This is a genomic window from Limosilactobacillus avistercoris, from assembly GCF_014836425.1.
GTDB lineage: Bacteria > Bacillota > Bacilli > Lactobacillales > Lactobacillaceae > Limosilactobacillus > Limosilactobacillus agrestimuris.
In genome coordinates, this window is the sequence record NZ_JACSQW010000006.1 from 1 (window position 1) to 57,671 (window position 57,671).

General features: G+C 41.7%; 47 protein-coding genes and 1 other annotated feature. Of the genes, 20 read left to right on the forward strand and 27 right to left on the reverse strand.

Translation table 11 applies throughout. The annotated features are described in order from the left end of the window. Nucleotides 1-250: 250 nt before the first annotated feature. Nucleotides 251-3,616, reverse strand: a complete 3,366-nt coding sequence (locus H9564_RS03245; protein WP_191684106.1) for an SEC10/PgrA surface exclusion domain-containing protein — start codon at nucleotides 3,614-3,616, stop codon at nucleotides 251-253. A 312-nt stretch (nucleotides 3,617-3,928) separates the two neighbouring features. Here H9564_RS03245 and H9564_RS03250 point away from each other — a divergent pair, with 312 nt between their 5' ends. Then, complete coding sequence (locus tag H9564_RS03250; RefSeq protein ID WP_191684107.1) at nucleotides 3,929-4,261, forward strand: helix-turn-helix domain-containing protein; 333 nt, start codon at nucleotides 3,929-3,931, stop codon at nucleotides 4,259-4,261. A gap of 45 nt (nucleotides 4,262-4,306) precedes the next feature. Here H9564_RS03250 and H9564_RS03255 read toward each other — a convergent pair whose 3' ends face one another. From H9564_RS03255 to H9564_RS03280, 6 genes are all read right to left on the reverse strand, one after another. Beyond that, nucleotides 4,307-5,563 carry a hypothetical protein gene (locus H9564_RS03255; protein ID WP_191684108.1) on the reverse strand — a complete coding sequence of 419 codons (1,257 nt, stop codon included), beginning with the start codon at nucleotides 5,561-5,563 and terminating at the stop codon, nucleotides 4,307-4,309. Next, the gene (locus tag H9564_RS03260; RefSeq protein ID WP_191684109.1) at nucleotides 5,545-5,898 is read right to left on the reverse strand and encodes a hypothetical protein; all 354 of its coding nucleotides are present in this window, start codon (nucleotides 5,896-5,898) and stop codon (nucleotides 5,545-5,547) included. The genes H9564_RS03255 and H9564_RS03260 overlap by 19 nt, the downstream gene beginning before the upstream one ends. 102 nt (nucleotides 5,899-6,000) lie before the next feature. After that, the gene (locus tag H9564_RS03265; RefSeq protein ID WP_191684110.1) at nucleotides 6,001-6,648 is read right to left on the reverse strand and encodes a helix-turn-helix domain-containing protein; all 648 of its coding nucleotides are present in this window, start codon (nucleotides 6,646-6,648) and stop codon (nucleotides 6,001-6,003) included. Between the two features lie 747 nt (nucleotides 6,649-7,395). Continuing rightward, nucleotides 7,396-8,949 (reverse strand): glutamine-hydrolyzing GMP synthase, encoded by a 1,554-nt coding sequence (guaA, locus tag H9564_RS03270; RefSeq protein ID WP_191684111.1) that lies wholly within the window; start codon nucleotides 8,947-8,949, stop codon nucleotides 7,396-7,398. 151 nt (nucleotides 8,950-9,100) lie between these two features. Beyond that, nucleotides 9,101-10,024 (reverse strand): type I pantothenate kinase, encoded by a 924-nt coding sequence (gene coaA / locus H9564_RS03275; protein WP_191684112.1) that lies wholly within the window; start codon nucleotides 10,022-10,024, stop codon nucleotides 9,101-9,103. Nucleotides 10,025-10,202: 178 nt separating this feature from the next. After that, a complete protein-coding gene (locus H9564_RS03280; protein WP_191684113.1) occupies nucleotides 10,203-12,296 on the reverse strand; it encodes an LTA synthase family protein in 2,094 nt (697 codons plus the stop codon). A 493-nt stretch (nucleotides 12,297-12,789) separates the two neighbouring features. Between H9564_RS03280 and H9564_RS03285 the strand changes: the two genes are divergently transcribed. Both H9564_RS03285 and H9564_RS03290 read left to right on the forward strand, forming a co-directional pair. Continuing rightward, nucleotides 12,790-13,683: a DMT family transporter gene (locus tag H9564_RS03285; RefSeq protein WP_191684114.1), complete on the forward strand. Its 894-nt coding sequence runs from the start codon at nucleotides 12,790-12,792 to the stop codon at nucleotides 13,681-13,683. Between the two features lie 80 nt (nucleotides 13,684-13,763). Continuing rightward, nucleotides 13,764-14,660, forward strand: a complete 897-nt coding sequence (locus tag H9564_RS03290) for a DMT family transporter (protein ID WP_191684115.1) — start codon at nucleotides 13,764-13,766, stop codon at nucleotides 14,658-14,660. 230 nt (nucleotides 14,661-14,890) lie between these two features. On the opposite strand, the gene helD is transcribed toward H9564_RS03290, so the two are convergent. After that, nucleotides 14,891-17,206, reverse strand: coding sequence for an RNA polymerase recycling motor HelD (gene helD, locus H9564_RS03295; RefSeq protein WP_191684116.1), 2,316 nt, complete (start codon nucleotides 17,204-17,206; stop codon nucleotides 14,891-14,893). Nucleotides 17,207-17,377: 171 nt separating this feature from the next. Here helD and H9564_RS03300 point away from each other — a divergent pair, with 171 nt between their 5' ends. The 3 genes from H9564_RS03300 to hflX all read left to right on the forward strand — a co-directional run bounded on the left by H9564_RS03300 (nucleotide 17,378) and on the right by hflX (nucleotide 20,081). Beyond that, complete coding sequence (locus H9564_RS03300) at nucleotides 17,378-18,028, forward strand: DedA family protein (RefSeq protein WP_191684117.1); 651 nt, start codon at nucleotides 17,378-17,380, stop codon at nucleotides 18,026-18,028. An 83-nt stretch (nucleotides 18,029-18,111) separates the two neighbouring features. After that, a complete protein-coding gene (locus tag H9564_RS03305) occupies nucleotides 18,112-18,771 on the forward strand; it encodes a histidine phosphatase family protein (protein ID WP_191684118.1) in 660 nt (219 codons plus the stop codon). 35 nt (nucleotides 18,772-18,806) lie between these two features. Continuing rightward, complete coding sequence (hflX, locus tag H9564_RS03310) at nucleotides 18,807-20,081, forward strand: GTPase HflX (RefSeq protein WP_191684119.1); 1,275 nt, start codon at nucleotides 18,807-18,809, stop codon at nucleotides 20,079-20,081. Nucleotides 20,082-20,185: 104 nt separating this feature from the next. On the opposite strand, the gene H9564_RS03315 is transcribed toward hflX, so the two are convergent. From H9564_RS03315 to H9564_RS03365, 11 genes are all read right to left on the reverse strand, one after another. Beyond that, nucleotides 20,186-20,446, reverse strand: a complete 261-nt coding sequence (locus tag H9564_RS03315; RefSeq protein ID WP_191684120.1) for a GlsB/YeaQ/YmgE family stress response membrane protein — start codon at nucleotides 20,444-20,446, stop codon at nucleotides 20,186-20,188. Nucleotides 20,447-20,462: 16 nt separating this feature from the next. Beyond that, nucleotides 20,463-20,648 (reverse strand): CsbD family protein, encoded by a 186-nt coding sequence (locus H9564_RS03320; RefSeq protein WP_191684121.1) that lies wholly within the window; start codon nucleotides 20,646-20,648, stop codon nucleotides 20,463-20,465. Between the two features lie 220 nt (nucleotides 20,649-20,868). Beyond that, entirely contained in the window at nucleotides 20,869-21,867 is a 999-nt protein-coding gene (locus H9564_RS03325) for a D-2-hydroxyacid dehydrogenase (protein WP_191684122.1), read from the reverse strand. Nucleotides 21,868-22,013: 146 nt separating this feature from the next. Further along, a complete protein-coding gene (locus H9564_RS03330) occupies nucleotides 22,014-23,246 on the reverse strand; it encodes an L-lactate MFS transporter (protein WP_191684123.1) in 1,233 nt (410 codons plus the stop codon). Between the two features lie 222 nt (nucleotides 23,247-23,468). Beyond that, nucleotides 23,469-26,096, reverse strand: coding sequence for a YhgE/Pip domain-containing protein (locus H9564_RS03335; protein ID WP_191684124.1), 2,628 nt, complete (start codon nucleotides 26,094-26,096; stop codon nucleotides 23,469-23,471). 48 nt (nucleotides 26,097-26,144) lie between these two features. Then, nucleotides 26,145-26,684, reverse strand: coding sequence for a TetR/AcrR family transcriptional regulator (locus H9564_RS03340; protein WP_191684125.1), 540 nt, complete (start codon nucleotides 26,682-26,684; stop codon nucleotides 26,145-26,147). 157 nt (nucleotides 26,685-26,841) lie between these two features. Further along, nucleotides 26,842-27,687, reverse strand: coding sequence for a DUF6681 family protein (locus tag H9564_RS03345; RefSeq protein ID WP_191684126.1), 846 nt, complete (start codon nucleotides 27,685-27,687; stop codon nucleotides 26,842-26,844). 18 nt (nucleotides 27,688-27,705) lie between these two features. Then, nucleotides 27,706-28,134: a hypothetical protein gene (locus tag H9564_RS03350; protein WP_191684127.1), complete on the reverse strand. Its 429-nt coding sequence runs from the start codon at nucleotides 28,132-28,134 to the stop codon at nucleotides 27,706-27,708. A gap of 71 nt (nucleotides 28,135-28,205) precedes the next feature. After that, entirely contained in the window at nucleotides 28,206-28,646 is a 441-nt protein-coding gene (locus tag H9564_RS03355) for a Fur family transcriptional regulator (protein WP_404804674.1), read from the reverse strand. 43 nt (nucleotides 28,647-28,689) lie between these two features. Then, nucleotides 28,690-29,259: a guanylate kinase gene (locus tag H9564_RS03360; RefSeq protein ID WP_191684129.1), complete on the reverse strand. Its 570-nt coding sequence runs from the start codon at nucleotides 29,257-29,259 to the stop codon at nucleotides 28,690-28,692. 1 nt (nucleotide 29,260) lies between these two features. After that, nucleotides 29,261-29,674 carry a bis(5'-nucleosyl)-tetraphosphatase gene (locus H9564_RS03365; RefSeq protein WP_003716537.1) on the reverse strand — a complete coding sequence of 138 codons (414 nt, stop codon included), beginning with the start codon at nucleotides 29,672-29,674 and terminating at the stop codon, nucleotides 29,261-29,263. A gap of 134 nt (nucleotides 29,675-29,808) precedes the next feature. Here H9564_RS03365 and H9564_RS03370 point away from each other — a divergent pair, with 134 nt between their 5' ends. The 4 genes from H9564_RS03370 to H9564_RS03385 all read left to right on the forward strand — a co-directional run bounded on the left by H9564_RS03370 (nucleotide 29,809) and on the right by H9564_RS03385 (nucleotide 37,332). Beyond that, nucleotides 29,809-31,200, forward strand: a complete 1,392-nt coding sequence (locus H9564_RS03370) for an APC family permease (protein ID WP_191684130.1) — start codon at nucleotides 29,809-29,811, stop codon at nucleotides 31,198-31,200. Between the two features lie 165 nt (nucleotides 31,201-31,365). Beyond that, nucleotides 31,366-32,667, forward strand: a complete 1,302-nt coding sequence (locus tag H9564_RS03375) for an MFS transporter (RefSeq protein ID WP_191684131.1) — start codon at nucleotides 31,366-31,368, stop codon at nucleotides 32,665-32,667. A 334-nt stretch (nucleotides 32,668-33,001) separates the two neighbouring features. Next, nucleotides 33,002-35,668, forward strand: coding sequence for an HAD-IC family P-type ATPase (locus H9564_RS03380; RefSeq protein WP_191684132.1), 2,667 nt, complete (start codon nucleotides 33,002-33,004; stop codon nucleotides 35,666-35,668). Nucleotides 35,669-36,000: 332 nt separating this feature from the next. Beyond that, nucleotides 36,001-37,332, forward strand: a complete 1,332-nt coding sequence (locus H9564_RS03385; protein ID WP_191684133.1) for an APC family permease — start codon at nucleotides 36,001-36,003, stop codon at nucleotides 37,330-37,332. A gap of 63 nt (nucleotides 37,333-37,395) precedes the next feature. On the opposite strand, the gene H9564_RS03390 is transcribed toward H9564_RS03385, so the two are convergent. From H9564_RS03390 to H9564_RS03405, 4 genes are read right to left on the reverse strand one after another with little or no spacing between them, the layout of a single operon-like run. Next, the gene (locus H9564_RS03390) at nucleotides 37,396-38,469 is read right to left on the reverse strand and encodes an ABC transporter substrate-binding protein (RefSeq protein WP_191684134.1); all 1,074 of its coding nucleotides are present in this window, start codon (nucleotides 38,467-38,469) and stop codon (nucleotides 37,396-37,398) included. Next, entirely contained in the window at nucleotides 38,466-39,281 is an 816-nt protein-coding gene (locus H9564_RS03395) for an ABC transporter permease (RefSeq protein WP_191684135.1), read from the reverse strand. Before H9564_RS03395 ends, H9564_RS03390 begins: the two co-directional genes overlap by 4 nt. After that, a complete protein-coding gene (locus H9564_RS03400; protein ID WP_191684136.1) occupies nucleotides 39,281-40,087 on the reverse strand; it encodes an ABC transporter permease in 807 nt (268 codons plus the stop codon). Before H9564_RS03400 ends, H9564_RS03395 begins: the two co-directional genes overlap by 1 nt. Further along, on the reverse strand, nucleotides 40,087-41,181 hold the full coding sequence (locus tag H9564_RS03405; RefSeq protein WP_191684137.1) for an ABC transporter ATP-binding protein: 1,095 nt from the start codon (nucleotides 41,179-41,181) through the stop codon (nucleotides 40,087-40,089). Before H9564_RS03405 ends, H9564_RS03400 begins: the two co-directional genes overlap by 1 nt. A gap of 446 nt (nucleotides 41,182-41,627) precedes the next feature. Between H9564_RS03405 and H9564_RS03410 the strand changes: the two genes are divergently transcribed. The 3 genes from H9564_RS03410 (at nucleotide 41,628) to H9564_RS03420 (ending at nucleotide 45,815) form a co-directional block, all read left to right on the forward strand. Beyond that, nucleotides 41,628-44,033, forward strand: coding sequence for a Xaa-Pro dipeptidyl-peptidase (locus tag H9564_RS03410; protein WP_191684138.1), 2,406 nt, complete (start codon nucleotides 41,628-41,630; stop codon nucleotides 44,031-44,033). A 99-nt stretch (nucleotides 44,034-44,132) separates the two neighbouring features. Beyond that, nucleotides 44,133-45,032 carry a proline-specific peptidase family protein gene (locus tag H9564_RS03415; protein ID WP_191684139.1) on the forward strand — a complete coding sequence of 300 codons (900 nt, stop codon included), beginning with the start codon at nucleotides 44,133-44,135 and terminating at the stop codon, nucleotides 45,030-45,032. 132 nt (nucleotides 45,033-45,164) lie between these two features. After that, nucleotides 45,165-45,815 (forward strand): HAD family hydrolase, encoded by a 651-nt coding sequence (locus H9564_RS03420; RefSeq protein WP_191684140.1) that lies wholly within the window; start codon nucleotides 45,165-45,167, stop codon nucleotides 45,813-45,815. Nucleotides 45,816-46,048: 233 nt separating this feature from the next. Here H9564_RS03420 and H9564_RS03425 read toward each other — a convergent pair whose 3' ends face one another. Then, nucleotides 46,049-47,128, reverse strand: a complete 1,080-nt coding sequence (locus H9564_RS03425; RefSeq protein ID WP_191684141.1) for a DHHA1 domain-containing protein — start codon at nucleotides 47,126-47,128, stop codon at nucleotides 46,049-46,051. A gap of 125 nt (nucleotides 47,129-47,253) precedes the next feature. On the opposite strand from H9564_RS03425, the gene H9564_RS03430 reads away from it, so the two are divergent. Both H9564_RS03430 and brnQ read left to right on the forward strand, forming a co-directional pair. Further along, the gene (locus tag H9564_RS03430) at nucleotides 47,254-48,495 is read left to right on the forward strand and encodes a DUF2325 domain-containing protein (RefSeq protein WP_191684142.1); all 1,242 of its coding nucleotides are present in this window, start codon (nucleotides 47,254-47,256) and stop codon (nucleotides 48,493-48,495) included. A 67-nt stretch (nucleotides 48,496-48,562) separates the two neighbouring features. Beyond that, nucleotides 48,563-48,806: a binding site (T-box leader), on the forward strand. 85 nt (nucleotides 48,807-48,891) lie between these two features. Then, nucleotides 48,892-50,271 (forward strand): branched-chain amino acid transport system II carrier protein, encoded by a 1,380-nt coding sequence (brnQ, locus tag H9564_RS03435; protein ID WP_191684143.1) that lies wholly within the window; start codon nucleotides 48,892-48,894, stop codon nucleotides 50,269-50,271. 227 nt (nucleotides 50,272-50,498) lie between these two features. Here the strand turns inward: brnQ and H9564_RS03440 are convergent, their stop codons facing one another. The 3 genes from H9564_RS03440 to H9564_RS03450 all read right to left on the reverse strand — a co-directional run bounded on the left by H9564_RS03440 (nucleotide 50,499) and on the right by H9564_RS03450 (nucleotide 53,526). Continuing rightward, on the reverse strand, nucleotides 50,499-51,092 hold the full coding sequence (locus tag H9564_RS03440) for a glycoside hydrolase family 73 protein (protein WP_003716521.1): 594 nt from the start codon (nucleotides 51,090-51,092) through the stop codon (nucleotides 50,499-50,501). Between the two features lie 68 nt (nucleotides 51,093-51,160). Beyond that, nucleotides 51,161-51,943 carry a putative ABC transporter permease gene (locus H9564_RS03445; protein WP_040530705.1) on the reverse strand — a complete coding sequence of 261 codons (783 nt, stop codon included), beginning with the start codon at nucleotides 51,941-51,943 and terminating at the stop codon, nucleotides 51,161-51,163. Between the two features lie 41 nt (nucleotides 51,944-51,984). Further along, nucleotides 51,985-53,526: an ABC-F family ATP-binding cassette domain-containing protein gene (locus H9564_RS03450; RefSeq protein ID WP_040530702.1), complete on the reverse strand. Its 1,542-nt coding sequence runs from the start codon at nucleotides 53,524-53,526 to the stop codon at nucleotides 51,985-51,987. 383 nt (nucleotides 53,527-53,909) lie between these two features. Between H9564_RS03450 and trpX the strand changes: the two genes are divergently transcribed. From trpX to H9564_RS03475, 5 genes are all read left to right on the forward strand, one after another. After that, nucleotides 53,910-54,899 carry a tryptophan ABC transporter substrate-binding protein gene (gene trpX / locus H9564_RS03455; protein ID WP_191336861.1) on the forward strand — a complete coding sequence of 330 codons (990 nt, stop codon included), beginning with the start codon at nucleotides 53,910-53,912 and terminating at the stop codon, nucleotides 54,897-54,899. Further along, nucleotides 54,896-55,795 (forward strand): ABC transporter permease, encoded by a 900-nt coding sequence (locus H9564_RS03460; protein ID WP_003716517.1) that lies wholly within the window; start codon nucleotides 54,896-54,898, stop codon nucleotides 55,793-55,795. The genes trpX and H9564_RS03460 overlap by 4 nt, the downstream gene beginning before the upstream one ends. Beyond that, nucleotides 55,788-56,552: an ABC transporter ATP-binding protein gene (locus H9564_RS03465; RefSeq protein ID WP_003716516.1), complete on the forward strand. Its 765-nt coding sequence runs from the start codon at nucleotides 55,788-55,790 to the stop codon at nucleotides 56,550-56,552. The genes H9564_RS03460 and H9564_RS03465 overlap by 8 nt, the downstream gene beginning before the upstream one ends. A gap of 75 nt (nucleotides 56,553-56,627) precedes the next feature. Further along, the gene (locus H9564_RS03470) at nucleotides 56,628-57,203 is read left to right on the forward strand and encodes a cadmium resistance transporter (protein ID WP_003716515.1); all 576 of its coding nucleotides are present in this window, start codon (nucleotides 56,628-56,630) and stop codon (nucleotides 57,201-57,203) included. A gap of 32 nt (nucleotides 57,204-57,235) precedes the next feature. Continuing rightward, a complete protein-coding gene (locus H9564_RS03475) occupies nucleotides 57,236-57,565 on the forward strand; it encodes an ArsR/SmtB family transcription factor (RefSeq protein WP_003716514.1) in 330 nt (109 codons plus the stop codon). Nucleotides 57,566-57,671: the final 106 nt, after the last annotated feature.

A 57,671-nucleotide genomic window follows, 5' to 3' on the forward strand; every position in this document is an offset into this window, starting at 1 on the left:
TAACTGGCGCACACCAATCGAGATCTTCCTGCTTAATTTACGTCATTAAATTCGTTCAAGTTATTTCTTGCAATCTGTCATTTTGTTTATCAGTACTTCTTGACGAAGAACCTTTCGTTTAGTGATGAAAAGTGTTGATATATCCTAAAAAATAAGACTAGCCTGCTGGCTAGTCTTATTGATATTGTTGCTGGATTTGCTTTTTGGCTTTTCTTTTTCGACGGTAAGGCCGTTGAAGTAGGAAAAATCCTTAATTGCGTTCTCGGCGCTTAGCAGCTAAACCGAAACCAAAAAGTCCAGTAATTGCACCTAATACAGCAACTGCTACATTATTGTGGTTACCAGTTTGTGGCAATTGTTGAGCAGTTTGGCGAACTTGTTCACGGGTGGTAAACGTTGGTGTTGCCGTAGTTGCTACTGGAGAAGTAGTAGTAACATTAGCTGAAGCGCTATTGTTGGCTGTTACTGATGTAGCAGGGGTAACGTTGTCGTTATCACGGTTGTCTACCTGGTGGTCATTCTTGTTTGCTGAAGTTTGATCAGCGGACTTGTCATTAGAATTGCTTACTGGAGTGTCACCCTTGTCGGTCTTGCCTTGATCGGACTTACTATCTTCAGGCTTGCTTACTTGAGTGTCACCCTTGTCAGTCTTGCCTTGATCAGACTTACTATCTTCAGGCTTGCTTTCTGGAGTGTCACCCTTGTCAGTCTTGCCTTGATCAGACTTGCTGTCTTCTGGCTTGCTTGCTGGAGTGTCGCCCTTGTCAGTCTTGCTTTGATCAGACTTGCTGTCTTCTGGCTTGCTTACTGGAGTGTCACCCTTGTCAGTCTTGCCTTGATCGGCCTTGCTGTCTTCTGGCTTGCTTACTGGAGTGTTACCCTTGTCAGTCTCGCCTTGATTAGCCTTGCTGTCTTCTGGCTTGCTTGCTGGTGTGTTGCCTTCATCAGTCTTTCCAGCTGGCTTTTGACCTGGCTTGACAGCAGCTAAGACAGATAATTCAGCACTTAACTTGGTAGTTGAGCCATCAGGGAAGGTAACCGTAATGTCTTCAGTGTAGTTACCGACGTTCTTGATGTCGTTAGCAACCTTCTTAGCATCTGCCCAGTCAGCCTTGGTTCCTTCTGGAATGGTGTCAAGCTTGGATGAAGCCATCTTTAAGAAGGCTGAAGCGATGAGGCTTTGAGTTGGATCCTTAGCCATTGGGTTAGCAATTTCAACGACTGGTGCGGGATCACCAACATGGATGGTAACAATTGGCTTGAGGGATACGGACTCACCGTAAACCTTGGCGTCTGTGATCAAGGCATCCTTAGCCTTTTGTAAAGCAGCCTTGGTTTCCATTGCCTTAGTTTGCGCCGCCTTAAGATCCTTAGCGGTTTGTTCAGCCTTGGCCTTGGCATTCTTTAGGTCAGTGTTAGCTTGACTAAGCTTTGCTTGAGCGTCTTTGAGGGCTTTATTCGCAGCTTGAAGCTTGCTATCAGCATCCTTAACGGCCTTGTTTTGATCAACTAAAACAGTTGATTGGTGTTGAACCTTGCTTTGAGCATCTTGAAGGCTCTTGAGCTTGTTTTGAGCAATTTCAAGAGCGGTCTTGGCATTCTTTTGGGCGTCAGTAGCTTGCTTGAGAGCGGTTTGATCACTAGCTTGTTGCTTGGTTAAGTTAGTAACACGATCTCGATTCTTGTTTAATTGAGCTTGGAATTCTTCAATGTCATGTTGCAATTGAACTGGATTTCCAGCTTTTTGTTGTTCTTCGGCTAACTTGTTTTGCGCACTCTTTAGATTATCTTGTAAGTCAGCTTGCTTGCTCTTAGCTTGTTCAAGGACGTTGTTAGCTGCCTTCAAAGCATCGTTTGCTTGATCAGCCTTTGTTTGGGCAGTATTAAGGGCGGTCTTGGCATCATTGATTAACTTAGTGTGATCATTAGTTGGAATAGCAATTTCAACCCGGTTAGCTGGTTGGTTAATCAGTGTTGACGGGTCATCAAGACTAATAATGAAGTGGTGGGCTTTCATGTACTTCAGGTAAGCGGAGTTTGGATCCCCTTCAGAATCAAAGTGGAAACCACCTTCGTGCAAGTTCTTTTGGCCTGCCCAGTTGCTTACGTGATTTGTCGTGTCGTAGGTGTAAGAAACACCAAGGAAGATTCCACCGTTGTTAGGAGAAAAGTCAGACTCTGTCTTTGGATCAGCATAGTCAGCTGGGTAACGGATGCCTAAGATATCAGTGGTGTGACCAAATCCTTGATCGGCGTCATTAAAGAGTAAGCCCTTCAAAGCGTCGTAGATTCCATGTTGTAAGTCATCACGATTTAAGCCGTCATATGATGATACCCAAACACCGTCATCATTAAAGTTGACCTTGGCCATGGACATATCACCGGCCCATGATTCAAGGACGTTAGCACCCCACTTTTGACCAACCTTTTTAAGGCCATTGAAGTCGTGAGATGATTCCCATGGGTTCCACTTGTCAGTCCGATATTGGTTAACGACGTCTTGAGCAATGTCAACAGAAGCTTTGTTAATTTGATATAGTGGTGTTCCAAGTTGTTGACGAAGTGGGTTTACTAATTGAGCAGCGTATTGGCTAGCGTAAACCACATCATCATGAGAAAGGGTACCGTTGCTGTTAAAGTGAATAGCAACTTGCTTAGCTGCCGGATCAGACTGATATTGGTTGAGCTGCATGCTATCTTTAGATGCCTTAGCTAAGCCGTTGAAGTCAACGCCTTCGGTCTGGTCCGTGATGAAGGAATTGCCCTTGGCATCTTTCATCTTGTTGATGTAATCGGAGGTTGCTTTAAGGGTATTAACAGCGCCTTGCTTGTTTTCAATTTGCTTTAAATTGTTCTTAGCATTCTTTAAATCAGCGTTAGCTTGTTGAGCGTTTGCACTGGCAGTATCTACCTTGCCTTGAGCGATGGTAACTGCGTTGTTGGCTTCCTTCAAGTTTGCTTGATCTTGGTCAATTGTCTTTTGGATACTTTCAATAGTGTTTTGATGCTCTTTAACATCATTAAGATCTTTCTTTGCTTGATCCAGCTTATCAGTATCCTGTTCAACGGCCGTGTTGGCATTATCTAGATCAGTATTAGTTTGATTAAGGGCCTCTTGGGCTTTAGTAACATCATTAGTGGCCGTGTCAACCTTAGCTTGGGCATCGGAAACGGCTTGTTCAGCTTGGGCTTGAAGCTGGTTGATAGAATCAGTGTCGGCGTTATTCTTCTTAGCATCTTTAACAGCGGTATCGTAAGCGGATTGCGCTTGCTTTTGGTTAGCATTAGCCTTGTTAACAGCGTCCTGGGCCAGAGATTGTGCTTTAGTAGCTGAAGCAAGGTTGCTTTGTGCTGCTTGATCCGCACTTTGGGCCTTATTCAATTCAGCTTGAGCGCTCGTGTTAGCTTGATCGGCATTTGCATAAGCTTGCCGACTTTGGTCTTGTGCTTGCTTTAGGGTGCTAGCAGCTGGGCTAGGTTGTTGACTATTGTCACTGGTATTGTTAACAGTATCAGCATGAGCCGTGGTATTAGCAACAGCTCCAGCGGTAACTGCCATGGCAGCAACTGCGGTGGTGGTTAATGTTGACTTAATAAGTTTCTTTTTTGAAGACATAAAAAGAATTCTCCCCTTCTGTAATGGATGCCAGATCCACAAAATACGCCATTATTGTAGCATAAAGTTTGTTAATCAACTAGGAAAATTGTGGATTAATCCTAGTCTAATAGGATTAAAGGAAAAGTAGTGGGTAATTGAACTGTTACTTGTAGAAAAAAATCAACGTTTTTAATATTACCACTATAATCATCTAAGAATAATCATTATTCATATATTACCATAGTAATTAATAACTATATTTAATGCACATATGAACTTCTATCGTGTAAAAATCTTTCTTATTCTTAAGTAAGAACGGAGGACGCACGAATGAAGTCACTTCTAGGTAGCAATATACAAAAGCGGAGAAAGGCTGTTGGTATCTCTCAAGCTGAACTAGCCGAGAAGGCCGACATCTCAATCAACTTTCTTAGTAAACTAGAACGCAATAAATCAACTAGGGTTAGTAGTGATACCCTATACCTGATTGCTAAGGCACTGAACACTAGTATGGAATCATTAGTCGATAACATGCCCGCTCCCGAGAAGCAGGCAACTGGCCCTAAACAATCAGAATTAAACGCGCTATTAAATACTTATCCATTAAACGAAAGAGAAATGCTAAGTAGTTACATTATTGGTATATTAGAGAAGCGTCATTAATGACATAAATAAAGGATCCTGACTAACAGGATCCTTTTCTTTTTATCAACTTTCTGGAGCAGATTCCTTTTCCAGTTCCATTTCCTTTTTCTTGCGACGCCAGACCTCTTTCTTGGTTTCCCCGACAAAGAATGCTGACTCCAGCTCACTAACCGCTTGTACCACGCCGGGCTTAATCTTTTCAAGGTACTCACGCTTTGATTTTGGTAGTTTGGGATCAGACAATTGCTCATTAATCTTAATCAGTTCACGATACTTTTCATTTAAAAGTTCTTGTAGGTTAAGATGCGGTTTTGGCAGTACCGTCTTAGTAACTGTCTTAGCTTTAGGCTTAACAAGTTTAAGACTATGAAACTTAACCTTTGGTTGTTTGTGTTGATGAGTATGTTGAATTGGTACTGATAACTGTTTCTGGTTTTGATTTTGCTTTAGCTTAGCATTCCATTTAAGCCGCTGGTCAATCTGCTCCAGGCTTAATCCAAGTAACGTTGCTGTACGACCTGGCGTACCTCGGTACTCAAATGATAATGACTTGCGGAAGCCACCATCATGCCGTATCCATAAGTCATCACTGGACTTATTGGCATCACGATTGAGATAAATATTTTGCTGTAGGATTAGCTGTAGGAATTCCTGACGAGAAGTAGCTTGTTTTAAAGCAGACATCATTGTTTTCTTCATGTACTCCTTATTATCCACCGTTTTAGCATTTGCCTTAGATTTACCATAATGCTGCTTACCAACAGATGCTCCCATTGAATTGTGATCATGTTGCTTCTTGTTTGCCATTAATCGATCTTGAATAGCGGTACTACGATCATGTTTCAACATGAATTTCCTAGTCACCCTGTCATTTAAGTCTTGCATCTTCAGAGCGGATACACCTTTAGGAATACCTTTTCCATTAGCTCCTGGATTGCAGATATAAATGTGAGTATGAAGTAATCCAGACTTGCCATCAGCTTGTAACGCGATCACATACGGACGGTTAATCTTCTTTTCTTTTAACCAGGATTCAACAAATTCTTTACTAAGGTCAAAGGCTAAATCTTGGTCAGCTGCTTGTGTTGGATCAAATTCATCACGACTAAAACTAAGCCGAACTGAGTACAAGTGGTTCCGCAAACGATTAGCCTTGGCAATACGGCGCTCAGTTTCGGCGAAAAAGCTGCTTATATCAGGATAATTTGAGTCCACCATCAAATTTCGATCAGGACACTGGTCAGGGTTATGGCTTTGCTCACCAAGATACCCCATTGCTTGAATCAATGAGGTAGATGGTTCTACAAAGAGTACCGACATAGCTGCTCAACTCCTTCCTTTACTTGCTTCATGTCATGTTGAACATCCAGTAAGATTGATCGATCTTCATCAGTAAATTGACCAGTTGCTTGGACATTCTTCAGTAAGGCAAAAATAGCTTGGTCAATACGAGTTAAAGTCAGGATGTCCACTCGCTTGGTAAATTCCTTTAATAACTGCTCCAACTGTTCATTGGACATCTTGTACTTCGGTTCCAATAGTTTTTTCTTTAAATAGGTAGAAAGACTTTCACCGTTTGCTTTAGCAATTGCTGAAGTGTACAGGAAGTCTTGATTGGACAACCGGGTTGATACCCGTCTCTTTTCATCTTTCATTGGTCATATCTCCTTAAATTCTTGACTACTATGTTCTAGCAAGCAGGGCTAACTTGGAGCCACCTTTCAGTGGACATCCAGTAGCCATAATGTACAAAGGGCTTACGCCCCTTGACCCTTATCTTGACCACTTCCTTTTTTCTTATTCTTAGTTTGCTTACTAGCTTGTCCATTACCTTTGTCTTGTTGCTTACTGGTCATCTTCATAAACTCTTCAGCGTTAATCTTGGCCATCTTCCGATAGTTAAAATTACGCATGTTATGAAGTAGTCGGTCGTAAAGGCTATCTACTTTATCGTCCAACCGATGAATCTCAGCCACTAGTTCATCATGTTGTTGATCAATGATTCGTCCACGATTGACTGCTACCGTGAGTAAACTGATTGCCTTATTCACACTAGTGTCTGATTTCAACATCTCAGTAACCTGATTAGCAATTGCTTTAGCATACTCGTCTCCAGCTAAAGTATGAGTAGACTTGTCCAATTGCTCTAATCCTTCTTGGACTTGGACTGATTCTGCTGGAGTATTGGTAGACTTCTTGATATTAGCAACCCCAGCATTTACCACTGCTTCATGCTTACTTTGCTTTGTATTAATTGAATCCTGCAAAATTGCCAAAACATGATCATCATAAAGTGACGTTTTGCCATCCTTATCGACTGGCTGGATACCGTTATTCTTCAAATGACGCCGAATTGTCTTCACTGAGACCTTTAACTTCTTGGATAAATCTGTAACTGTATACATAAAACCGCTTCCTTCGTTTTTGATTATCTCTAGTTTAGTTGAATCGGAATCTTAAATGAGAAGCCAACTACTTGGTATCATTTTTGTGCAAGACAGATTGGCACACTTTTTGATATTTAAAACAGAAAAATAGCAGCTGACTCGTTGGCCAGCTACTAATACCATAAAAAGCAATTTTTTATGAAATGCACATAAAAAAATAGGCGTAAAGCCCATCAAATCAGTAGAAACAACCTTTTCCCGATGCAAGCTCATGCACACGCTTTTTCTATGTGCATAGCCGTGTGCATTATATTCCTAAATAAACAAAAATAATCCTTGATATACCTTCGTAAATCGTTGATATATCAAGGATTAATAAACTTTGTAAGTTTTAATTATGCTGACTAAAAGGCTCAAATCTACGACCTCATCCTTACACCACTGTAAGGGGTTATTCAAATTAATTATAAATTTAATGCGTTAGTTCTTGTATTGTGCATTTAAATACCTTATGTCATTATTCTTTTTCAAGATTAATATGTACCAGTGCATAGTTCCCCTCGCATTGTTATTGACAAATGTCGAGGTTACACAAATCTAATTTCCATTTCTATAAGTAAAAGCACCCAGCTTTTACACTGGATGCTTTCTTCATATGGCAAACATTTTGGCAAACAAACATGTTATTTTTAATGAGTTGGTCAAGTTTTAGCACTGCCAAAATGCCGATATATCGCGCTTCCAACTCTAAGTTACATTACAATTCTATTCGTACTCGATCGTCGAAGGTGGCTTACTCGTGACATCATAAAGGATGCGGTTAACGTGATCGACTTCGTTTACGATCCGGACAGAGATCTTTTGCAGAACATCCCACGGAATCTTAGCAAAGTCAGCAGTCATCCCATCAATTGAGGTAACGGCACGAATAGCAACCGCGTAGTCGTAAGTCCGACCGTCACCCATAACACCAACTGAACGAATCCCTGGCAAGACAGTGAAGTATTGCCAAATCTTTTCGTCTAAGCCGGCCTTCTTGATTTCTTCACGCAGGATTGCGTCACTTTCACGAACAATTTCAAGCTTTTCAGGAGTAATTTCACCAATTACCCGAATTCCTAAACCAGGACCTGGGAATGGTTGCCGCCAGACTAATTCGTGTGGGATCCCTAACTTTTCACCCAATTCACGGGTTTCATCCTTGAAGAGCTTCCGCAATGGTTCGATCAACTTAAAGCCAAGCTTCTTTGGCAATCCCCCAACATTATGATGGGACTTGATTGTTTGGGCAGTGTCAGTTCCGGATTCGATCACATCGGTGTACAAGGTTCCTTGAGCAAGGAAGTCCGCATCTGGAATCTTCTTCGCTTCTTCGTTGAAGACTTCAATGAATTCCTTACCAATAATCTTCCGCTTGGTTTCAGGATCGGTAACTCCCTTTAACTTACCAAGGAAGCGGTCAGAAGCATCTACCTTGATGATGTTAACACCAAGATCTTTATTTAACGCCTTCATGACTTGATCTGCTTCGTTCTTCCGCAGTAATCCGTGATCAACAAAGATACAAGTTAATTGGTCACCAATTGCCTTGTGGATCAAAACAGCAGTAACACTAGAATCAACCCCACCTGAAAGGCCAAGGATGACTTTCTTATCGCCGACTTCTTGACGAATATGTTCAATCTGAAGATCGATAAAGTCATCCATCGTCCAGTTATCCTTTGCGCCACAAACATCAAAGGCAAACCGCCGTAAAATGTCTAAGCCGTATTCGGAGTTCCGCACTTCAGCGTGGAATTGGATCCCGTAAAACTTCCGCTGATTATCAGCAATCGCAGAAATTGGGCAGTTCTTGCTAGTTGCAACAACTTCAAAGCCTTCTGGTACTTGAGTTACCAAATCACCGTGGCTCATCCAAACGTATTGCTTCTTTGGTAGTCCCTTGAACAAGACTGCGTTATCATCTAAGGCTTCAATGTCAGCCCGACCATATTCGGAATTATCAGCCTTTTCAACCTTACCGCCAAGGTCGTATGACATTAATTGCATCCCATAACAAATTCCTAAAATTGGAATACCTAACTTAAAGATCTCCGGATCAACCTTAAAGGCATCTGGATCATAGACACTGTTGGGACCACCAGAGAAAATAATCCCCTTAGGGTTAATCTGCTTAATCTCATCAGCAGTAATCTTATGCGATAGAAGTTCGGAATAAACTCCAAAGTCACGTAACCGCCGAGTAATCAATTGGTTATATTGACTACCGAAATCAAGCACGATGATCTTATCGAAAGCATCCAAGTTTAATTTTGCCACGTTGCCACTTCCCTTTTCTGATTTTTTCTTATTCTTAACATCATAGTTTACAAGCTAAACGATTAATGGTCAATGGTCATTATTAGTTCGTTTTTAAAATAGACAGCTCCTGGCATACTATTCAATAGATAGTGTGACAGGAGTCCTTTATTTATCCCCGTTTTAGGTAAATTCGATCAACAATATGGTTATTCGTTTTATGAAGGATAATGTTCGCCCGATTCCGGGTTGGTAAAATATATTCCGTTAAATTAGGAAGGTCGACCGTTTGCCAAACCTTTTTAGCCATTTTAAAAGCCTTCTCCCGTGGGCCCTTACTGTATGAGTAATAATAATTATCTGGATCCGTAAAGGCAGAGTTTAATAGCATCCCAAACCGTTGTAAGTACCATTCTTCAATCAATTGCGGATCAGCGTCAACGTAAATTGAGGTATCAAAATAATCACTGACGTAAATTTGTTGGTTTGATGGTAGCTGAAGTGTATTAATCCCTTCAACGATAAGAATATCAGGATGATCTATTACTAGTGGTTGATCGGGCATCACATCATAAACCTGGTGGGAATAAGTGGGAGCCTTTACTACAGACTTTCCTGCTTTAACATCATTCATAAATTGGAGCAGTTTTTCCATATCGTATGATTCTGGAAAACCTTTACGATCTAGAATCCCTTGCCGCTTTAACTCAGCATTAGGAAAGAGGAAGCCATCAGTCGTCATCAACTCTACCCGCTTGTCTGGTAATAACTTATTTAGCAAGATACTCAATAAACGAGCAATTGTGCTCTTACCGACAGCTACCGAACCAGCAATACCGATAATATAAGGTACGCGCTCAATTTTTTGGTGGAGGAAATTTGCCTTCTGCATCTGCCATTCCAAGTGTGTCTGGTAACGCAACTGTAATAATTTAATCAAGGGAAGGTAAATATCCTGCACATCTTCAATTGAGATTCGGTCATTAAGCGACTTAATATCATCTAGGTTTTCTTGACTCAAGCGAACAGTGTCAGTGGGAAAAAAGTTATGCCATTGCTGACGCTCAAAACGCTCATAGTTCATCCATTCATCCATAGTTACTGATTCCTTCATTATATAATGTAAGCGATTAACATTAATCATACCATATTTAGACTATTTTTACTTTTTAACGAATAGGGATTCAAAGCGTGGGTTTGCCAGACTTTGAATCCCTAATTTGAACAATCCATTCTTTAGTTTTTATGCCTGTCCTAAGTTACAAGACTTTCGTTTAATTACTAGGGAATGATGGTTGAGAATCTTGTAATTCTGGGGCGTCAGTTGAGTAATCATCATAAGTACTCTGATTACCATTCTGGGCCTTCACGCTTGTCTTGTGCTTCTTTTGATCCTTCTTGAGGTTCTTCAGACTCTTCTTCATGTTATAAGTATAGTCTTTCTTATTAACCTTCTTGAATCCTGGAAGCTTGTAGAAACGAAGAAGATCCCCATTCATTACCTTATCAGCCAATCCTAGTTCAGTAGTGACATACTTTTGAATCTTATCAATCTGTTTCTGTTCTTTTGCTGTCGGGTTCTTGATTTGTTTTCCGGTTGCGGTGTGGTAGTAATCACCATTGTACTTCGTATACTTAGGCGTTACCCAATCGCCGTTTCGGAACGGTACAATTTGGTTACGATCTTTAGAAAGAAGGTCCTGACCAAATTGAATGTACTTATCAGAGCTGATTCCTAATAGATCTTCCAGCGTTGGCAGAACGTCAATTTCACCACCATAAGTATGATCAATTCCACCCTTAAGACCAGGAGCATTAATCATAAATGGTACCTTTTGGAACATCGCTAAGTCATAATTAGTAATCTTCTTCTTACCCAAAATTTGAGCAATTGCAGGACGGTGGTTATTTGAAATCCCATAGTGGTCACCATAAAGAATAAGGACACTATTTTGCCGTAACCCAGACTTATCCAAGTAGTCTAAGAATTCACCAATTGATTGGTCAAGGTAATGGGCGGTTTGAATATAGTGATCAACCGTGTCATCCCCAGTCTTCCAAGCTTCAATTGAAGTATTCTTCTTATCAATAATGTATGGATAGTGGTTAGTTACCGTAATTAGCTTGGCATAGAATGGTTGAGGCAACTGTTCGATATAGTGCATTGATTCCTTCATGAAGATCTTATCCTTCAATCCGTAACCCAATTCTTGGTCCTTGACCTTTGGATAATACCCCTTACTAAAGAAGTACTGGTAACCAAAGGACTTATAGGCATTATCCCGGTTCCAGAAACTAGGAACATCACCGTGGAACGAAGCAGTAGTATAACCTAACTTTTGGTGTAACAATGCTGGTGCTGATTGGAAAGTGTTAGTGGTTCCATCAGTAACCATTGCTGAACCTTCTGGTAAACCGAATAATGAGTTTTCCAGCATCATTTCAGCATCCGCTGTCTTCCCCTGACCAACTTGGTGGAAGAAGTTATCAAACGCAAGAGTATTTGATGAGTGGTACAACTTATTCAAGTTTGGCATTACTTCTTGACCATTTTGCTTGTAGTCAATCATAAATTGCTGCAAACTTTCCAGGTGAATAACAAAGATGTTCTTCCCCCGTATCGTCCCCTCATACTCAATGTTCGGCTTAGCGTAGTTTTGCTTTAGGAACTTTTGAACTGGTTTTAGTTGCTCCTTATTTGCCTTAGCCTTAACCACACTATTATGGGTCGTCTTAACCCCGTCATAGATTGTATATACTTGCAACCCAAGGTACTTAACAATGTAGTTATTATCGAATGTCCGAGTCAACAATTGTGAACGGTTTGATTCCGCCATTCCCAAGTTAACACCGAATAAGACAAAGCCTAAAGCAGTGATTGTCATCGCATAACGGAGCTTGAAGTACCGCATATCAACTCGGATAACATGGAATAGTAATATCAGGGCCAAAATCACCACATCAGCATAAACCAGGAAGTCTTCAGGACGGATGATTCCTAAAATACTAGTCCCTAAATTATTAGAGGCTGCTCCTGACCCTTTAATAACATTGAAAGTGATGAAATCGGAAAATTCACGGTAGTACAAGATATTAGCAAACAACCACGTCGAAAGCAGAGCGTTAATGATTAACATTAACCAGTACGATAGCCGTCCCCTAAAATACAATGCGATCCCTAGAAACACTAAGGCACTGGGAATAGTATTAAACGCTAACAGAAAGTGCTGAACGCTTCCCTTAACCCCTAAGTTAAACTCAGTACTATATGCCCAGTAACTCTTGATTCCAAATAGGAGTACTACTAGCAGAAAAAAGCCTAGCTTGGTATTCAAGCCATGCCACAACTTCTGCAACGCTGTTTTCATAATCGTTCCTCCATTAAAAAATATCAATACTTACAATATTACAACAATTTCGCATGAGCAACCTTTAAAAACTTATTTCAAAAAAACTTTATAAATAGAGTGCGAGCCCCGACGAATTAGCACGCGGTTGACTAACCTAGCCTGATGAACGATGACTTGCATCGGAATCAGGCGTAGTTAGGCTCGAGCATGCGGTCGGGGCGAGCACGTTTCGACTCAGTTGTCTAGAACCCTATCTCAAGGAAATTCGGGCAAGCAGTTCTTGACGCAGTTGCAGTAGAAATTCAGGTGAGCTCATTTCAACTCAGTTTCAGTAGCTTTGCTTCTCTCACCAACAAGTTAGTAGCCAGAAAACTACTCATCCTTGCATAGGCTTTGATGAATCAATTTCTGGTTTACTCCAAATAAATCCCTCAAATCCTTAATTTTTGGTTGTATTTGCAATAAATCAATTTATACTAAGATAGGAAAAATATTGAGAGGAGAATTCTTAATGTCAAAACGGAAAGCAAACTTACTCCTATTAACAGTTGCCATTCTTTGGGGTGCAAGTTATATTTTTGTGCGAATGGCAATCAACGCCGGAATGCATTCGGGAATGATTAATGCCGTTCGGGGAACGATGTGTGTTGTTGGCTGTCTTGTGGTTTTCAGCAAGAGCATTCGTAAAATGACCTGGTTTGATTTCAAAGCTGGTCTACTAATGGGAATCACCAATTTTATTGCCTACTACCTACAAACTGATGGCCTTCGTTTTACTACACCAGCGAAAAATGCCTTTATTACTACAATGTACGTCGCCATTTCACCAATCCTTTTGTGGGTCTTCTGGCATGAACGGCCGCGACGGAAAACTTACTTTGTGATCCCGCTGGCTTTAGTTGGGATGGGCATTTTAACTAATGTTACGGCTAGTGGCCTAGCTCTTAATTACGGTGACCTTCTTACCTTGATTTCATCGATTTTCTGGGCTCTTCAATTAATCTTCTTCGGCAAAATTGCTTCTAAAGCTTCTAGCCCTTGGGTAACCATCTTTATGATCGGATTAATTCAAGGTGCAGCTGGCTGGGGAGTTTCCTTTGCGACCGAAGCCCAAACCTTTGCACATATTCACTGGCTTCAAGCCTTAATCCCGGTTGCCTTACTAGCAATCCTTGTTACCTTTATCGCCCAAGGTCTCCAAATCACCGCCCAAAAGTATACGGACGCCACATCTGCTGGCCTCCTCTTGATGCTTGAATCATTCTTTGCCAGTGTCCTTTCAGTTATTCTTGGTTATGACACGTTGACCCATTCCTTGATTCTTGGTGGGACAATCTTACTTCTTGCCAATGCCATTATGCAGACTGATCTTCACCGTCTCCCATTCCTTAAACGGGCAAATTAGTTGTTTTTTATTGGTATAATTGATACCCTGCAACTATCTTTTTTACCAGGGATTCCCTGGATGTCGAAAGGAGGAAGCTCATGAAGCTTTCCAAATCAACCGCTAACCTCTTCCTTGTTTTTGTAACAGTCCTCTGGGGAAGTACCTATATTTTCAATAAGATGGTGGTCAATGCGGGAATGCAGTCAGGAACCATCAATGCCGTCCGCGGTGCTATGTGTGTCATCGGTGGAATCATCCTATTCCACCGTCAACTACGCCAAGCCACCCGTTTTGATATCAAAGTCGGTCTGATCGTTGGAGTGGTTAACTTCTGTGGCTACTATTTACGGACGCTTGGTTTGCACTACACAACACCAGCCAAGAGTTCCTTTATCACCGTAACTTATGTCATCCTTACCCCACTTGTCCTGTGGGCCTTTTGGCATGAACAACCAAAGTTCAAAATCATCTTTGCCATCCCCCTATCACTCGCCGGAATGGCAATCTTAACCGGGATGACAACAAGTAATTGGGGACTCCAGTCAGGTGACCTGATCACTTTCCTCTCCGCCTTTTTCTGGGCATTCCAAATCATTATCTTCGGCAAGTATGCCAGTCGTGCCTCGAGCCCTTGGATTATCATTACCCTTATTGGTTTGGTTCAGGTAATATGTGGAACTCCATTGGCACTAACAATGGAGCGCGCATCCCTTACCCATGTCAACTGGCTTCAAGCTCTTCTTCCCCTGTTAATTGTTGCCGTTGTAATTACCTTTGCAGCACGGGGGATTCAAATTCGAGCACAAAAATATACGGATGCTACTTCCGCAAGCCTGATTTTGATGAGTGAATCATTTTTTGCAACTGTCATTTCCGTCCTTCTGGGCTATGATCAACTTTCACCACGTTTAGTTCTTGGTGGAATCTTAATTATCATGGCTAATGTAATCATGCAACTTGATTTCCGAAAGGTCAGACTGAAAACAGAAAATTAGATTTTAAAAGAAGCTGAGAATTAACTTTCTCGGAGGGACGATTGACTAACCTAGAACGATGAATGATGATGAAATCATCAGAGTCGTTCGTAGCCGAATAGGTTTGCTCCGCTGCGTTAAGCTCGAGTCACTCAGTTAATTCCCGCGATTAGACTCTATAAGTTCGGAAACTATTAGTGACAAAAAAGAGGGTGAGAAAAACAAAACGTTTTTTCTCATCCTCTTTTACATTATTCTCTCACAAGTGAATACAATTCTTCTGGGACGTCCTTTAGTAATGATGTTACTTCACCAACAGAAACCATCGTTAAGGAGTGCATTGCCCGAGATGCGATAGTGTAGAGGAGTTGCCGTTCAGAATCATCTGGATACTCCTTAGCATTGGTATTCCATGCAATTACGGCATCAAATTCCAATCCCTTTGCCAAGTATGATGGGACAATAATCACCCCATCAACTAACCGCTGATTTTCAGTCCGAATGAGAGTTGTCTTAACGTTTTGCCGTTTTAACTCATCATAGAGCTTTTCACAATCCTCAAGAGTCTTACCAATTACTGCAACAGCATCATGCTCTTTTTGGTACTTCTTTAGTGTTTTAACGACACTAGCTACTCCGGCAGCGTAATCACTAGCTTCAATTACCGTTGGCAGATCTCCATTACGATCAAACGCTTCAATTGCTTCACCATTAGTTAACAGGTGTTTTGTAAAATCAGTAATCTGCTTTGTGGACCGATAAGACTTAGTTAGTTGAACAACCTTAGTCTTTTCCGGATCAAACATCGTACTTAACTGCCGCAATAATGAACGACTATTTTCATGAGTAAAAATTGCCTGGTTCAAGTCACCAAGAAGGGTGAACCGTGCATGAGGGAACCGGAACTTCAAGTATGCGAGCTGGTACGCGTCATAATCTTGAACTTCATCAATAAAGACGTAGCGGATATCACGCTGTCCCTTCCTCCCGGTCATTAGATCGTAGAGGTAAAGATAAATAGTGATCCCATTAGCACTAATATTTCCCTGTTTGAGTTCCTCCTTAGTCTTTTCAACATAGGCTTGCCACTCATCAACTGTAATTCCAAACTTATCTAAGTCTAAAAGCTTCGGTGTTGCCCGAAGAAGGTGGATGAATTGAGCGTTGATGTTCAACCACAAATTATGGTCAATTGCCCGTTTTACAGGTGTGAGGGCTTGCATTACAATCTGCCGAGCTAAGAACTTGAACTGTTGATCCTCATCAGCAAACTCCCGTGGTTGGTTGCCCATCATGTCATCAATCTGCTCTTTACTTAAGTTTTGGACAGCTTCTTCAACCCACTTACTACGCATTTCCACGCTAATCCGGTGGTTTAGGTACTTAATCAATGCCTCTTTAGTACCATCGAGGCGGTTTCCAAGATTGTAATTATTATTAAATGAGTAGTAAATCTCTTTAATCTTTTCCTTACTAATGAAGACCTTTCCCCGGAACATCAGGTTACGGAAACGCATATTTGCCTTACCAAGATGCTTAGCGTAACGGCCAGTTGCCTTGAAGTAAGCTAAACTCGTCGTTAATGCAACGGCCTTTTTAGTCGTGGGATCCTGACTACTTTCAAATCGTTGTGCCAAAGTTTGGACATGAAGTCGTGGCACCCGCCGATTAGCAAATTGGTAGTAGGTCATTTGAACCATATTGTGTTCCCCAAGTTCTGGTAATACTTGGTCAATATAGTCATTAAAAAGTTGGTTTGGTGAGAAGAGGACGACTTGAGATGAACTTAGATTTCCCCGGTAACGGTACAAGAGCCATGCAACCCGTTGCAAGACCGCGGCAGTCTTTCCGGAACCAGCAGCCCCTTGAACAAAGAGGAGATCATCTTTAGTGTCCCGGATAATCTCATTTTGTGTCCGTTGAATCGTGGTTACGATACTCTTCATCTTGGTACTAGAGTGGTTTCCTAAGGCTTCCAAGAGCATTTGGTCCCCAACCTGTTCATCAGTATCAAAGATCGTTACGATTGTCCCGTCCTCAATCTGGAATTGTCGCTTTAAAGTCATGTTAACTTCTTGGGTCCCAACAGGAGTCTCGTAGCTGACATCCCCCAATTTACCTTCATAGTAAATTGATGAGATCGGTGCCCGCCAGTCATAAACCAAGAAATGATCTGGTCGATCACTAAAGGACGCTAACCCAATATAGACAGTTTCGGGCTTTTCTGCCCCCTTTTCTTGGAAATCAATCCGGGCAAAGTAAGGCTTCTTCTCTAATCTCTTTAGGGTTGAAAGGTGATCGGCAGCGTGTTGCCAGCTATTTCGCCGTTCATCTAACATCTGTTGCTGGGCGCGGAACGACATTGCCGTATCCATCATCCCAGAATAGGTCGTGGTGTTTAGGTGAATGTCATCGATCTGCTTATTGATCCCTTTAATGTCTGTGTGGGCAGTTTGGATCTTCTTTTCGGCCTTATCCTTAGCCTGTTCGATCTTATCAATAACATGATCTAGATGTTGTTGTTCAAATTCTTGTACTGACTGTTCGGTCACACTCTCTACCTCCATTCGTAGAATCGTCTTACTATTATATCATTGATAACGGACTGACCGAAGAAATATCGCTTCTTCGCCGACGAATGCTAAATTATCTTTAAATATTATAGATAATCATCACTTTTGAAAACGGAATGAAGGTAAAATAGTGTAATAACTCGACTTAGAAAGGAGCCTTGTCGATTGGCAAACTTATTTTATATTTTGACCCATATTGCTGAAGTCATCATTCCAATGTTTGAATGGCTCGGTCCATGGAGCTATGTTTTGCTCTTTACAATCATTTTTATGGAGACCGGGCTAGTTGTCTTTCCCTGGCTCCCGGGGGAATCACTGATTTTCCTCACCGCTTCATTCATCGCCTTTCACCCAGTTCTCAAATTAGAGATTGTGATCCCGGTCTTCTTCTTTGCGGCCTTTATTGGCGATACTGTAAACTACTTCATTGGCCGCTCACTCTCAAGGTGGCAATGGCTCTCAAAGCGGGTGAATGGCCCAGGAATGGTAAAAGCCCACCGATTGTTAGAAAAGCACGGGGTTAAAACCGTTGCCTTTGGGCGCTTTGTTCCTTTAATTCGGACTTTTATCCCACTCATCGCTGGGACGATGCGCTTTGACTTTCGCCGATTTATGATCGGTAACCTTATCGGGGTCATTGTTTGGGTTTTAGCTGCCAGTTTAGTTGGCTATTACTTCGGTAGCATCCCATTCGTTAAGGAACACTTCTCACTCATCATCCTTATTTTTGTCGTTGCTGCCTTGTCAATTGTTGCCATACTAGCGCTCATCCGCCACTTCCGGCGAAAGATTCTTAAACGAAATAAAATGCTCTAGCCAGCCTTTGTCATGGTTCACACTCCCCATGAAAGCATGGTAAAATAGTAGATAATTGTAATTACGTAAAGGAGCTGGTTAAGTTGGCAATAACTGTCTACTTTGTTCGTCATGGTCAAACCTACCTCAATCGTTACAACCGGATGCAAGGATGGTCTGACGCTCCCCTAACTGAAAAGGGGATTGAGGATGCTAAACGTGTTGGAAAGGAACTAGCAAAGATTAAATTCGACTACATCTTCAGTAGCGATCTTTCACGAGCTGTTAACACCGCGCGCTTACTCCTCGCTGCCGACCCAAATACTGACATTAAAGAACCAATTCAAGAACCAGCATTTCGTGAAATCTTCTTTGGCTTCTTTGAAGGAGCAAATGGTGGCGCAGTAGCAGATATTGTCGGTGGAAAGTACGGTTATCATACCTTCTCACAAATGGCTGCCGGTTGGGGAACAGATGAATTAAAGGACCGGATTGCTAAAGCTGATCAATATGGTGATGCTGAAGATGCACAGCGTTTTTGGCAACGAATGAATAAAGGATTTAACCGGCTTCGTAACCTACCAGACGGTTCCGTTGCTGTTGTTGTTTCACATGGGGCTGCAATTCGTTCGATAGCCGATCATTACCTTGAAGGCGTCGACCAAAACGTTTCGCCACGTAACGGTAGCATCATGAAAATGACACTAACTGATACTGATACACATGTAGACTTTTATAATCAACTTCACATTCCTGATAAATAAAATAACTGAATTAAAAGGGGGAACACTACTTTTCAATGGATAACATACAAACTGAAGAACCAGTATTAATCACTGGATTAAATACCGAACAAGAAGACTTCGATTATTCAATGACAGAGCTTGCTGAATTGGCTCAGGCTAACCATATGGAAGTCGTTGACCGGATCGACCAAGCAATCGATCGTCCTAACCCAGCCACTTATTTTGGGAGTGGTAAGGTAGATGAAATCAAGGAAGCAGTTTTAGCTGAAAACATTTCAACCGTCATTACTAATGACGAATTAACACCTAGTCAATTGCGGAACTTAGAAGATGAACTTGGTTGCCGGGTTCTTGACCGGACAGCATTAATTCTTGAAATCTTTGCTGAACGTGCCCAATCAAAAGAAGCCAAGCTGCAAGTTCAAATTGCCGAACTCCAATACCGACTACCACGTCTTCAAACCAGTGCTAACCAACGACTTGATCAGCAAACTGGTGGTGGGAGTGGCTTTACTAACCGTGGTGCTGGTGAAACTAAACTGGAAATGAACCGGCGAACAATTCAGAATTCAATTAGTCACCTACGAAAAGAATTAAGGGCAATCGATCGTTCTGAAGAGGTTAAACGGAAGCAACGAGATAAAAGCGCGATTCCGACTGCTGCCCTTGTTGGTTACACCAACGCTGGCAAGTCAACCATCATGAATGGTCTCGTTGAAAAATATGGTGTTGGTGAAGATAAGACTGTTTTTGAAAAAGACATGCTCTTTGCCACCCTGGATACTAGTGTTCGTCAGTTAACACTACCCGACCAAAAACGTTTCCTCCTTAGTGATACTGTTGGGTTCGTAAGCAAGTTACCAACTCACCTTGTCGAATCATTCAAGTCAACATTGGCTGAAGCAGCAAATGCTGATCTCTTAATTCAAGTGATCGACGCATCTGATCCCCACTATGAGGACATGATGAAGACTACCGAGAAGACGTTGAAACAGATTGGAATTGAAAATATCCCAATGATCTATGTTTTCAATAAGGCAGATAAAACTGACATGGAATACCCCGTTCTGGAAGGTGACGATCAGGTCGTAATTTCCGCTAAAGATGATGAGTCACTCGATCTTCTTGTGTCTACCATTAGGAAACACCTTTTCAAAGACTACGTTAAAACTAAAATGCTGATTCCATTTGCGGATGGTAATGTTGTTTCCTACCTTAACGAAAATACTAATATTTTAAATACTGAATACCAAAACAGCGGGACAATTCTTACTGTTGAGCTCTCGCAAAAAGATTACGATAAATACCAAAAATACGTTATTCATTAAATGAAACAAGGCTTGGAAATTGATTTCCAAGCCTTGTTTTACTTTTCTAAAACTTATAGAGTCTAATCAACCAGAGCCTTAAAGGCTAATCTTCAGCTTCTTATTTATGCTGTCCTGCGGTTAATCATCCCGATAATCCAGGAGACAATTAATACTAAGACTACAGCCCCGATAATTGAAGGGACAATCGCCATTCCGGCAACTTGTGGTCCCCAGGAGCCTAAAATTGCTTCCCCGAGTGACGAACCAACTAATCCGGCAATTATATTACTAATGACTCCCATCGATCCTCCACGATGAGTAATCGCTCCAGCAATCAATCCGATAATTCCACCAACAATTAATACCCAAATCCAGTGTAACATTAGTATTCCCTCCTTTTTATTCAGCTAGTTTAGCTTTTTCCTTGGCAGCCTTTTTCTTTAATTTTTCTGCCTTTGCTTGCGCCTTACCATGTATCGCTTGGACTTTTCCTTCTGCCTCACGGACCTTGTCCTGAGTCAGCTTGCCTTCAACCTGTTTCAGTTTTCCGGCAACTCTATTTTTAATACTTTTCTTGCTAGTCATAACTGACTCTCCTTTCGTCTATTTGAGTGACTGTGGCTAGTAACTTTATTTGATAGTTCAATCATAACAAGAAGCGGTTTTATTGGCGACACCTTGTCACTCTACTTATGAAATCATTAATACTTATTAGCTTTTTATTAAGGAGCACAAAAAGCGTAGAAATACCGTTAAAGCAGCATTCCCACGCTTTTCATCTACCATTATGTTTATCAATTATGAATTAAAAACGAACTTCATTTTTAACGTTTTTGCCTTCAACAATTGCCACAATATTATTTAAACTAACCTGAACCATATTACGAACAGCCGTATCAGTCATAAAAGCAACGTGAGGTGTAACAACCACATTCGGCATCTTGACTAATTCTTTAAAATCAGCTGGAACATCTTCTGGAGCAACTTTCTTACTAAAGTAAGTTGTTTCATCACCTAATGTATCAAGGCCAGCTCCACCAATTTCGTGGTTCTTCAATGCATCAATCAGATCGGCAGTATTGACTACCTTTCCCCGAGCCATATTAATAAGAAGAGCATTATTCTTCATTTTCTTAAACTGTGGAGCTGCAAACATATTCTCTGTACTTGAAGTCAACGGAACGTGAAGAGTAATAATGTCGGCTTCTTTTAGTGCAGTTTCTAAGTCGACAAATTCATCCACGTATGGAGCGTAAACGACGCTGGTTGCCCGGGTAACCGCAATCACTCGCGCGCCGAGGGCCTTATAGATTTGGGCAGTTGCCCCACCAATATGTCCAAGGCCAACAATGGCAACGGTTTGGTTATAGATTTCATCACTAACCAAGTCCTTACTCCAACGAAAGTCTGCATCATTTACCATCCGTTGCTTAAATTCGCCAATCTTCCGTAAGAGGTACATTGCGTGAGTTAACCCCATCTCAGCAATTGCCCGTGGTGAATAAATAGAAACATTGGTAATCTTTAAGCCATTTTTCTTTGCCAAATCTAGATCAAACATATCGTACCCTGCCGTCCGGGTTGATAATTGTTTAATCCCAAATTGCTTTAATTTAGCATAAATCGCTGGATCATCAATCTTACTGGTTTGTAAAACAGAAATTCCGTCGTAACCATTAACTAAATCAACGTTTGCTGAACTAAGTTGATCCTCAACGATCTTAACTTCATTTCCTGTTTTTTCTGCCCACTCTTTAGCATAAGGGACTTCCTTATCATCGACGCCAAACATAATTAACTTCATTTTGTAATCCCATCCTTTTTGTAAGCTTTTTTAACCGTAAGTGCTTACATTGTCTATTTAATATTATACAGGATTTCCTAAATAATTTAAAAAGTTAAGGATAAGCTTAAACTAATCCTCAACTTTTACATTAATTTTTATATTAATTATGCTGCATTAGTTTCACGATGAGCCACAAAATCGCGTTGAATTAATATTGAAACAGCCATCGCCAAAGCATCAATAACCACAAAAACAATCAAGGTAACGTAGTAATTATGTAACACTTGGTGGGTATAGGAGAGAAGGAGCGGTCCAACCATCCCCGCAACTGCCCAAGCGGTTAAAATGTATCCATGAATTGCGCCTAACTCCTTAGTTCCAAAGACATCACCAAGATATGCCGGAATTACTGAGAAACCAGCACCATAGCATGACATTAAGAAGCACAGAGCCAGTGCAAAGATAAACGGTACTTTGAAGAATAGTAGAATGAAGAGCATCACAATATCAAGAATAAAAATTAAGCTATAGGTAAGTGGCCGACCAATAAAATCAGACAAAGTTGCCCAGGCAAGCCGACCAAAGCCATTGAATAACCCAATAATTCCCACCATTACTGCAGCTGTACTAGCAGTCATCGCAGTCATATTTTGAGCCATTGGAGATGCTGCAGAAACCAAACCAATTCCCGTGGTGATGTTAATAAAGAACATGAACCATAAGAAGGCGAATGTCCTTGTTCTTAAAGCCTGATTGGCAGTTAGTTCCTGACCAGTTAAACTTACTCGTTGGGCGTTTTGAGCAATTGCTTGCGGTAATTCATGTGGCCGTGGCTTTTTAATAAACTGAGCCGCAATAATCATAACGACAAAATAAAATGTTCCTAGAATATAGAAGGTATTAACAATTCCTACATTAGCCATTAGGTTTTGGGCAACAGGTCCAGTAAGCATTGCTGCAAATCCAAATCCCATAATAGCTAAGCCTGTAGCAAGTCCTCGCTTATCTGGAAACCACCGGACAATCGTGGAAACCGGAGTAACATAGCCAGAGCCTAAACCTAAACCACCAATTACTCCATAGGCTAAATAAAGCAGCCATAGATGATGTGATTGAATGGCCAAACCGGTTAAGGCAATTCCACTTCCGTAACAAATACTAGAAATTGTCCCAGTAACACTAGGTCCGAACTTTTCAACCAATCGTCCCATAAAAGCAGCTGACATTCCTAAGAAAAAGATTGCCAAACTAAACGCGAATGATACTGAGGTTTCCTTCCAACCAGTATATGCTGAGATTGGCTTCGTAAATACACTCCAAGCATATACACCACCAATCATTAAATGAAGAATTACCCCGGCAAGCGCAACACCATACCTGTTTCTTGTCCCTGTCATCCTCTGCACTTCCTTATGATAAATTACGAACATTATTTTAAAATTTATATATTTTGTTCGCTGTTTAAAAATAACATAGAGGATCATAAGAAACAATAGGATAAATCCGAACTTTATAAAATAGCCGAAAAAAATAGCGTAGCAGCCAACTACCACGCTATCTTATTTTGATTTTTAAAAAGTAAAGAGACTGGACTAAATTTCCAGCCTCTTTATTTATGATTAATTCTTACCGTCTGAAGTAAAGCCATCGCCCTTACCCATTGGACCATGTTGGTTAGCTTTCATGCTTTCAACAGTTGGTGCATGGAATTCGTGTGATGCAATCCCCTTCATTGTTAACAAGAGAAGGAGGTTGAAGACAACCGCGATCGCCAAGAGAACAAGATTACAGAATAATGTGTAATGTGCTCCTAGACCACCACTAATTGAATCACGAAGACCAAGAATTGAGTAAGTCATTGGTAAGTACCAGTGGATTACATTGTAGAACTTCATGGTAACTTCCATTGGGAATGTCCCACCAGAACCACCAAGTTGCAACATCAAGAGAACCATGGCAACAAACCGTCCAGGGTTATCAAAGGTCATTGATAAGAACATCACAACGGCCATTGAAGCAAGCCCGAAGAGAATCGTGGTAGCGAAGAATGATGGGACGTGATCAACGGTCAAACCGCACATCATCATGATTCCACATTCAACAACAGCCATGGCAATTGCTGCTAAGCCACCGACAACAACCTTGCTAAACCACCATGCGGTTGCGGAAGCATTTTGATCGGCAACCCGCCGAATTGGGTAAACAAAGTTGAAGACCAGCATACCAACATACAAAGCAACTGATAATACGTAAGGTGCCAATGCGTGACCATAGTTTGGTACGTAACTGTAATTAGTGTGCTTTTCAACTGATGGTTCAGCAATCATCTTAGCAGTTCGTGGTGAAGTCTTAATGCCGTTAATCGTCTTCGCACCCTTACCAAGAGCAGAAGATAACTTGGAAGCACCAGCATTCAGCTTAATAATCCCCTGAACTAATGCAGGTGAATTATCAACTAATTGTTGAGTCCCAGCAGCTAATTGGTTAACACCGGCAGTCAATGCTGGTACTTGACCGTTTAATTGGCCAAGTGCGCCGGCAAGTTGACCAGCACCAGAGTTCAATTGACCAGAGTTAGCTGTCAACTTACCAACACCGGCACCCGCTTGAGCAACACCGGCAGTATATTGGTTAATACCAGAAGTAAGTGTTCCAGCACCAGCAGCAGCGGTATCAACACCATTAGTGTATTGGTTAACACCGGCATTAAGAGTTGCAGAACCAGAAGCAATTTGACTAGTAGCATCCTTTAACTTGTTAACAGCACCAGGCATTGCAGATAGAGTACCCTTATAACCATTTAGGGTATTAAGCAATGTGTTAGCTTGCTTAATCGTTCCATCGGCATTATCGAGAATTGCATTCATCTTTGATAGCTGGCTAAGTTGCCCTTGCATGTCATTCAAAGAACTACCTAAGCTATTTAGACTATTCAAGGTATTGCCGACACCAGCAATAGTTGTGGCACTTTCCTTAGCAGCACTTGCATTAGATGCAGCTTGTCCAGCTAATGCACCTAATTCACCTTTAATCTTATCATCACTAGTTGAACCCGCAATAGCTTGTAGTCTACCAGCTATTTCAGCATCACTCTTAGCGACGTTACCAGCGTTAGTTGCCGCACTGGTTAATTGACCCTTAACTTGGCCTACACCAGCTAATGCACCAGAAGCCTGTTGGAGTTTACCGGCACTTTCTTGAACGCCAGCTAAAGCAGCCTTAGCAGTAGTTAAACCGCTTTGCAATTGGGTTAATCCACTTTGAAGGTCTTGTGCTTGGTTCATGGCACCCATGATTCCATTAAAGTCAATATTACCTAATTGACTATTAATAGTACTGTTCAATTGACTTGCACCAGAAGCAAGTTGACCTGAACCACTTCGTAATTGACCAGAGTTACTACTCAACTGTCCCAAACCGCTTTGTAATTGACTTGCACCAGAATTCAAAGCAACAGAATTGGCGTTTAATTGACCTAAACCAGCGGCAAGTTGACCAACACCACCAGTGTATTGGCGGATTCCATTAGCAAGCGTTTGGCTACCAGATGCTAATTGTTGCGCACCAGCAGCTAACGGAACAACACTTACCCGAAGTTTTTGAACACCATTATTAACTTGGGTAACTCCAGCAATGTATTGGTTAGTCCCACTTTGTAGGGTAACTAAACCGGTGCTTAGTTGATGAGCACCATTAGCGGCGGTACTCATCCCCTTACCAACAGTATGAAGGGCCTTAAACATTGCCGTTGCATAAGCTTGGGTAACTTGAGCCCGGATCTTTTCGTTTAGCTTGGTCATCCCCAATTCACTAATTACTTGACCAATGTAGTTCAATGAACCATTAGTCTCGTACTTCAGTTGCATTTGTTGAGGATGCTTATCGAGAACTGTCGTTGCGTCCTTAGAGAAGTCCTTTGGGATTGTAACAACAGTGTAATACTTGCGGTGGGTCAAACCGTAATGTGCTTTTTCGGGTGAAACGATTTCCCACTTTAATTGCTTATTCTTTCTTAGTTCTTTTACCATTCGATTCCCAACATCCATCGTTTGTCCACGATATTCAACTGGGACATCCTTATTAACAACCGCTACCGGTAAGTTTTCAGTACTCCCGTATGGATCCCAAACAGACTTCAAGAAGAAGATACTGTAAAGGAACGGGATAATACAAATAACGGTAGTGGAGATTAACAAAAGTCGATTGTGCAGAATATTCTTAAACTCCGCTTTAATCGCATTCCACATTTATATTCTCCTCTTATCCCCTAAATATTTACTGTTTTGCCTCAACCATCAGTTAGCCGAAAGTGATTGCATTGAACGCTTAGCAAAATCAATCACGTGATCAATTGAGACATCATAATTTTTGCCTTGCCACCAGTAAAATGTGCCGATTAATGCACCGCTTAATACGTACGCTAGCATTTCTGGATCATCGGTTTGTTGTAATAATTTAATAATTGGATCATTGCTTTTTTCTTGCCGACGTTCCAACATAATTTGACTTAAAATATGCATCATTTCAGCATATAGCGAATTATGGGCACTCTCAGAGGCCAAATGGCGAAAAACATTCTTATGGTCATTGACGTAATAAATCAATTGTTTGATCAAGTCATCTTCGGAATCACTACTATCAACCAACCGATTAACCTGTGTCCGGAGTGTCTGCTCTAACAGATCGTATTTATCCCGAAAGTAGCGGTAAAAGCTGCTTCGGTGTAATAATGCCTCTTGGCAAATCTGGTCAACGGTTAAATGCTCAAAAGAATGCTCTTCAAGTAGTGTTAACAATGCATTTTGAAAATCGCGCACCGTTCTTGTGACTCGCACCAGTCTTTCCCCCTTTTCTCTAATTTTACAATAAGCATTGTAAACCGTATCAAAAATAGACAATAGAGTTAATTTGGTACATTTATATTAAAATAAGACAAAAATAAACTATTGTCTCATGGAATTGAGACAATAGTTTTACTATACAACATTTTATTTAATTATGTTTAGGGGTTCGTTCACGGTAGGCAACTTGAGCCTTCAAACCATAGTCAGCAGTAGTCATAATTGTTGTGCCACTCCGGCCAGGGATCTTATTTGGTCCACCAACAACGACTAAGTTTGCCAGGTAAATCCGGTATTTTTGGTGTGCCTCATGAACATCGGTCAAACCAATCTTCGTAATATGTCCAACAGGCCGCCGTTCCATTTGATTCATCCCCATATAGATCTCAAGACGGTGACGAAGGGTGTCATGAACTAATTCAAAGAACGGTGGAATTGACTCAGTATTTAATGCCTGAACCGGCTTATTCGTCTCTTGGTACTGGCGGATAATCTCACGCTCTCCCATTCCATCAAAATCATTAACAAAGACTTTTTTAGCTAGGAGCTGCTCAACCACTTTCTGCAAGTTTTCCTGCTCCTTGGAATCAATTTCAACTGTCGCTGGAATTGTATCTGCTCCAACAAAAAGTCCATTTGACTGGTTAGCCAGTCCTGTTGAATAGCGATCACCAGGACGACCCGGTTGTGTTGGGTTATTTTCCGCAAACTTTTGTCCTGTTACCTTCGCAATTCGTGGAGATAAAAAGTCAAGCTGTGAGGTCTTTCCTAAGAAGTAGAAAACAAAGTTAACATAAATAAAATATGTAATTGCTACCATCGCTAGACAGTATAGGAATCCCCGCATCCATGCATGGTTCATAAATAAGCGGAAGGTTACGTATACCAAGTAAATATCTCCTAGAGCCGCTAAAGCAATGTATATTCGGTTCTTTAATTTAACATCCAGATTGAAGTAACTTAGCGATGAGTTAATCATATCGAGAAAACTAAACATCTGTTAGGTTCACCCCGCTTATTGATTATTTGTCGTGGCCTGAGTATTAGTACTCTGTCCACCATTTGATTGACCAGTCTGGTTTTGATTACCAGTTGATGTATTACCACCACTATTTTCTTTACTTTGAGTATGCGTAGTAGTGGTTGATGAAGAACGTTCAGTATCATTCCCGGTATTACCCTGGTTCTCTTGAGTAGTTGAATTATTATTCTGACTACGAGTACTGGAAGATTGCTGATCGTCATCATCCTGTTGCGAAGAAGAACTACTAAGCGCACTACTATCATCAGAGTCCATTCGCCGGTTAACTGATGAGGTTGAACTTACTCGTGCACCTTCAGAGGTATGCGTTGCGTGGTTAACTACAACGTTTGTTGCCCCCAATGCTAAAACAATCGAAAACAAAGCAAAGGGGGTAACAATAGGTGGGATCTTATTTGACATAAATAAATGCTCCTTTTCTACAACCTATCATACTCGCTTTTTTCCTCCGTAAATATTAAGGAAAATTGAAGTTATTTTGTCGTTTTCTTTTTTGCTTGGCAATTAGCACAAATACCATGTAGTTCAAACGTATGGCCATTAATTTTGGCTCCTGGTAATTGCTTAGCAAAAAAGGCATAGTCAATTGGTGGCATCTGAATTTCCTGTACCCGACCACAAACATCACAAATAAAGTGGTGGTGATGGTTTGAATCACAACAGACCTTAACCTGCATTCGTTCGTCAGCTTGTCGGGTCTCAACAATCCCTAAACTCTCGAATTCTTTAAGGTTGCGGTAGACAGTTCCATAGCTAAGCCCAGGATTATCCTTCCGCAAGCGTTGGTCAACGTCAGTAAAATCAATGTAGTGATCAGGGTGTTCTGCTAAGATCTCAATCATTTGCTGTCGTTGTTTTGTCCAACGCGAACCATTATCTTTTAATATTTTGTGAGCTTGTTCTACGAGGGTCATCAACAATGCCACCTCCCCAATAAGGAAATTATTCTATCATAGTCTACTTATTTTCTAAACTAGTTTGTTTGATAATTTGCTCTAATTGAGCAACTGTTTGCGACCACGAATCATTTACAACCACATTGGCAATTTCTTTTAAACCAGCTGGCAAATGAAGATCACGGTGGTACTCTGCGCTCTTCAATCGCGAATGAATGGCAGATAAGTCATCACCACGTTTTATCATTCGTTGTGCTAACGAGGCAATATGACTCACCGTTAAAAAGATAATCACTGCTTGATCGCCCAACTTTTGATGGTAGGTAAATGCTCCCTTAGTATCCAAGACAATAACGTCATCATGTCCCTTTTGCCATCCAGCAGCTAACCCTTCCAACGACGAACCATAAAGGTGCTGATCATATTCAACCGATTCTAATAAGTGAAGTTTCTTCATTGAAGTCAGCGTTTCAAAATAATAATCAACCCCATTCCGTTCATTTGGGCGTGCTTCTCTTGTCGTATGAGTAATCACGCGCTCCATACGGTAACGATCATGGAGAAACTTTGCTACCGTTGTTTTACCTGAGCCAGCTGCACCAGCGATCACAAATACTTTTCCGGTTCTCATTTTACTTTGTTAGGTGATCGTTAACTTGATCAAGCAACTGTTTCAAATTATCATACGTCAAACGCTCACGAGCATCCGCATAGTTAAACCAGCCACAGTTTTTGATTTCTTCAGCTTGCAAATGAATATCTTCACTCTGTGTTAGATCAGCGGTATACAAGGTCATTTGCTTCCGGTTACCATTGGGTAAATCATATTCCGTATAAACATGAAAACTAGTGTCGATTGGCAATACTAATTGTGTTTCTTCTTTAATTTCCCGCTTAGCGGTCTCTTCTAGCGTTTCATTTCCTTCAACATGCCCCTTAGGGAATCCCCAAAAGTGACCCTTATTTTGGCTTTCTAGTAATAAATATTCAATCTCACCATTATTTTTCCGGTAAACAACAGCGCCACTAGTAATTTCAATTGCCATAGTCGATTGACTCCTCTTAAAATTAATTTAATTTTTCTCATTGACTTTTAATATTAACCAAATGTATTATATTTAGTATGCGCGACAGGTACTACTTCTGCCGCTAAATTTATTATAGCAAAGGTGGGTTAAAGATGGGCTTAAACATTTTCCGAAAAGAAAGTCTTGATCGTTATCTTGGAGCGGATAAGTTGTTTGTTAAATCAATGACCGCTCGCGATTTAATGGCAATCGGAATCGGAACCGTTATTGGTACCGGGATTTTCATTCTTCCCGGGACCATCGCAGCAAAGCAAGCTGGACCAGGGGTATCCCTTTCCTTCTTGTTGTCTGCAATTGTTTGTGCATTTGCCGCAATGTGTTATGCCGAATTTGCATCGGCGCTTCCCGTTGCCGGTAGTGCATACTCCTATGGTAACGTGGTGTTCGGCGAATTTTTCGGCTGGCTGCTTGGCTGGGCATTAGTTCTTGAATATATGCTTGCCGTAGCGTCAGTTTCAACAGGGTGGGCAGCCTACTTTAACTCTTTTATCGAAAGTTTTGGGTTAAAAGTTCCGCACGCTTTATCAGGACCTTTTGACCCCGCACATGGTACCTACATTAACATCGTTGCGGTGATAATCGTCCTCCTTGTTACAGTAATGCTGTCCCGTGGACTTCAATCATCAGTCCGAATCAATAATATTGCGGTTGTAATCAAGGTAGCAATTATCGTTATCTTCATCATTGCTGGTTTATTCTTCATTAAGCCGAAGAACTACCACCCATTTCTTCCTTACCATATGAGTGGGGTTGTTCATGGGGCAACGATTGGTTTCTTCGCTTACCTCGGATTCGATACCGTTTCTAGCTCAGCTGCTGAAGTTAAAAATCCTAAGAGAAACATGCCTCTAGGTATTATTGGAACATTAGGGGTTGTTACCCTCCTTTATATGGGAGTGGCAATCGTCTTAACTGGAATGGTCCATTACACACTGTTGGATGTTGCTAACCCGGTATCCTACGCTCTCCAACTAGTTCACCAAAACTGGTTAGCCGAACTCCTATCAATCGGGGCATTAATCGGGATGTTCACCATGATGTTGGCAATGATTTACTCTAGCTCACGGTTGATCTACGCAATTGGTCGGGATGGTCTCTTACCTGCATTTTTAGGAAAGTTAGATCCAAAGAGTCATTCTCCACAAATTGCTTTATGGATTGTCGGAATTATTATTGCTGCAATGGGTGGTCTGGTTTCACTCGATCAATTAACCAGTCTAGTTAACATTGGGACCTTATTCGCCTTCACCCTTGTTTCATTTGGGATTATCCCTCTTCGGCGACGGAAAGATATCGGTAACCGGGGAGGTTTCAAGGTCCCCCTTTACCCATTCATTCCGATCCTTTCTGGGTTCCTTTGCCTAGCAATGATGACCCAGTTACAACTTGAAACCTACATTGGTGCAGGAATCTGGTTTACCATCGGGATCATTATTTACTTCACATACGGTTACCGTCACAGTAAGATAAACCAAGAAAATTAAATTTTGAACGCTGCGGATTGCCTTTAACTTCAAAGCTAATCCGCTTTCTTATTGACTGATAGATGTTTGACAGTCTTTTTTGAACTTTGTTATGTTTTTTATAGTTTACTTTTAATTTCAAGGAGGAATCTATTAATAGCCACTTTATGAAATGGCTATTACTTTATGGAATATACAAAAAAGAATTATAAAAAAGCTCCACTTAAAGCCGTTCACTTTCGCGTTCTCCTGGCAATTATCCTTGGACAGATTGCCTGTGGTTATGCCCTGGGGATTAGCGGCACCGCACTTACGCAAGCCCAAGAATACATCAAAATTAATGATTCTTGGGTCGGTTTAATTGGAGCTGGTAGTTTAATTGGGCTCATGGGTAGCGCCTTAATGGGACGAATTGCTGATCAATTTGGGCGACGAAAGATGTTAATGGTTGACATGTACCTCTTTTCGTTATTTTCAGCTCTCCAATTAGTTACTACTAACTTATTCTTACTATTTATTCTCCGGTTCCTAATTGGTTTAATGATTGCAATTGATTATACGGTGGGTAACTCCCTGTTAGTCGAATGGTTACCTACTAAGGAAAGCGGCAAACGTCAAAGTCAACTAATTGTTTACTGGACGATTGGCTTTATTCTCTCTTACATTGCCGGAATCACCATCAGTGGATTTGGGAGTCATAATTGGCAAATAATTCTTACCTCATCCCTTGTTCCCGGATTAATTGCTGGAATTTTTCGTTCAGTATCAAAACTCCCTGCTTCGCCAAGTTGGCTCGCCAGCCAAGGTAAAAATAAGAAAGCCCAAAAGCTCATCCAGAAACATATTGGTAAACGGTGGGGCCTTCCATTACGCCTTCTCAGAGCAAAGCCAGCTAATAACATTTCATGGACTATTCTATTTACAAAAAGATACAGGCGACGGACCCTTGTCGGTGGATTGTTTTATGCATGTCAAGCATTTGCTTTTTTTGGAATTAGTATCTTCCTGCCAATTTTATTAGAAAACATGGGAATGGAAAACAGCGACCTATCAGGAGTAATCTATAACGGCTGTATGCTAATTGGTGTATTGGTCGGTAGTTGGCTTTTCAAGCGAATTAGTCGTCGAGCTTTTCTTATCGGCACATTTCTCTTTTCGGCTGCTGCTCTGATCGCAATGTTAATTGGGCCATCATCATTTGGCTTTCAAATTGGAATATTTGCCCTCTTTGCCATCATCCTTTCTTCAGGATTAACGCTCGACTATCCTTACCCAACTGAACTATTCGATATTAAAGTTCGTGCTACTGGAGTAGGAACTTGTATTACTATTAGTCGGATTGGTGCCGCAAGTGGAACCTTTCTGCTCCCCGTCCTTACTAATCTCGGTGGTGCACCATTAGCAATGCTTGTTTGTACCATTGTCCTAATTGTTGGTGGCCTCATTTGTCTCTTCTGGGCACCTGAAACCTCGCCAAAATTCATCTAAAACTGATGGGGCTATGACATAAGTTATCTACACAGTTAAAAATACTACAGCGCAGTACACAAAGGGGGTTCCCAGAGGCTAGCTTCGCGTCGAAAAACGAACTAGCAAGCTAGTTCTGTCTCACTCCCTCTTTTTTTAAATATGAATTTTCATTGAACTATTATCTAAAAATCCTTTAACAGCAACTTTCACCATCATTCATAATGGTATAATATTCTTACGAAAAATAAGAAAAGAACTGATTAAAGTAATCTAACTCAAAGTATTTTTAATATTCTTCGCGGGGATGGGAACCTGCGATATTGCTTTAGAGAAGTTATTAGAGGGGAGCAAAATGAAAGAGAAATATCAATTAACTACGACTGAGTTGAAGAAAGAATTTAACTTAACGGACTTTACTCAAGGTTTAAGTGACGCAACGGTGAGGCAAAAGCTCGCTGAAGACGGCCGGAACGTCCTTGAAGTAAAGCCAACGCCAAAGTGGAAGATCTTTCTTCGCCAATTTAACAACATTGTGATTTATATCTTGTTAGTGGCAACCCTACTGACCGTAATCATTGGCCACTACACGGACGCCATCGTTATTGGTGCTGTGGTGATCTTGAATTCCCTCATCGGGTACTTCCAGGAAACTAGTGCGGCCAATGCTTTAGCAAAAATCAAGGAAATGATGGCTAACCAAGCAACGGTTTACCGTGATGGCAAGCGGCAAGATATTGACGCTGCGGACCTGGTAGTTGGGGATGTTGTCTTCCTTGAAGCCGGGGATAATGTCCCAGCTGACTTACGGATCGTTTCTGCAGATAACTTGAGAATTGAGGAATCTGCTTTAACTGGAGAAACCAATTCAGTGATTAAGGCTGATGAGGCCCTCACTGATAATGACGTTCCGTTGGCTGACCGGGTTAACATGGCTTATGCCTCAACTTCCGTAACTAGCGGGAGTGGTCTAGGTGTTGTAGTGGCAACGGCTGAACAAACTGAAATTGGGAAGATCTCCCAAGAAGTTGCCCACATTAAACCAAAGAAGACCCCACTGACAAAAGAAATCGATCACGTTGGGACCGTGGTTTCCTACATTACCATCACTACGTCAATTATTGTCTTCATCGTTGGTTTCATGTTGAAGATTTACTCATTACCAGCATTAGCTCTTGCGGTTGTAGCAATGCTTGTTGGTGCTATTCCTGAAGGTCTTCCAGCAATTACCTCTGTAATTCTGGCATTCGGGATTAGTAAGATGGCCAAGTTGTACAAGACAATCATCAAGTCAATGCCAGCGGTTGAAACTCTTGGTTCGGTCGACGTTATTGCGACTGATAAGACCGGGACGTTAACCAAAAACGAAATGACAGCGACCGAACTATGGGTTGGCGATCAGCTTTACCAAGTTTCAGGAACCGGCTACGCACCAAATGGTGAAATTAAGCTTGGCGGTAAAAAAGCACCACTCACTGAGCAATTGAAGCTCTTCGTGGAAGCCGGTTATCAAGCTAACGATACCGTTTTGAGTGAAAATGATGGTGCATGGCACATTAACGGTGAACCGACTGATGGGGCCTTCTTAACGCTTTACCACAAGGCATACGGGCCTCAGCACAAGTCACAATATTCAGAAATTGACTTGCTACCGTTTGATTCTGACTACCGGTACATCGCTGAATTAACAGAAGATCAAGAAAGCCATAAAAAAGTAATCTTTATTAAGGGATCTCCAGATAAGTTATTTGAAATGGCCCAAAAAGAAGATCCTAACTTTGACCTTGCAAAGTGGCAAAAACGGGTTAATAACTGGTCCAGTGCTGGTAAACGGGTGATCGCTGTTGGTTACCAACCAGTGCCAAAAGGTGAAAACTTAACCGAAATTGAACACGACCACCTGTACCGCGGAATCAAGTTGCTTGGATTGGCTGCCCTTCTTGATGCACCACGGGAAGAAGTTATTGAAGCCCTCAAGAAGATGAATACTGCTGGTGTTCACGTTAAGATGATTACTGGTGACGATCCACAAACAGCACGGGCAATTGGTAAAGAACTAGGATTAACTAACGGTCCAATCAATGCCATTACTGGTGCTGAATGGGACAAGTTATCAAGCAAGGAACGGGAATCCGTAGCATTAAACACGCAAGTCTTTGCCCGGACAACTCCACAAAACAAGCTTGAAATCATGGAAGCTCTGCAAAATCAGCAACAGGTTACCGCTATGGTTGGTGACGGGGTAAACGATGCCCCAGCATTGAAGAAAGCTGACATTGGGGTAGCAATGGGAATCAAGGGAACCGACGTTGCTAAAGATGCAGCGGATATGATTCTCGGTGACGATAACTTTGCAACGATGGCTGCCGTAATCAAGGAAGGTCGGCGGATCTATGACAATATCAAGAAGAGTATCCTCTTCCTTCTACCGACATCCTTTGCCGAAGGGTTAGTTGTTGCCTTCTCAATTTTGACTGGTCAACAGGTACCTCTTCAACCTGCACAACTATTGTGGATTAACTTAATTGCCGCCATCACAATCCAATTCGCCTTTGTCTTTGAAAAGGCAGAGGACGGGATCATGGAACGGTCTCCACGGCCAATTACTCAACGCCTAATGAACCGCCACGACCTCTTCCAGATGGGATACGTTTCCGCATTAATGGCTATCTTCGCCTTAATCGGTTACGAATGGTTCATCCGCGCTGGTGCTAGCGAAATTAGTGCTACTACGATGATGGTTAACACAATCGTTATTAGTAAAATCTTCTACTTCTTCAGTATCCGGACTGAACAGTATGGTTTAACGCAAATTAACGATATTAGTAAAAATGCCTGGGGCGTAATTGGATTGATGGTGATCTTCCAACTAATCCTAACTTACGTACCATTCATGCAAGCGGCCTTCCACGTTACAGGAATTAGCCTCGTTGAATGGGGTGCCGTAATTCTCTTCTCCTGCTTGATCATGATTTTCACTGAAGGAGACAAGTGGATTCGCTTTAGAACAAAAAAGGCTTAAATAACTAACAAATTTAAAAGTTGTGAGATGAAAAATTTCATTTCACGACTTTTTTATATTCAATCTTAATCAGGGACTTGCCAAATTAATTTTCTAATGGTATTCTAAGAAACATCAAGTACACGGAAGGAGAAAGTTCAATGTTAGTATTCTTTAACCAATTGCAACAATCTTCCTCCTCAGCCTCTAACTCTATTCGGGGCTGAGTGATTTTAGTGTACCTATAAGACGGTTTAATGTAGTGCCGGGTCCACTTAATCATTTGGCAGCTTCCAGATGATTAAGATTAGACCCGGCTTTTATTATGCCGATTTTGAATTGGAGGAATGGCGATGAATAATCAACCAACAGATGAATTAAAACGGTCGTTAGGTTTTTGGTCGGCAATTTCGATTGTCGTAGGGACAATTATTGGATCTGGGATTTTCTTTAAGCAGGGTTCAGTCCTTGATAGTGCCGGCACATCAACCCTCGCCATTGCCGCTTGGGTATTTGGTGGGATTATTACCTTAACTGGTGGTCTAACTATTGCTGAAATTGGTGCCCAAATGCCATACACCGGGGGGCTTTACGTTTATATTGAGAACCTCTACGGAAGAATTCTCGGTTTCTTAGCCGGCTGGATGCAGGTAATCGTGTATGGCCCGGCAATTATCGCATCAGTTGCTGGGTTTATGAGTATCTTAATGGCGAACTTCTTTGGCCTCGGGACTGAATGGCGAATCCCACTGGCAGTAATTACCGTTCTCGCAATCGGGATTATGAACCTTTTTGAAAACAAGGTTGGGGCAATCTTCTCCATCATCACGACTGCCGGAAAGATGATTCCCATCGCGGCAATTATCATTTTTGGGTTAATCTTTGGGGACCAACACGCCTTTGGACAAACCGTGACTGAAGTTCAACATGCTACTGGTGGCTTTGGTGTCGCCGTTCTCGCCACCCTCTTTGGTTATGATGGTTGGATCTTAATCGCTAACCTTGGTGGAGAAATGAAGAATCCACAAAAGCTACTCCCTAAAGCGATCGTTTTGGGGATTACCGCTGTCTTGGTAATTTACACCCTAATCACAATCGGAATTCTCAAATTCTTGCCAGCTAACTTAATCCACCGTCTTGGTGAAAATGCGACTGCCTACCTTGCAACAAAGGCTTTTGGTGCAATCGGTGGAAAGCTTCTCTCGGCCGGAATCATTATTTCAATGATGGGGACACTAAATGGAAAAATGATTACTTTCCCCCGGATTGTTTATGCAATGGCACGCCGTGGTGATCTACCATTCTCGCGTTTTCTTTCGTTCGTTACACCAAAAGGAAAGTCACCCGTTGTTGCCACGCTATTCATTGTTGTCTTGGCTACTATGATGATGTTCTTCTTTGATCCCGACCACCTTTCGGATCTCTGTGTCTTCACTGTTTACTGCTTCTATCTCTTGGCATTCTTCGGAATATTCATCCTGAGAAAGAAAAATAAGGGACCACGCCCCTTCAGTACCCCGCTTTACCCAATTATGCCAATCATCGCAATTGGTGGTGGGATCTTTGTTCTCGTTAGTGAACTTTTCAATGATCCAGCAGGTGTCCTGCTTTTCATTGGGATCGTAATTGTTGGATTACCAATCTTGTACCTCGTTAAACGGATGGACCAACGTAGGATGGGATAATACAATTGAATAATACGAATCAAAAAATGCTTGGAAATAAATTGTTTTCCAAGCATTTTTGATTCATTTTTTAAACATCTTAAATTCCAAGAACAAATCATTATACTCACCAAGAACTCGCCGAGGAAGATCCTTATAGGTCTGCAGGTGCTTCATTGTCGACTCTGGTGGATAAAATTGTTGATCAGCAGTTACAGAACGAGGAAGTAATTTTTTGGCTGCCCGATTAGGAGTTGCATACTCTACGTATTCCGCATTTTTCGCTGCGTTTTCTGGCTGGAGCATAAAGTTAATGAACTGGTAAGCCCCCTGCTTATTTTTCGCTGACTTCGGGATCACCATATTATCAAACCAGATATTACTTCCTTCACTAGGAACAACGTAATGTAAGTGGTGGTTGATACTCATCATTTCTCGTGCATCCCCAGAATAGGTCACACCAACTGCTGCCTCATCCTGTTCCATGTACATTTTCATCTCATCCGCAATGATCGCTTTAACATTTGGCGTTAAGGCCTGAAGGTGGCGTTGGGCCTGCTTTAGCTTTGCATAACTTGTCGTATTAACCGAGTTCCCTTGTGTAATTAATGACATTGCAAAAACATCACGTGCACTATCGATCAGTAGTAAGTTATTCTTTAATCGCGAATTCCACAACTGTTCCCAATGTTGAACATCCTGACCACTAATTTTTTGGTCATTATAGATAATTCCTAGTGTTCCCCAGAAATACGGGACCGAATATTTATTACCCGGATCAAAGTCTTTATTCAAAAATTGGGGATCAATGTAATGCAGATTGCTTAGTTTCCGGTGATTCAATGGCGCTAGCAAGTGTTCCTTTTTCATTCGTTGAACAGTATATTCACTTGGTACCACCACATCATAATTCGTCCCACCCTGGCGAATTTTCGTTAACATTGACTCATTACTATCAAACGTTTCATAGTCAACGTGATAACCAGTTTGTCGTTCAAACTTTTTAATTAAGGCCGGATCAATGTAATCCCCCCAGTTATAAACGGTCAGTGTTTTTCCACTACTTCCGTTACTCTGGCAGTTCATCAAGTAATCTCCTAACGCTAATACACAGCACAGTGCAATAATTCCCAGAAGGGCGCCCCAAAGTTTCTTCATTGAGCATCTCCCTCCTTAACCGCCACAATCCGTTGACGGCGACCAGCATGCTTACTAACAAAGTAATAACCGATTACTAACGCCAATGAGACAAGGAACATTAACGTTGATAAGGCATTGATTTCCAGATTAACCCCTTGTCGTGCCCGAGAGTAAATTTCCACTGATAAAGTTGAAAAGCCATTTCCCGTCACAAAGAAAGTAACTGCAAAGTCATCAAGAGAGTAGGTTAACGCCATAAAATAGCCCGCCATAATTCCGGGCGAAATTGCTGGTAAAACCACCCGTGATAATGCTTGCCACCGTGTTGCACCAAGGTCATAAGCCGCATCCACCAATGTTGGTGAAAGCTCATTAATCTTTGGCAACACCATCAAAACGACAATCGGAATTGAAAAGGCAATGTGACTAAGAAGAACCGAGATAAAGCCAAGGCGAATGCCGAGGACGGTAAAGAAGATCAAAAAGCTGGCCCCAATAATGACATCTGGTGAAACCATCAAAACATTATTTAATGATAATAAGCTATTTCTCCAGGAACCATGAGTTTCTTTAATCGCAAGTGCGCCAAGGGTTCCAATAATTGTCGCTACTAAAGATGCTAAAACAGCAACAAGGACCGTATTAATTACAATCGTAATCATTCGTGAATCAGCAAATAGGTCAACATAGTGTTGAAAAGAAAAGCCGTGATAACGTTCCATTGTTTTTCCGGAACTAAAGGAAAAAATCATTAAGTATAAGATCGGTGCGTACAGGATGATAAATACTAGCCCCAAGTAGATTTTGCCCCATGCAACTTTCTGTTTCATTAATGTCGACCTCCTTTCTCCCGTGTATCGCCAGTAATAAACATCACAATAAACATCGCTAAGATCAGGACAACTCCAATCGTTGATCCCATCCCCCAGTTCTGCGTGGTTAAGAAGTGCTCCTCAATCGCCGTCCCTAACGTAATTACCCGGTTACCACCGATTAAACGAGTAATCATAAAGAGGGAGAGGGAGGGAATAAAGACTGCCTGGATTCCAGCTTTAACCCCAGGCATTGATAGTGGCAAGATAATTCGCCGGAATGTTTGCCAAGAAGTGGCGCCAAGATCCCTACTAGCATTCAATAGCGATGGCTTAATTTCGATCAAGGCATTGAAGATTGGCAAGACCATAAACGGGATCTCAATATATGCCGCAACAAACATAAAACTAGCATCCGTAAAAAGAAGCTGGTGGCTACCCAAGCCGACAAATTGTAGAAAGTGGTTAATCGAACCGGTCCGCGAAAAAAGACCGATAAAGGCATACGTTTTCAATAATAAGTTGATCCATGTCGGTAGGATCACAATCAGTAACCAAAATTGCCGGTTCTGTAATTGGGTAAGAACATAGGCAGTCGGATAGCTAATTACTAGGGTTACTAAGGTAATTAAAGCCGCATACCAAACAGAATTAAGGGTCATTTTTAGGTAGGTTGCCGATGTTAGGTAGTCACGATAATTGGCCAAGGTAAAGTGACTATTAATATCAAAAAATGACTGATAAAAGATCAGTGCCAACGGAGCAATTACAAAAAGGACAATCCATAAGGCATAAGGGACGATGAACATTGCTTTTTGTCGCATTAATCTTCATCCTCCTCGTAACTGTCAAGCCGGGCATCAAAGTCTTCCTCAGATTCGTTATACCGCATTACATGGATATCTTCGGGATCAAATGTGAGGCCTACCTGCGCACCCACAGTCGTTTTATGGATCGAGTTGATCGTCCATTCATGGTTTCGTTGATCATGAGCAGTAATCTGGTAATCAACGCCCCGGAAAAGCTGCGTATCAACCGTTACCTTTAGTTTTCCCTTTTCCACTGAAGTAATATCCAGATCTTCTGGCCGAATGACAACTTCTACCTTTTCGTTTGGCTTCATCCCAGCATCAACACATTCAAAATCTTGACCATTAATATCAACAACATAATCCTTCTTCATTACCCCAGGAATAATGTTGCTTTCACCAATAAAATTGGCCACAAAATGATTCAGTGGTTCATCATAAATGTCTACAGGAGTCCCAGTTTGCTGGATCTTCCCATCGTTGATAATCATGATTTGATCACTCATCGCTAGTGCCTCTTCCTGATCATGGGTAACAAAGATAAAGGTAATCCCTAGTTGCCGTTGTAACTGTCGTAATTCCCGCTGCATATCTACCCGAAGTTTATGATCAAGGGCCGACAAAGCTTCATCAAGGAGGAGGACTTTCGGTCGGTTTACAATTGCACGGGCAATCGCAACCCGCTGTCGTTGCCCACCTGACATCGCCGTAATTTCCCGATTACCGTAGCCATCCAACCGAACAAGGTGCAAAGCTTCCTTTACCCGTTGTTGAATTACCGCTTTCTTTACTCTCTTAATTTGAAGGCCAAACGCAACGTTTTCGGCAACATTCATGTGGGGGAATAACGCATAATCTTGAAACACAGTATTTACCTGTCGCTGATTAGCTGGCACATTATTAATTTGTTGTCCATCAAAAAGGACTTCCCCACTGCTAGCCTGGTCAAAGCCAGCAATTATTCGCAAAATTGTTGTTTTTCCGGAACCTGAAGGGCCAAGAAGTGTATAAAATTTTCCGGCTTCAACCTCAAAATTAATATCACGAAGAACAACATTATCATCGTAACGCTTACCAACATGTTTAAATTCCAAGATGTTTTTTCCCATAATCTTCCCTCACGGTTTATTTAATTCGTCCATCGTAGCCAATTAATTATACTCTTTATTTATTCTGACGATGGTTACAATGCAATGACAATTTAGATATATAATGAAAGTATGTGTACTTGACTGGGCACTGGCGAGACAGGCTACATTGTCAAAATACGCTCGCCAGGGACTTGCTAGAGCTAGTGGTTCTAGGCTACATTGTCAAAATGTGTTCGCCCTAACTTTCCTCAAGCTAACGACCTCCCCCTTCGACGACAAACTCGTCGTTCGGTGGAGAAATCGTTAGAAATTCTACTGCAGCACAGTCAAAACGTGTTCGCCGTGACCGCAATCTCCGCCTAAATATCCCGTCCTTGATTGTAAAACAATCATCGTCCGGGATTCCTTAGTGCTCGATTGCTAGTCCGTCACGGCTCACACTCTCTTTTAAAAAGGTGATCATCATGCGAATTAATCAATATAGTATTGCTAAAACAAGTTTGGAACAAAAATTACGTGAACTGAAAAAGTTACATTTACTAAGGGGAAACGAAGCAACGGAACTGGAGCCAACACAGATGTGGTTAACTCTTCTTGCCCGTACCCATATGGCTAGTGAACAACCGATTGCGGTCCGCCAATGGCTTCATGATTTTCTGGCTACTCCAGACCTTGCAATTGACGAATGGCTTGAACACGACCAACCACTAACCACAGAAGTTTTCTACCTCGTTGCTCTCCAGCTCCTTCATTTCGAACCAGGAGTTGACTTTGACCTTGAGCATCCTCTCGAAAGTTGGGCTCATATTGGATTACCGTTTAGTCAACATACTAGCTGGTCAACCACTGATGTTTTGGAAGCCTTCTACCTCCTCCTTAACACTCGCAATAAGGATGGTCAGTCGTTTATCGATCAACTAACCAGTGAGGGCTTCATGGCATGGTCATACCGACTCCCGGCCTATAAAAAGCCTCTCTACTTTAACGGCAAACCCCTTGCTTCTTTTGATCCGGCAAAGTTTATCCGCGAAGTCGTTTACGTTGAAACTGACATGGATACTGATTACGACGGCAAGGCAGACCTGGTTAAGGTGGAAATTCTCCGACCAATTGATAGTAACAGCGGCTTAAAAGTGCCTGCTGTCTTCACTGCTAGTCCATATAACCAAGGAACGAACGATAAATGGGGAGAAAAGGTAACTCACCACGTTAATCATCCATTAACCCACAAAAATGCAGGAGAGGTTGCTCCTGCTGAGCCAAAGTTTCCACAGAAATTTACTCACCAGGAAAGCAAGGGTGAAAACAAACATGCAACGGAGAGTTTTGCAGAAACACCAGCATATACCCTTAATAACTACTTAGCCGCTCGAGGCTACGCAATTGTTTATTCAGCCGGAATTGGGACTAAGGATTCCGATGGTCTTCAAACATGTGGTTCTCCTGAACAAACTGACTCCATGAAAGCTGTTGTTGAATGGCTTCACGGTGATCGGGTAGCATTTACCGATCGTCATAGCGGGATCCAAATCAAGGCCTGGTGGTGTAACGGTAACGTTGCAATGACCGGACGTTCTTACCTTGGAACTCTCGCTACAGCCGTTGCTACAACTGCTGTTCCGGGATTAAAGGCCATCATCAGTGAAGCGGCAATTTCATCATGGTACGATTACTACCGTGAAAATGGTTTGGTTCGTGCACCAGGTGGCTTCCAAGGTGAAGATGCGGATGTCCTAGCTGATGAAACATTTAGCCGAACGAAACGTCCTGCTGACTACCACCGGATCGAGAAAACGAACAACAAGTACATTGCTGGTCTTGCCGAAGCAATGGATCGCAAGACCGGAAATTACAATGATTTCTGGGCTAGTCGAAACTACCGTCCTGCCATCAAAAACATTAAGGCTGCAGTAATGATGGTTCATGGTCTAAATGATACAAACGTTAAGCCAAGTAATGTTAAAGCACTCTACGATGGTCTTCAAGAACTTCCCGTAACCAGTAAACTAATTCTCCACCAAGGACAACATATTTACATCAATGCATTCCAGTCACTCGACTTTTCAGAAATGGTGAACCTCTGGCTAGCAAATAAGCTCTGGGATCAAGATAACCACGCTGATGAAACATTGCCAAAGGTCCTCGTTCAAGATAACACACAACCAGAAACGTGGTGGACATACGATACTTGGACCGCCGGAAGTAAAAAGACCCTCTACTTTAATAAGACGGAATTAACTGAAAATGATCCGCAACTTTCTACAGAATATAGTTTTAACGACCAGCAAACTCCAGAAATATTTGAAAAATGGTGCAAAAATATTAATGATTGGCAGAACGCCCTAGTTAGAGACAATGGTCAGTTCTCTTACCAATTAAAGACTGAGCCAGTTGATCAAGATCTTTTACTGCGCGGAACACCAGAAGTTAACGTTACGGTTGCTGCTTCTGCAGATCACGGAATGATCAGTGCCCAATTAGTTGATTTGGGAAATGCAAAACGGTTGACGACCTCACCAGTCTTGATGAACCGCAACGGTCTCCAACTTGGTTTCCACTGGGCAAGCGATGATCTCCGTGAATTCAAGTTGCAAGCAAATGCAAGCGACTTTAAAGTAATTGCAGACGGCCACATTAACCTACAAAACCGCCACAGTGCTGCCCAAGTTGATGATTTATCAGCAAACCAATTTGTGAAATTGCACTTTGAACTTCAACCAATTTTCCACCACCTGCTCAAAGGACACCAACTTGGTCTGATCATCTATAGCACTGATTTTGGTGCTACTCTCCGTGGTAATGAAGAAATTACTTATACCATTAAAACTAAGGATAGTTCACTTATGATTCCAGGAGTAAAGCCACTCTAATCTCCATTCCCTAACCCGTTATTTTTCACAAGCCACTTGGTCCTGTGCTAAAATGGTTTGTATATCGTATAAATATACAAACAAAGGAGAGATGGAGAAATGAAAACTGGAACAAAGATCATTACCCTAGATAATGGCTACCATCTTTGGACAAATACTCAGGGTGAAGGTGATATTCACCTATTAGCCCTTCATGGTGGTCCCGGTGGTAACCACGAATACTGGGAAGATACTGCCGAGCAGTTAAAGAAGCAAGGGTTGAACGTTCAAGTTACAATGTACGACCAACTTGGTTCCCTTTATTCTGACCAACCAGACTATTCGGATCCTGAAATTGCTAAGAAGTACTTAACTTATGAATACTTCTTGGATGAAGTTGACGAAGTCCGGGAAAAACTTGGACTCGATAACTTCTACCTCATTGGTCAAAGCTGGGGTGGTTTGCTTGTCCAAGAATACGCTGTTAAGTATGGTCAACACTTAAAGGGTGCCATTATCTCATCAATGGTTGATGAAATTGATGATTACGTTAAGAACGTTAATGCTCTCCGGGAAAAGACTCTTCCTAAAGAAGCAGTTGACTTTATGAAGGAATGCGAAGCCAAGAACGACTACAGCAATCCAAAGTATCAAGAATACGTTCAAGTAATGAATGAAAATTACATTGACCGGAAACAACCTTCGAAGCTCTACCACCTTAAAGATATTGGTGGGGATGCTGTTTACAATGCTTTCCAAGGAGATAACGAATTTGTCATCACCGGGAAGCTAAAGGATTGGCATTTCCGTGATCAACTAAAGAACATCAAGGTTCCTACTCTTGTTACCTTTGGTGAACATGAATCAATGCCACTTGCAACTGGTAAGAAGATGGCAGAATTAATTCCAAACGCTAAGTTCGTTACCACGCCAAATGGTGGTCACCACCACATGGTTGATAATCCAGATGTTTACTACAAGCACCTGGCCGACTTTATTCGTGAATGCGAACAAGCATAACAATGAAAGACTAGCTCATCCCTTTTTAGGTGATTAACTAGTCTTTTTATTTATCCATATTCAATTGGTTAATCCGTGATCACATTTGTTATACAATGGGATTGGAAAACTTAAGATTGCGAGGTTTACTTTATGGCACACCAAATTACTAATTTCATTTTTGATATTGATGGGACCCTCATCAACACTTACGAAAAATACATGCCACCAATGATCGATGTAATGGAAAAGCATGGCTACCATGTTCCCAAAGACCAAGTTGATTCATTAAAGCGGAAACTCTTCGGGATTACCGGTGCCGACTCTTTGCGTCAAGCTGGGGTTAAGGAAGAGGATATTCCAGAAATGGTTGATGAATGGCGGAAACTATCATTTCAACGTGAAGACTTGGTAACAGTTTTCCCTGGAATCAAGGAAATGATTACGGACCTTGCCGCTCGGCCAGACGCCAAATTAGCAATTGCAACGTCCAAAGTTCGGGAAGACTACCAGGATCACTTTGTAAAAGACTATGATTGGACGAAATACTTTGATGTTGCTGTAACTGAAGAATTAACTAGTAAGCATAAGCCCGATCCTGACCCAATCCTGTTGGCGATGGAAAAGATGGGTGCCCATCCCGAAAATTCAGTCTATGTTGGTGATACCATTAATGATCTGAAAGCTGCCCATAATGCTGGAATCAAATTTGCTGGTGCTTTATATGGTTCATCACAACCCCAAAGTATTCAGGATGCTGACTATCCACTTCACGAACCACAAGATTTACTGAAAATTGATTAAGAAAAAATATAAGAAGCTGGGAATTAACTTTCTCGGAAGGACGGTTGACTAACCTAGAACGATGAATGATGATGAAATCATCAAAGTCGTTCGTAGCCGAATAGGCTTGCTCCGCTGCGTTAGGCTCGAGTCCCTCAGTTAATTCCCGCGATTAGACTCTATAAGTTCGGAGACTATTAGTGACAAAAAGAGGGTGAGAAAAACAAAAAATTTTTTCTCACCCTCTTGTCTAGTTATTTTTTAAACAACTGTGCCATTTTAGCCGCAACCTCAGGGTCAAGGTTATCCGCAAGGGTTCCGGTATTATTCTCTGCTTTTGATTGTTGGCTATTCTTAATTACCTCAGCTAGGTTATCGGCAACGGCCTGTTCACCAATCTCAATTGGGTTAATGGTAAGACGGCCACCAGCTGCATCTGCGTGACCACCACCATTAAAGTATTTTTCAGCAAACTCTGCCACATCCAACTTTCCGTTACTTCTTAACGAAACACTCACTGGACTAATCACCAAAGCAGCATCGACATCAGGATGCTGAATTAATAACTCGTGGGCAATTTCGGACTTATAGTCATCAGCATAAACTAACCCTAATTGGTGACCATCAATTTTAGTAATCAAGGTATCTTTTAAGTGGCTCTTCAAATACTTTGCCCGTCGTTCATTAAGGGTCTTAATTAAAAGCTGGTTCTGCTTTGCGTAATCTTCCCAACCAACATTAAATACATTTGCAACAAATGATGCTGAATCTTGGAGTGGGTAGAACCAAAATAGTTGGTCAAAGTTATCCGCGGCAACTCGTTCTTCTTCACTGATATCAGGATCGTTTTGCCAGTCCCACGTATCATATGCCCGAATAAGTTCAACCAGGTAATCAAGTTGTTGACGCCGTTCCTCACTTAGGTCCGTAAAGTGAGGCTGTTCTTTTAGCCAATCCCAAACAAGACTCGTTGCACTTGGATTAATTTTCGGGTTAGCAGGACTAATACTATTGGCAGAATACTGTTCCCGTAACTCTGCTTCCGTCTCGTGGTGATCAAATACTAACCAGTGATTGGCAAAGTTAGTATTTAACTGTTTAAAGGTGTAATCACTGTCCGGTGTCATGTCCATAATATAAACATCCGTAGCGCGACTTGCTTCTGCGGTTTGCAACCACTTAGCGAACTCTTCATCGATTCGCCCAGCCCCACAATTTGTAAGATCAAACTCACAATTAGGAAACATCGTCTCTTTGACGGTTTCTAATAAGAGGGGTGCACCGAACCCATCCAAATCGTTATGTGAGAAAATTTTAATTACCTGATTTGCCATGATTAATACCATTCCCTTTGCTTTATCCTAATCAATTATACAAGATACCTGTACTTATGTCCTGACACTTCACAAACTTCTTGGTATGATTATTATTAGTAAGCATTTAGAAAGGATAAAGTACTATGCAATTATATGATTATCGTCATGAGCTAATTGATCTATTGGAAAATACCAGTAACGATCAAGAAAGTCTCAAACAAACGTTACAAAGTTTAACCACTGTTATTAATATTTTAAACCACTATGAAGATGAAACGCCAAGTCCAGTGACAAAACAGCCAAAACGCATCCCCCATTCTGAAAGTAAGGCCAAGCGACCAACTCCACGAATCCGTCAAGCAAGTCACTCTTCACTCCTTACGGGACCAGCACATGAAGTTACAACTAGTTCATTAAGCCACCCAGTTACTCCTGAACCTGTTACTGTTGAAACAGTTTCACAAGAAGAACGCCTTGCCGCTGACGATCTCTACTTGGTCCACCGGAAATTAAGTGGTGCTGAGATTAACCACCGTTACTACAACGAAGCATTAATCCACTCCCTTCACTTTCCCCTGGAAGACGGTGATATTGTCCAACTCGACCCACAACAAACAGTCCGCGGCCTCCCATCAATCCGTCGGGTAACTGCTGATCACCTTGACGACTATGAACCAGAGAAAATTAAGGTAATCGAATATGCTGAATTAACCAGTGTTCCTGGATCCGACGTTCTTCAGATTAATTCGACACTAAAAGGAAACTCCATCCTCGATGAAGCCTCCGCAAACACCATTGTCGTTGATCCGTTCAAATTCCCTGGTCGAAACCTTAAAGCTGGCATGGTGATTGACTACGCCTACTTCGATCACGGTAACGGTCTTGAAGATGCTAAGAATGGTTCAATTCGTTGGATCCACGAAAAACAAGACTTTGATACGACTAAGCAACCTGCAAAGCCAAAGCAAGTTAAAAAGGTTGCCCACCCTCGCCATGATTATGAGAAAAAATTAGATTACGATTTGAAGCAACGAATTGTTCTCGTAATTACTGGTGATCGGGAACGTTCACAAGAATTAAAGGCGGTTGTCGACAAGCACCACGGTCTTTACCACGCTCTCGATGCCTCCATGGAAGATAAGGTTTCTAGTAGTAAAATGAAACGGGAAATTCGTGACGCCGACTTTGTTGTGGTCTGCATTGATAAGATTCATCACCGGATCAGTCAACTCGCTAACCACCATGCAAAACGTTATGAAAAGCCATTGGCAATCGCTAATACAACAACAAATACCGCTGTTGAGCGAGCAATTGCGCGTGCTTTGAATGGCGACCCTGCCTATGCACAAACAAGCGAAGATATGGCTAATTACCAGGAAAAATAAAAAAATTCTAAAAAGTTGTTGACTTTTATTAAAAACTATTTAGAATAATAAACAACAATTTAATTATTCGATCGCAATGAGAAAGAAGAGTAAATTAGCGATAGCCATTAGCGAGTCTCGTTAGGTGGAAGGAGACAGGTTCAACGTTAATCGAAAATCACTTTCGAGCTTAAGTCTTAATTCATAGTAAGACTTAATGGTAGCACCCATTAACGTGCCAGCGTATCGCCCAGTCCCGGGCCGTACGTGTAAGGTATTATCAGTAATGATGATACGAAGATAGGGTGGTACCACGCTCGAGCGTCCCTTAACCAAAGTAATTTTGGTTAAGGGACTTTTTTGTTGGGATCAAAGCAATTATTTAATGCTTTTTATATCCTAGGAGGGAATTTAACTATGCAGGATTTAACAACAAAAAAGTTAACATTTAAGCAATACTTAGTTGTTGCTTCGTTACTGTTTGGGCTATTCTTTGGTGCCGGGAACTTGATTTTCCCGCTTCACCTTGGCCAGTTAGCTGGTGCGAATTGGGGCCCAGCTGCTCTTGGTTTCTTAGTTACCGGGGTCTTACTCCCGTTACTTTCCGTTCTTGCCATCGCTGTTACTCGTGCTGAAGGAGTTTACGATGTTGGTCGGCCACTTGGTGCAGCATTTGCCCTAGTCTTCATGGTTTTGATTCACGCTACCATCGGTCCTTTATTCGGGACTCCCCGGACAGCAACCGTTTCGTTTACTGTTGGGGTTGCGCCATTCGTTCCAAAAGCTGCTCAAGGCTGGTCACTATTGCTTTTCTCAGCAGTATTCTTTGTCTTAGCATTTGCCTTTTCTTACAAGGAAAACAGCATTCTTTCAAACGTTGGTAAGGTTTTGAATCCTGTCTTCCTGGCACTTTTATTCTTAGTCTTCGTTGTTGCATTTGCTAATCCGTTGGGTAGCCCAGCTAGTGCACCAGTAACCAGTGCCTACGTTCACAGTGCTGTTACTAATGGTTTCCTTGAAGGGTACAACACAATGGATGCTCTAGCAGGTCTTGCCTTTGGGGTTACTGTTGTTACCGCAATTAAGGGGATGGGCGTTCGTCGTCCAGGTGCCGTTTCAAAGGTTGTTACAAAGTCTGGTGTTCTCGCAGTTAGTGCCATCGGTTTCATCTACCTTCTCCTAATCGTCCTTGGTGCAATGTCACTTGGTCGCTTTAAGGTTTCACCTGATGGCGGTGTGGCTTTCAACCAATTAGTTAACGCTTATGCAGGTGCATTTGGTCAAGTTGTTTTAGCATTCCTATTAACTGTTACTTGTTTAACTACTGCTGTTGGTTTAGTTGCTGCTTTTGCTCAAGACTTCCACAAGCACTTCCCAAAGGTTAGCTACCATACCTGGTTAGCACTTAGCTGTCTCGCTTCATTCTTAACTGCTAACTTCGGTTTGGACCAAATCATCGCTTGGTCAACACCAATGTTAATGTTCCTTTACCCATTAGCAATGGTCCTAATCGTCCTTTCTGTTGCTTCACCACTTTTCCATCGTGATGGTGTTGTCTACTTCTTCGTTGTCCTCTTAACTGTGGTTCCAGCACTTGGTGATATGGTCGTTGCTTTCCCAGCTGTTGTAAGTCAAAGCTCATTTGGCCTCTGGGTAGCTGGTGTGCGGAAGATGTTGCCACTCGCTTCCATGGGACTCTCGTGGGTAGTTCCAGCCCTTGTTGGTTTAGTTGTTGGTCTCGCATTCCACTTCTTCCGGCACAACCAAGTTAACGTTAAGCAGACTGAGGTTGATTAATCTAGTAATCGTCATTAATTAAAAACTCCAAATCTAAAAAGCTCAGTTCAGGATGTTATCATTCTGGACTGAGTTTTTTACATGATGAATGTGTTTGTTCTAGGCTACATAGCTAAGAGCTGCCCGCCGCGACCGCAACTTCCGCCTAGCTATCCCGTCCTTGATTGTAACCAATCATCGTCCGGGATTTTCTAGTGCTCAGTTGCTAGTTCGTCACGGCTCACACTCTATTTGTCATACCTCTCCAGTCCAAACTTTTGGATGGCGTAGATGAGTTTGTTGGCATAGTTAGGATCGGTGGCGTAACCGTTCTTTTGGAGTTCTTGAGCGGCTTTTCGGTAATTGGTATTGGTGCGGACGCCATCGAAGCGGTGGTGATTATCCTTAGTTCCATTAACAATAATATTAGTGTGAGCCTTAATTGAATCATCCCAGGTTTGGTAAACGGCAAAATACTGAGGAATGTACCGTTGCTTACCATTAATGTTTTCAATCGTGTACATTCTAACCTTATCTTCGCCCTTGCTTGCCTTCATCCCAAACAAGTTGTTGTACTTATTGCCGAGCCGACTATTCCCCCACTGGGACTCTAATCCGGCTTGAGCAATCGTGATGCTTGCTGGAATTCCATACTTCTTTTGTTCACGCTGGGCTGCGGGTGCAACCTGGGAAACAAATTGCTTGACGGTCATGTTTTGGTCATGAATTTGTCGTGGGTAACCTGATAACGGACTATTTTTAATTGTTAACCCACAAATCGTAAAGACGACAACAAGAAAAACGATTGTAATTGCAGAAATAATTTTGGTTTCTTTTTTCATATATATTCCTCTTTAACTAAAGTATTCGCGCTTATTATAAACAATCATTTATTATAAAGCGAGAGGTCTTAAGACTTCTTTAATAAGTCCTTCTTGACATCATTAAAGTGCTTTGTATCGGTAACCTTCATCTTTGGGAAGCTCTTAATCAGCCGCCGTTGGTTCCAAGAAAGGTGCTGGTTAAACCGTCGTGCATCTTCACTATCAATAATCTCTGCTCGCCAATTAGCCAGCCGCTGCTTTAAGCGATGTTCTTCAGCAGGTTTGGCTTCTTGAATCAGTTGATGCAAATGTTCAAGCCGTTGATTAATCCGGTTATCCCATTGCTTAGTAGATGTATGAAGCTGGTGGACACTGAACATTGTTAAAACCGTATCAGTGCCCATTACAAGAACGATTATGACAGCCAGCCAACCGTGTGTCCGTGCTTCTTCCCAATTAATTATTCGCTGGATAAACGGTTGGATGAACTTAACTAAGAAAACAACACCGATTCCCCAAAACAGTGATATTTCTGGAGCAACTCGTCCTTGGATGTTTCCTTTCAGTTTAGAATAATCCCAAAGTTTCATATGAAAAGCTTTCTCCAAAAAGAGACTCGTAAAATATTCAAAGATACTAGCAACGATAAAGCCAACAATAAATAAGAGAATCAAATTATTTTTAACGGGTTCCGCTGTAATTAAAATCGTGGTAACAGCAAACCCATAGACTGGACAATATGAGCCGAAAAGGAAGCCACGGTAGGCGTAGTGATGATCCTTAATCGAACAATAGAAGGTTTCCCATAACCAGCCAATTACTGAATAGGTAAAAAATAAGACAATAATTTCTGAAATTGAGTAATGCATAGTCCGGCATCCTCCCTTCATCAATTATTGTCTCATATTTTCTACTTTAAGCTAAGCTTTTCAACATTCAGGATCTTATCAAGCCAGCCTTCATAGAAACTTTGCTCGTGACTAACTAAAATTAAATTTCCCGGGAAATTTTGCAATGCCGTTTTCAACCCTTCCTTGGTTTCATCATCAAGGTGGTTTGTCGGTTCGTCCATTATCAAAAAGTTGGACGGGGTTAACTCTAAAATAGCCAGCTTAACCTTCGTTTGTTCCCCACCGGAAAGTAAGTGTAACGGCTTCATTGTATTTGCCGCATTAATTCCTGCCCGAGCTAGCTTTTGCCGAATTGTTTTCGGTTGCATCGTTGGGAACATATTTTGAATCATCTGTAATGGGGTCAGTGATGGATCGTCCCATTCAAGATCCTGATCAAAGTAGTTAACCTTGGCAGATGGTGAAAAAGTTGCTGTTCCACCAAGTGCAGGTATCTTCTTTAGGATTGACTTAATCAACGTTGATTTCCCAACACCATTAAATCCCGTGAACAGAAGCTTTTCTCCCATCGTCATTGAAAATGTTACGGGCGCTAACAATGGATGACCATACCCAACGGAAAGTTTTTCGACCCGAAGTGCATTGGCGGATCCGGTATTTTCGTACGGAAACTTAAAAGTTGCCTTTAAGTTATCTGCCGGTGGATCAATCCGCTTCATCCGGGCTAACATCTTTTCCCGTGACTTAGCCATTGTTGACTTTGATCCCGCCTTATTTTTTCGAATAAACCGTTCAGCCTTTTCAATAACAACCTGCTGCTTTTCGTATTCCCGTTCCTGGGTTTCTTTCCGCTCTTCCTTTTGGCGCATTGCCTGTTCAAAGCTCCCCCGGTATTTAGTAATTTTCCCGAAAGCAACATCACAGATCGTATTCGTTACCTGTTCCAAAAAGTCGTAATCGTGAGAGATGATCATTGCTGCCCCATCGAAGTCGTTCAAGTAGTCAATCAACCACTCAATGTGGGCCGTATCAAGGTAGTTAGTCGGTTCATCAAGCAGGATTACATCCGGCTTTTCGAGTAACATCTTTGCCAGGATAATTTTGGAACGCTGACCACCACTCATCTCAGAGACAACGTGATCTTTCCCGATTTCGGTTAATCCTAACCCATTCATCACTCGCTCAACTTCGGTCTCAATATCATAGAAATTATGAGCATCCAATTGTTCTTGGAGTCGGCCAGCCTTAGTTAGCAACTCGTCATCCATCTTTTGAGCATATTCTTCGTACAGCTTATTCATCCGGTCATTAATTTCATAAAGATCGGCAAAAGCGGTATGGAGGAACTTAATTAAAGTCATCCCCTTAGGAATATCAACGTACTGGTCCAGGTAACCAATTTTAACGTTCTTAGCCCAAGTTACCGTTCCCGATACCGGGAGAACTTTCCCAATCAAGATCTTAATTAAGGTACTTTTACCAGCACCGTTTTGACCGACAATTCCCATATGCTCATGCTTTTCAAGCTGAAAGCTAGCGTCATTGTAGAGCTGCTTATCCGCATAACTCATTGTCAATCCCTTGACATCTAATACTGCCATGTCTTCTCTCCTCATTTTTCCGTTTAAACTGCTTAATATGGTAACACAAATCAAATTTCTCTCCAAACCGATTATTAAAGGAATCTCATTTTTGCCTTGACATCCAGATCATCCTTCGCTAAACTATAACCAATCTTAAATGAACGGAGAATGTTAAATGATTATGTCTCGCACCAACAAGTTAAATACTTGGCAAAGCCGGTAATTCGGGTTGAGTTCGTCATGGATGCAACCTGAGATGACAGATTGCATCTGTGCCGGCTGAGAAGTGATCATTTATTCAGTCTGCATGGATCCTACATGCAGGCTTTTCTTTTTTCAAAAGCGGAGAGCCCCTTGCATGTGGTTCCCCGTTTTTTCTTTAGGGAAGGAGTTTTATCTTTATGAAAAGAATGTCCGCAGTCATTATCCTGCTGCTTGGCTTTCTCGGTATTGCATTTTTCACCGAAAACGGCGGTGTTGTTAAGCAACGGGTACCAAAAGTCGGGGTATTAACCTTAATGCACCACCCTGCCTTAGATCAAATCTACAAGGGGTACGTCGATGAGCTGGCTAAGGAAGGCTACCACAACGGGAAAAACATTAAAATTGAATATGAGAACGCCAATGGTGACCAGAGTAATCTTAAAACAATGGCCAATACATTGACGAATAACAATCCAACGGTTCTCTTTGGGATTACTACACCCGCTGCTCAAGCGCTCGCTAATTCTACTACTAAAACACCAATCATCCTCGGTGGTGTTTCTAATCCTCAGGGAGCTGGCTTAGTGAAAAACAACCAGCATCCTGGTGGCAACATTAGCGGTGTCTCTGATTTAGCACCAATTCACCAACAACTAACCTTAATTAAGCAATTTGTTCCTAACCTCAAAACTCTCGGGGTAATTTATACTTCTAACGATAGTTCTGGTGTTACTGGTTACCACCAAATTGCCCGTGAATGTAAGAAGATGAATATCAAGCTTAAGGCTTACTCGATTTCAAACAGTAATGACTTGAACCAGGTTTCTCAACAAATGGTAAGCCAAGTAGATGCAGTAATTGTCCCAACTGATAATACGGTTGCTGGTGCAATGCAGACATTGGTAAAGAATGCGGATGCTGCTAATAAACCCGTCTTCCCTGCTACTGACACCATGGTTAAGCAGGGTGGCGTTGCAACATACAGTGTTAACCAATACAAGCTTGGTGTAATGGGCGCCAAAATGACCGTAAAAGTCCTTAAGGGAGAGAAAGTTGGTAACTTGCCAATTGAATACGTTCGTCGCGGTGAACCAGTCCTTAACCTTAAGCAGGCTCAAAAACTCCACTTACAAATTCCTGCCCAGTTCGAACACGAAGCACAAACAAAGGGGGAAGTATACAAATGAATCTAATCGTCTCATCTATCGGTCAAGGATTATTGTGGGCATTACTCGGTCTTGGTCTTTACCTTACATTCCGGATCCTTGATTTTTGTGATATGACAGTTGAAGGAACTTTCCCTCTTGGTGCCGCCACCGCAGTTACCGCCATTGCAAACGGAATTAACCCGTTTTTAGCAACGTTATTGGCGATCGGTGCTGGAATGATTGCTGGCCTAATTACCGGTCTTCTTTATACTAAGGGAAAGATCCCAAGCCTCCTAGCTGGAATCCTGACCATGACCGCAATTTACTCCGTGGATTTACGGATCATGGGGAAATCTAACATCTCATTATTGGGAAAGCCAACACTTTTTAATGGTAATTTTCTTCGTCAACTTCCCCAATTCTTTGATAGTGTAACTGTCGGCTTAATTGTAATTATCATCGTAACGATCCTAATGATGATCTTTCTCGCCACCGATTATGGGCAAGCATTCATTGCAACCGGGGATAACCCCACAATGGCAAAGTCATTAGGAATTCACACTGACAAAATGATTAATGTTGGCTTAATGGTTTCTAACGGGATGGTTGCTCTCTGTGGTGCCCTCGTTGCCCAAAGCAATGGCTATGCTGACGTTAATATGGGGATTGGGACCATCGTTATTGCCTTAGCTTCAATTATTATTGGTGAAGTGGCCTTTGGTGACCTCACTCTTAACCAGCGGCTCGTTGCAGTGACCCTTGGTTCAATCATCTATCGCCTAATTTTATTGGCAGTATTACAACTCGGCTTCTCCGCTAACGACCTCAACTTAATTTCTTCAATTGTCCTTGCAATCTGCATGATGCTACCACAATTGGAAAAGGTTGTTAATTTAAAAAAGCCAATCCTGAAAGGAGTGCAACCACATGAGTAAGCCCATTTTAGAATTAAAAAATGTCAAGACAGTTGTTAATAAGGGAACTGCAAACGAAACCACGATTCTCAAAGGAATTAATTTAAAAATTAACGAAGGTGACTTTATTACCATTGTCGGCACTAACGGGGCCGGTAAGTCAACCCTCTTCAATGTTATTGGCGGGAACCTCCATGCTGACAGCGGACAGATTCTTCATAATGGTAAGGACATCACCCGTTCAACTGAAGAACAACGAACGTCCTTTCTTGCCCGCGTCTTTCAGGATCCAAAGCTTGGAACAGCTCCCCGGATGACCGTTGCTGAAAATATGCTGCTCGCAACAAAGCGTGGTGAAAAACGTCACCTGATTTTGCGAAAACTAAAGCAAAATATGGAACGGTTCACCAAATTAGCTGCCACGATGAATAACGGGTTAGAAAACCGAATGACCACCGCAACCGGAGCCCTTTCTGGCGGTCAACGGCAGGCGCTTAGCTTTTTAATGGCTACTCTCAAGCGCCCTGATATTCTACTATTGGATGAACATACTGCCGCCCTTGATCCGCACACGAGTCTGAACCTTCTTCATGCCACTGATGAGCGGATCAATCAGGATCACCTGACAGCTCTGATGATTACTCATCACCTAGAAGATGCCTTAACATACGGTAATCGGTTAATTGTCCTAAAAAATGGCCAAATTAAAGCCGACTTTAAGGGCGAAGCAAAACAACAGCTCACCACTGACAAACTCTACACCTATTTTGAAGATTAACCTTGTAAATATTCCAAAAATGATATATATTAAAAAATGAAATATATCGTTTTTGGAATATTGGAGGTTTAAATCATGAATTATTGGCTTCTTTTTGTTACCTTTATTGCCGTTAATCTAGACTTCTTCTTTATCTTGCTTTGTCTGGTCAATAAATATCCATTGCGAGACGTTATCATCGGTTACATGATTGGGGTCGCTCTCCTAGTTACTTCTAGTTTTGCTGCTGGAAAGGTGCTTGCACTCTTCTTTCCTGAATGGCTCCTTGGCTTCCTTGGGATTTTGCCAATTTACATGGCACTCCACGATAACGATGAAGATCCCAACCAACAATCAGCCACTCGATCACCAATTCTGATCGTTCTCATAACATACCTTGCAGTTTGCTCTGGTTGTAATCTCTCGATCTTCTTACCAATCCTCACGGGAATTTCACTCAATCATTTTGGCTTGGCCTTAAGTTTCATTCTTACCCTCACCATTCTCGTTGTAATTTTGATTAAGGAAATTGGTAAACTATCACCAGTCGCCCGGTTCATGGATAAATATAGCGAACTGCTAATGAAAATTATCTACATTGGAGTCGGAATATATGTTTTCTTCGATAGCGGACTGATCCGTCACTTGGCACAGTGGGGCGGTCTGGTATAATATTCACCAAAAAGCGATGGAGGCCTTCACCTGTGGAACAACCAGATGTTTTAATTAACGAAGCGGCAAAGATTTACAAAGTATTAAGCAATAGCACAAGAATCAAAATTCTCTACTATCTCCGTCATCAAACTGATGAGGTTGATGTAAAAACAATTGTTAATGATCTTGGTCTTGCCCAACCAGTGGTTTCCAAACAACTCGGAATCCTCCGGCGTTACCAACTGGTCTGTTCTCGTCGCTCTGGCACCCGGGTTTTCTACATCCTTGACGATCCCCACATTATGGAATTAACGGATGACATGATTGCTCACGTTAAACACGAAATCAAAGGCGAACCCCACCCGAAGAATTTGTATTAGAGAGAGTGCGAACCGCGACGGACTAGCTTCCTTGCATTACAATATCAATATCCTTTAAGATAATAAGAGGCTAAGAGTATTCTTGGTCTCTTTAATAATTTAAACA

Coding starts and splice junctions, on each gene's coding strand:
- H9564_RS03325 (WP_191684122.1), bottom strand. CDS start 21,867: ATGAAGTTAATTATGTTTGGCGTCGATGATAAGGAAGTCCCTTATGCT.
- H9564_RS03330 (WP_191684123.1), bottom strand. CDS start 23,246: ATGACAGGGACAAGAAACAGGTATGGTGTTGCGCTTGCCGGGGTAATT.
- H9564_RS03375 (WP_191684131.1), top strand. CDS start 31,366: ATGGAATATACAAAAAAGAATTATAAAAAAGCTCCACTTAAAGCCGTT.
- H9564_RS03315 (WP_191684120.1), bottom strand. CDS start 20,446: ATGTTACACTGGATTTGGGTATTAATTGTTGGTGGAATTATCGGATTG.
- H9564_RS03335 (WP_191684124.1), bottom strand. CDS start 26,096: ATGTGGAATGCGATTAAAGCGGAGTTTAAGAATATTCTGCACAATCGA.
- H9564_RS03345 (WP_191684126.1), bottom strand. CDS start 27,687: ATGTTTAGTTTTCTCGATATGATTAACTCATCGCTAAGTTACTTCAAT.
- trpX (WP_191336861.1), top strand. CDS start 53,910: ATGAAAAGAATGTCCGCAGTCATTATCCTGCTGCTTGGCTTTCTCGGT.
- H9564_RS03350 (WP_191684127.1), bottom strand. CDS start 28,134: ATGTCAAATAAGATCCCACCTATTGTTACCCCCTTTGCTTTGTTTTCG.
- coaA (WP_191684112.1), bottom strand. CDS start 10,024: ATGGATGAATGGATGAACTATGAGCGTTTTGAGCGTCAGCAATGGCAT.
- H9564_RS03415 (WP_191684139.1), top strand. CDS start 44,133: ATGAAAACTGGAACAAAGATCATTACCCTAGATAATGGCTACCATCTT.
- H9564_RS03420 (WP_191684140.1), top strand. CDS start 45,165: ATGGCACACCAAATTACTAATTTCATTTTTGATATTGATGGGACCCTC.
- H9564_RS03290 (WP_191684115.1), top strand. CDS start 13,764: ATGAAGCTTTCCAAATCAACCGCTAACCTCTTCCTTGTTTTTGTAACA.
- H9564_RS03260 (WP_191684109.1), bottom strand. CDS start 5,898: ATGAAAGATGAAAAGAGACGGGTATCAACCCGGTTGTCCAATCAAGAC.
- H9564_RS03285 (WP_191684114.1), top strand. CDS start 12,790: ATGTCAAAACGGAAAGCAAACTTACTCCTATTAACAGTTGCCATTCTT.
- H9564_RS03470 (WP_003716515.1), top strand. CDS start 56,628: ATGAATTATTGGCTTCTTTTTGTTACCTTTATTGCCGTTAATCTAGAC.
- H9564_RS03280 (WP_191684113.1), bottom strand. CDS start 12,296: ATGAAAACAGCGTTGCAGAAGTTGTGGCATGGCTTGAATACCAAGCTA.
- H9564_RS03450 (WP_040530702.1), bottom strand. CDS start 53,526: ATGGCAGTATTAGATGTCAAGGGATTGACAATGAGTTATGCGGATAAG.
- H9564_RS03395 (WP_191684135.1), bottom strand. CDS start 39,281: ATGAAACAGAAAGTTGCATGGGGCAAAATCTACTTGGGGCTAGTATTT.
- H9564_RS03425 (WP_191684141.1), bottom strand. CDS start 47,128: ATGGCAAATCAGGTAATTAAAATTTTCTCACATAACGATTTGGATGGG.
- hflX (WP_191684119.1), top strand. CDS start 18,807: ATGGATAACATACAAACTGAAGAACCAGTATTAATCACTGGATTAAAT.
- H9564_RS03245 (WP_191684106.1), bottom strand. CDS start 3,616: ATGTCTTCAAAAAAGAAACTTATTAAGTCAACATTAACCACCACCGCA.
- helD (WP_191684116.1), bottom strand. CDS start 17,206: ATGGAGGTAGAGAGTGTGACCGAACAGTCAGTACAAGAATTTGAACAA.
- H9564_RS03440 (WP_003716521.1), bottom strand. CDS start 51,092: ATGAAAAAAGAAACCAAAATTATTTCTGCAATTACAATCGTTTTTCTT.
- H9564_RS03410 (WP_191684138.1), top strand. CDS start 41,628: ATGCGAATTAATCAATATAGTATTGCTAAAACAAGTTTGGAACAAAAA.
- H9564_RS03405 (WP_191684137.1), bottom strand. CDS start 41,181: ATGGGAAAAAACATCTTGGAATTTAAACATGTTGGTAAGCGTTACGAT.
- H9564_RS03360 (WP_191684129.1), bottom strand. CDS start 29,259: ATGAGAACCGGAAAAGTATTTGTGATCGCTGGTGCAGCTGGCTCAGGT.
- H9564_RS03255 (WP_191684108.1), bottom strand. CDS start 5,563: ATGTCGGTACTCTTTGTAGAACCATCTACCTCATTGATTCAAGCAATG.
- H9564_RS03465 (WP_003716516.1), top strand. CDS start 55,788: ATGAGTAAGCCCATTTTAGAATTAAAAAATGTCAAGACAGTTGTTAAT.
- H9564_RS03380 (WP_191684132.1), top strand. CDS start 33,002: ATGAAAGAGAAATATCAATTAACTACGACTGAGTTGAAGAAAGAATTT.
- H9564_RS03460 (WP_003716517.1), top strand. CDS start 54,896: ATGAATCTAATCGTCTCATCTATCGGTCAAGGATTATTGTGGGCATTA.
- H9564_RS03390 (WP_191684134.1), bottom strand. CDS start 38,469: ATGAAGAAACTTTGGGGCGCCCTTCTGGGAATTATTGCACTGTGCTGT.
- H9564_RS03355 (WP_404804674.1), bottom strand. CDS start 28,646: ATGACCCTCGTAGAACAAGCTCACAAAATATTAAAAGATAATGGTTCG.
- H9564_RS03365 (WP_003716537.1), bottom strand. CDS start 29,674: ATGGCAATTGAAATTACTAGTGGCGCTGTTGTTTACCGGAAAAATAAT.
- H9564_RS03370 (WP_191684130.1), top strand. CDS start 29,809: ATGGGCTTAAACATTTTCCGAAAAGAAAGTCTTGATCGTTATCTTGGA.
- H9564_RS03320 (WP_191684121.1), bottom strand. CDS start 20,648: ATGACTAGCAAGAAAAGTATTAAAAATAGAGTTGCCGGAAAACTGAAA.
- brnQ (WP_191684143.1), top strand. CDS start 48,892: ATGCAGGATTTAACAACAAAAAAGTTAACATTTAAGCAATACTTAGTT.
- H9564_RS03400 (WP_191684136.1), bottom strand. CDS start 40,087: ATGCGACAAAAAGCAATGTTCATCGTCCCTTATGCCTTATGGATTGTC.
- H9564_RS03385 (WP_191684133.1), top strand. CDS start 36,001: ATGAATAATCAACCAACAGATGAATTAAAACGGTCGTTAGGTTTTTGG.
- H9564_RS03265 (WP_191684110.1), bottom strand. CDS start 6,648: ATGTATACAGTTACAGATTTATCCAAGAAGTTAAAGGTCTCAGTGAAG.
- H9564_RS03430 (WP_191684142.1), top strand. CDS start 47,254: ATGCAATTATATGATTATCGTCATGAGCTAATTGATCTATTGGAAAAT.
- H9564_RS03250 (WP_191684107.1), top strand. CDS start 3,929: ATGAAGTCACTTCTAGGTAGCAATATACAAAAGCGGAGAAAGGCTGTT.
- H9564_RS03445 (WP_040530705.1), bottom strand. CDS start 51,943: ATGCATTACTCAATTTCAGAAATTATTGTCTTATTTTTTACCTATTCA.